Origin of the sequence: Filobacillus milosensis (genome assembly GCF_004402015.1) — a bacterium.
Classification (GTDB): domain Bacteria; phylum Bacillota; class Bacilli; order Bacillales; family Alkalibacillaceae; genus Filobacillus; species Filobacillus milosensis.
On sequence record NZ_SOPW01000003.1, the window covers coordinates 173,015 to 230,685 of the forward strand.

The following is a 57,671-nucleotide window of genomic DNA, read 5'->3' on the forward strand; positions in this document are numbered from 1 at the left end:
ATTTTCTAGAACTTATATTAATAAAGCATTATGCACTATGGAAGAATCCATGATTTATTTATCTTTACCTATTTTTAGTGAATATCCAAAGCTTTTTAAGAGGGTGAAAGAGATAAATTTCACTCAACACTTGAACCATGCTGGTATGATTTTTGCTTTATTTCACTTATTACAGAAAAATGTATCAGTCAATGAATGGATTCAAACTTATAAACTGTCAAATGTTATTAAGCGACAAGTTACTCATTTAGTCAATTGCTACGAGTGTTATCGTGTGGAAGGTTTTAGCAAAACTATGTTATATGAATTAGGTCAACTTGAATTAGAGAATTTTGTATATCTTATTAATTTAATAGAAAATAAATCCCATAAACATGAACCTCTCAATCATTTATATGAAGACTTGCCAATCCATTCAAGAAATGAGTTAGCAGTATCAGGTCAAGACTTGATTAAATGGTTTCCAAATGAACGTAAAGGAAAATGGGTAGGCGATTACTTAAAAGAAATTGAGCATCTTGTAATAAAAGAACGTTTACCTAATAATTATCATGCGATCGAAAGTACGGTGAAGCAATGGAAGGTACCAAAAGAAAACTAATTGAACTACTTGCTAATAATAAAAGTCAATCCATCTCCGGACAGGAACTATCCAAACAGCTTAATATTTCAAGGTCAGCTGTTTGGAAACACATGAATAACCTTAAAAAAGAAGGTTATGTGATTGAGGCTGTTACAAATAAAGGTTATCGTATTATTAAAGCGCCAGACGATTTGTCTGCATCAACGGTTCAATGGGACTTACATACAAATTGGTTAGGTCAGCATTTAGTCTTTAAAGAAACTGTAAAGTCTACACAGTTAGTGGGGCATGAACTTGCAAGAGAAAATGCAGACCATGGAACAGTTATTGTAGCTCGTGAACAAACCGAGGGTAGAGGTCGGATGAGTCGATATTGGGATTCAAAAGACGGGCTTGGTTTATGGTTTAGTTCAATTTTTCGTCCGGAATACTTAGAACCTAAAAGAGCATCTCAATTGACTTTGGTAGCTGCTGTTGCCATAGCTGATTATCTTTCAAAAAGAGATTTAGATGTGAAAATAAAGTGGCCCAATGATATTTTTATCAACGGAAAGAAGCTAGCAGGTATTTTGACAGAAATGCAAGCTGAACAAGATGCAGTGCAATATATAGTTCTAGGGATCGGTATGAATGTTAACCATCAACATGATGATTTGCATGAAACAGTGCAGCATAAAGCGACATCAATATATTTAGAAACAAATGAAATTCAAAACTTAAATCAAGTATTAACTGAAATATTAAAAGAACTAGAAAATAAGTATGAAATATTCATGGGAGTAGGCTTTCCTGTAATAAAAGAGATGTGGGAAGCATATGCATACAAGATTGGCGAATGGATACAAGTAAAAACCAAGGATATATGGGATGCTAAAGTTGTAGGGATTCATGATGATGGCGCATTAAAAGTGATTGATCATTTAGGTAAACAGCACCATTTGTATTCGGCAGAGATTCTCTGGAAAGGTGAGGAGATTGAATAATGAAAACTCATCGCTCGTTTGTAAAAATGAAAAATGAATCGGACAAAATTGTGATGATGACAGCGTATGATTATCCATCTGCCAAGATTAGTGCGGAAGCAGGTGTCGATATGATACTAGTCGGTGACAGTCTTGGTATGGTTGTGTTGGGGTATGATTCTACTATTCCTGTAACGGTCGAAGATATGATCCATCATGGTAAAGCGGTTCGTAGAGGGGCACCTGAAACATTTACGATTATTGACATGCCTTTTATGTCCTTTAACATTTCAAAAGAAGATACAATGTTAAACGGAAAAAAGTTATTCCAAGAAACAGGAGCTCAAGCTTTAAAAATTGAAGGTGGTCACGAAGTAGTTGACCAGATCACTCAGTTAACTCAGGCCGGGATCCCAATTGTTGGTCATATTGGCTTAACACCACAACAAGTTAATGTAATGGGTGGTTATAGAGTACAGGGGAAAACAAACGAAGAAGCTAAGCGTTTAATTAATGAAGCTAAGGCTGTTGAAGAAGCAGGAGCAATTGCGTTGGTGCTTGAATGTGTACCAGAAAAACTAGCAGCTATAATCTCTAAGGAAATTAGTATTCCTACGATTGGAATTGGGGCTGGAAAAGATTGTGATGGTCAGGTATTAGTTTATCATGATTTATTACAGTACGGTGTGGATCGTTTAGCTAAGTTTGTAAAACCTTATACAAACCTAAATGAACATGTTACAACTGCATTATCTCAATACATTAAAGAAGTGAAGCATCAGGAGTTTCCGTTAAAAGAGCATACTTATTCAATTAATGAAGATGAGTTAGAGGGATTATATGGGGGATCTTCATGAAAATAATTAAGACTATTGAAGAAATGCACAAATTAAAAAACGAACTTCAAATGAAAAATCAAAGTCTTGGTTTTGTACCAACAATGGGGTACTTACATGATGGACATCGAAAGTTAATCAAGGAAGCAAAATCCTTAAATGAAAAAGTGATAGTTAGTATATTTGTAAATCCATTACAGTTTAATCAATCATCTGATTTTGATAATTATCCTAGTGATGTTGAAAGAGATGAAAACATCTTAAAAGATGATGGTGTGGACTTTCTTTTTTATCCTTCTGCTGATGAAATGTATCCTGGCCCTTTGGCTATACAGATGAATGTGGTTAGAAGGACAGATTCGTTATGTGGAGTCTCGAGACCAGGACATTTTGAGGGAGTTGTAACAGTACTTACGAAGCTTTTTAATATTATTCAACCGAATGATGTGTATTTTGGGGTGAAGGATGCACAACAGGTTGCTGTAGTTGATGCATTAATTGAAGATTTTAATTTTGATATCAATCTGTATCCAGTTCCAACAGTCAGAGAAACTGATGGGTTAGCTATGAGCAGTCGAAATGTTAATTTAGAACCTAAAGAACGTGAAGAAGCTAAATACATTTATCAAGCCCTTTTATATGGACAACAATACATACAAAGTCACAAGTGGACGCGCACAGATGTTATTCATGAGGTTAAAGAATTCTTAAATGCAAATATTACGGGTGATATAGATTATATTGATTGTTTATCTTTTCCTGAATTAAATGATGAAATTTCCGAAAATCATGATATAATAATTGCGGTTGCGGTCTATTATAAGAAGGCACGACTTATTGATAATATTATATTAAATCATCAAGGGCGAATTAAGTTCGGGAGTGAATAAAATGTATCGCACATTAATGAATGCAAAAATCCATAGAGCAACAGTTACTGAAGCTAATTTGAACTATGTAGGAAGCATCACCATTGATCGTTCGTTATTAGATGAAGTTGGCATACTTCCTCATGAAAAGGTTCAAATAGTTAATAATAATAATGGTGAACGCTTTGAAACATATGTTATTGCTGGTGAAAGAGATAGTGGGGTTATTTGTTTAAATGGTGCTGCAGCTAGACGAGTTCAAAAAGGTGATATTGTGATTATTATGTCATACGCTATGTTAACTTATGAACAAGCGCTACAACATCAACCGAAGATTGCTGTTTTAGATGAACAGAATCAAATTGAACAGTTAATTACTGAAGAAGCTCCGATGACTATACTATAACTCCCAGTTTAGGGAGTTTTATTTTTTGTTAATGTTAATATATAAATGGTTATATTAGGAGAGATTGTTAACATAAATGTATTATGTTAATTAAAAAGAACCTTCAAGTAAGATATTTTCAAACTAAAGCGAAAGGCGGCGACTCCTGGTCGATTAAAGACGGCCACGTCCTGTGGCCAACATCGACACTTGACCGTCCAGGTCTTCGCGGGAACAGCGCGAGCCGAAAATCACGCAAAACGAACGCGAGTGAGTTTTGGGAAGTTGAGGCCGTGCCCGCGGAAAGCGTCCGCCTGTAGCGATTCGTAGAATCAATAATAATCTTTAACATTGCCAATAAAAAAACAATATCAGTTTTTGTGAAGAAAGAGGTGGAAGAACATGAATCGCTTTGTTGTAGTAGATTTAGAAACGACTGGACATTCGCCTAAAAAAGGTGATGAAATAATTGAGATCGGTCTAGTTGTAGTTGAAAATAATCAAATCGTTGATGAGTTTTCCACCAAAGTTAAACCAAATCGAGAAATTCCACCATTTATTAGTCATTTAACTGGTATTACAAATGAAGATGTCGCTGACTCACCATCAATTAATGACATTATTCCAATTTTATTACCTTATTTGGAAGATGGTTATTTTGTGGCTCATCAAGTTCAATTTGACTATGATTTTCTAAATGAATCTCTTCTTGGCAACGGATATGGACCAATTGAGTGTCCAGTTCTTGATACAGTTGAGTTATCACGAGTACTCTTTCCAACAGCTGATAGCTTTAAACTTGAGGATATTACTGAACACTTAAATATTGAACATTTTTCACCACATAGAGCTTTGTCAGACGCTTATGTGACCGCCTTGCTATTGTTGAAAATTTTAAATAAAATCGATCAGTTACCTTATAAAACCCTATTACAGATGAAACCTTTAACCTTAACATTTAAAGGTGATGTAGAGCAGATAATAGAAGATATCCTTCGCGAAAAACAATATCAACATGAACATCAATACGATCTGGTTGAGCAAAACGGTTTTGCAGTAAAAAGTATACACACTAATAAACAAAGTAAAGTCACTCAACAAAATTACAACGATTTCGATGAATTTTTAAATAACTATATAAATAGTAACATCTTAACTTTACGCGAATCTCAAATTGAAATGGCTAAACAAATCCATCTGACCATTAAAAATCAATCTAGAGTTGTAATAGAGGCTGGAACAGGTATCGGTAAAACCATTTCTTATTTACTACCTGCTTTATATTATGCTAATCATTCTAATCAACGTGTTGTAATAAGTACTAGTACGATCCAATTACAACAACAAATGATTAACAGAGATTGGCCACTTTTGCTTTCATTCACTAAACTTGGTCAGTCAATGACAATTTTAAAGAGCCCAACTCACTACATAAATCTTAAAAAGTTTAAACATTTCTTAAACTCTCACGATAGTACAAATTATGATGTGGCATTAAGCTTGTCAATTATACTTGTTTGGTTAACAGAGACCGAAACAGGAGATCGTGATGAAATCCAATTACCTTCTAAAGGTGATGAGATTTGGCCGTTTATTTCAGGAGAGAGCTCTAAAAGTGATGATCAAAGAGAATCTTATTTTCAATTGGCAAAAATGCAGGCAGAGAATTCCTCAATAATTATAGTAAATCATGCATTCTTAATCTCAGAACATTTATATGATAAAAGTCGTATACCGAACTACGAATGTTTAATTATTGATGAAGCACATAGGTTTGAAGAGTATGTGAGAAATCAAGTCGGAACAGAACTGGATTATGTTTCGATAGCCCATTTATTAAATAATTTATCGTCTATTATAAATTCACACCTTATTGAAACAACAAAATTCAGTGCAGATCAATTTTTTAGAGCCATATATCAAGCAGTATTATTTTTGCATTCAGAGAAGGACTCTCTTTCAGATACAGGTAAGATTCAATTATCAATTGACACTTATCATTTGAATGCCATTAAATCAGGAAATATTAATCAACAGTTGAATGACCTAATTTTATCTATGGAACAGCTAAAAAGAGAGTTGGAATATCAATCATTTAATGATGAATGGAAACAGATTTTAAAACAAAAGAATCTTTCTGAACTCACATCGATCATAACAATATTAAAACAATTTTTTAATGAAAAACATAATGAAGCTCGTTGGATAGATATTGACCAAGATGGAGCAAAAAATGCAGTTCAATTGAACTTAGAACCGATACAGGTGAATGAAATTATCAATAGAAAAATATACAAATCTGATATACCTATTATTTTCACAAGTGCAACGATTAGAACAAATCATTCATTTAAGTCATTCCTTGAAGAATTAGGATTGAATGAAGACACTGGGTCTATATATTTGCCTTCGCCTTATCAATATGATCAACAAGTAAAAGTTTACGTACCGAATGACTTTCCTGACATTAAGCAAAGTAAGCAAGAAGATTATGCAGGCCAAGTTGCTGAATATATCGTTGCTCTTACTGAAGAACTTGAAGAGAAGACAATTGTGTTATTTACCTCATTTGAAATGTTAAGAACAGTATATAACACGATTAGACAAATTAATTATAATCAAGAAATTAATATTTTAGCTCAAGGTATACAAACCGGAAGCAGAGAAAAACTTAAAAAAATGTTTGAGAAGTCTAACCAGTCCATATTATTAGGTACAAGTTCTTTCTGGGAAGGGATTGATATTCAAGGTCAATCCGTTAAAATGATTGTTATGGTCAGGTTACCATTTGATACACCTAATCACCCGATGTTTCATGCAAAATCTAAACAACTTGAATCTAAAAAACAAAATGCTTTTTATCACTGGATGCTTCCACAAGCAATTCTTAGGTTCAGACAAGCTTTTGGAAGGTTAATTAGATCGGAAAATGACCGAGGTTTGTTTGTGATTTTGGATCAAAGAATCATGACAAAGAATTACGGCAAACAATTTTTGAAGTCCATACCAGACGTTCCAATTATTCATGATCGTCGACATAAGATTATAGAAGATGCAAAAAACTGGTTGTCATATTAACAATTTAATTTACGAATGATAATAGTTAGTGAAGATAAAGCAAGTGGGTGAAGGGTCTTGAATAAAATTGTTGTTATTATGTTAAGCAGTGTTATTGCATTATCTAGTTTCACTACTGTTATGGCGAAAGAAGAAATTATTTTTGAGCCTATATCTGCAGGCAATTTTTCAATTTTACAATTGAATGAGGATAACATTTTTCTCATAAATACAGGAAATTACACAAGCGCAGACCAGGTTTTAAGTTACTTGAGCAATTTTAATCACAAAAATATCAAGGGTATATTGATCACTAATAACATACCCGAGAATTGTGGGAACCTAACAAAAATCTTAGATGCATATGAAGTAGATAATTTATACATGCCTCTTGTTAATCAAGAGCAATGTGAAGTGCCCCAGGCATATGAAAATAAAGTTTTCAAACTAGAAGGGCATGATCAAATAGCAATCAGTTCTAATTATTATATTGAGTATGTTTATAATGAACATGAAGAAGCAGGCAATGTTTCTATTTCTAACGGTGAATTTATATGCTTCTGGTATGAGGGAGCTATTTCATATGACAAGTGGAGTAAAAAAGTACAAGTCATGTTTTTACCGGATAATCAACCAGGCAAAAGATTAACAGAAGAAGATTTGATGAAATTAGACCCGGAAGTAGCGATTATTAACCAACGTGATCAAACAGACTCCCTTGTTGAATTATTTCAAAAACAATGGGTGGATATATATGCATTACGAAAAGGGGTCTCTGCACATGTATCTATTTTCAAAGATGATTATGAGCTCTTCTTAAAGCGCGAATAATTTATTGCAATGAGAGAAAGTATAACAATTTTTTAATGTTAATTGTTATAATATTAAAGTGGAACTTTAAAGTATGTATTAATGTAAAATAAAAAGGATGAACATGAGTTGTCAATTCAATTTTCAGGTCAAAAATTTCTGATAAGTATAGCTGTTATTTTCTGTGCCATTTTATTCACTTTAATTATTACTTTCATTTACTTATTCACGAGTATCCAAAGCGAGCAAGGTGCTGAGAAAGATAAAGCCTTAGAAGAGGCTAAGGCTGCTTCTTCCTTGGAAGATGTAAATCAAAGTTATATTTACAATGGTGATCAATCTTATTACGTATTTACTGGTAACACGCCTGATCAAGATGAAATACATGTGTTTGTTCCCCAAGGTGAATCAGGTGAAGTAGAATGGACTGAGGCATCAGAAGGGTTAACCCAAGAGGAAATGAAGCAAAAATGGTCGAGTGCATGTGAGCAATGTGACCTATTGGATATGAATTTAGGTATAATGAATAATCGTTATATCTGGGAAATTATATATGAAAAAAATAATCGTTTATATTTTCAGACCTTCCGTTTTATAAATGGAGAATTATATGATTCAATTTCTTTTTTAAACAACAAATAAATTAAAGGAGTGGACTACATATGGAATTAGCGAATAGAGTTCAAGCCCTAACACCTTCTAGCACATTAGCTATTACATCTAAGGCGAAAGCTTTAAAAGCAGAAGGCCACGACGTAATCGGACTTGGTGCTGGTGAACCTGATTTCAATACACCTGAATATATATTAGATGCAGCTAAACAAGCAATGGATGAAGGTAAGACAAAGTATACCCCTGCTGGCGGGTTAGTCGAACTAAAAGATCAAATTATCAATAAATTTAAACGAGATCAAGGTTTAGAATATAACCGTAATGAAATCATTGTTACAACTGGTGCCAAGCACGCTTTATATACATTATTTCAGGTCCTATTAAATAAAGATGATGAAGTGATTGTCCCTATCCCATATTGGGTAAGTTACCCTGAACAAATTAAGCTATCTGAAGGAAAGCCTGTATTTGTAAAAGCTGAGGAGACTAATCAATTTAAATTAACACCTGAACAGTTAGAAGCATCAATCACAGAACGAACAAAAGCGTTAGTACTTAACTCGCCTAGTAACCCTACTGGCGTTCTTTATACTAAAGAAGAATTAGAAAAACTAAGCCAGGTAGCATTAAAATACAACCTTTGGATTGTTTCTGATGAAATTTATGAGAAGCTCATTTATGGAGATAAAAACCATCATTCAATTGCAGCAGTTTCTAAAGAAATGAAAGAGCGTACAATTATAATAAATGGTGTAAGTAAATCTCATTCAATGACAGGATGGAGAATTGGTTACGCTGCAGGTAATGAACAGGTTATAAAAGCTATGTCTAATTTAGTGTCTCATGCTACATCTAATCCAACATCGATTGCACAATATGCAGCAATCGCTGCTTATAATCATTCAGAAGAAGAGATAAACAAAATGAAGAAAGCTTTTGAAGAACGATTAAATAAGTTATACAATTGGATTGTAGAAATTCCAAATGTAAGCTGTGTTAAACCTGATGGCGCTTTCTATCTATTTCCGAACGTTAAGAAAGTAGTTAAAGCGTCACCCTTTTCTACAACAGATGAATGGGTAGAAAAGCTTCTTGATGAAGAAAAGGTTGCAATTGTACCTGGATCAGGTTTTGGAGCAGAAGATAATGTTCGTTTATCATATGCAACTTCATTAAATCAACTAGAAGAAGCAGCAAAACGTATTAAAAGATTCGTAGAAAAATACTCTTAAGGAGGAAAAGAAGTGAACACAACTACTATTGCACAAGTAAAGAACCATTTAGAAGAAACCGTAACCATTGGTGCCTGGTTACATAATAAACGTTCAAGTGGTAAAATCGCATTTTTACAATTAAGAGACGGAACAGGATTTATCCAAGGAGTCGTAGCAAAAGCAGCGGTTCCTGAAGAGATTTTTAATTTAACTAAGAACCTTACTCAAGAGACTTCATTATATGTAACAGGGAAAGTTGTTGAAGATACGAGAAGTCCTTTAGGGTTTGAATTACAAGTTTCGAATGTAGAAGTTATTCAGGAAGCTGAAGACTATCCAATTACACCTAAAGAACATGGAACAGAATTTTTAATGGATCATCGTCATTTGTGGTTACGTTCGAAAAAACAACATGCCATTATGAAAGTTCGCAATGAAATTATTCGTTCTACATATGAATTTTTCAATGAACAAGGTTTTGTGAAAGTAGATCCACCTATTTTAACAGGTGCATCAGCTGAGGGAACTACAGAACTGTTCCACACAAAATATTTTGATGAAGATGCTTATTTATCACAAAGTGGTCAGCTGTACATGGAAGCGGCTGCAATGGCTCTAGGACGTGTATTTTCGTTCGGTCCAACTTTCAGAGCGGAAAAATCAAAAACTAGAAGACATTTAATTGAGTTCTGGATGATTGAACCGGAAATGGCTTTCATGAATCATGAACAAAGCTTGGAATTACAAGAACAGTATGTATCTCATGTCGTTCAATCTGTACTTAAAAATTGTAAAATCGAACTTGATACACTTGAACGAGATACATCAAAACTTGAAAAAATTGAAGCGCCTTTCCCAAGAATCACTTATGATGACGCTATTCAATTCTTAAAAGACCAAGGGTTTGACGATATTGACTGGGGAGATGACTTTGGTGCACCCCATGAAACAGCAATAGCTGAAGCTTATGATAAACCAGTATTCATTACCCATTTCCCAGTAGAGATCAAAGCTTTTTACATGAAACCAGATCCTGATAACCCTAAAGTTGCCCTTTGTGCTGACTTGATTGCACCAGAAGGTTACGGTGAAATTATTGGTGGATCCGAACGTATCGATGATTTCGAATTAATGAAACAAAGATATAATGAACATGAATTAGATGGCCAAGCATATGAATGGTATTTACAGTTGAGAAAGTACGGAAGTGTTCCTCATTCTGGGTTTGGTTTAGGATTAGAGCGTACTGTGGCATGGATTAGTGGTATAGAACATATTCGTGAGACTATTCCTTTCCCAAGATTGCTTAACCGCTTATATCCATAAGGAGAGATAGGGATGACTCTTTTATTGAGTCATCTCTTTCTATTACATAAAAGATGTTATAAAGGTGGGTAAACAATGAATTTACCATTTTCTTATCAAAAAATCTTAACCGATCAAATTAATATCCCAGCATTATTAATTAAAGATTATCAGTCCATGTCTTTAAATGAAATTGAATTAATCGTTATTCTGCAAATCCTACGTCTTCAAAAAGACAATGAATTATTACCTTCTTTTGATCAAATAGCGGCTTCGATGTCCATTAATTCTAATGAAGTTTCAAATGTGTTAAAGAAGTTAAGAAATAATGGCTTACTTACAATTGATCACTTTGAAGATGATCAACAAATTGTACATGAGTGGTATTCAATTAAACCATTAATTGAAAAGTTATATGATGTAGAAGAACAAACTGGTCAATCTAAAGAAGATGAGGGTAAATTATTTCACCTTTTTGAACAAGAATTTGGACGAGCTTTATCCCCAATTGAAATTGAAACAATTAGTTATTGGTTGGATGATGACCGTTTTAAGCCTGCTTTAATTAAAGCTGCATTAAGGGAAGCGGTTCTAATGGGTAAACTTAATTTTAGATATATTGACCGAATCCTTAATGAGTGGAAAAAGAGAGGTATTCACAGTGTGAAAGATGCTAAACAACAGTCTCAAAATTCACACTCAGCAAATGCTCAGCAAAAAGAAACTGTAAAGAAAAGAGACACTTCAGTTTATTATAATTGGCTAGAAGATTAAGGGGGGAAGAGAGAATGCTGAATAAAAGTGGTATTAGACTTGTATTGGACACTTTGGAGCATATGTTCCCAGATGCAGAATGTGAGTTAACACATTCAAATGAACTTGAATTAGTAGTAGCTGTTGTATTGTCTGCACAGGCTACAGATGCATTAGTGAACAAAGTAACACCAGATTTATTTAAGAAATATAAATCTCCAGAAGATTATTTAGCCGTTAGTCTTGAAGAACTTCAAAATGATATTAAAAGAATTGGCTTATATAGAAATAAAGCAAAGAATATAAGAAAACTTTGCGCAGATATAATTGAAAAGCATGATGGACAAGTTCCTTCTACATATAAAGAATTAATAAATTTGGCTGGAGTAGGCAGAAAGACAGCAAATGTTGTTATGTCAGTCGCATTTAATGAACCAGCTATTGCAGTAGATACTCATGTGGAACGTGTATCAAAGAGACTTGGTATTTGTCGGTGGAAAGATTCTGTGTTAGAAGTAGAAAAAACACTGATGAGAAAAGTGCCAAAAGAAGAGTGGGGCGATACTCACCATAGAATGATCTTCTTTGGGAGATATCATTGTAAAGCTAAAAATCCCAATTGTCCTGAGTGTCCATTATTAGATATTTGTCGTGAAGGTAAAAAACGCATGAAAAAGCTAGGCTGATTACATCTCAGCCTAGCTTCTTTTTTATTATTGAACTTTGTTTTAAGGGTTATTACTGGAACTATCACCATCAGTAGAACCAGTACTATCATCAGTTGAGTTAGTACCATCTTCAGTGGATCCAGAATCATCCTGTGTGGACCCATCTCCATCCTGAGTCGATCCATCGTTTTGAGTGTCATCAGTTTGACTTCCATCATCTTGACTATCACTGTTTTGTTCTTCATCAGATTGTCCGTCTTCTTGTGAGCTATCATCATTATCTTCTTTTTTGTCTTTATCTTTGTCTTTTTTATCTTCTTCATCACCTAAAAAATCATCCCAGAAATCTGCTTCTTCATCTGGCGTCTCAACTGATGTTTCAGCTGGTTCTGAAGAGTTAGACTCATTTTCATTATCTATAGCTGTAATTTCAAAAGTGTATGATGTTCCAGGTGCGATTTCATCAAAGACTATTTCTGTCTCGTTTACCGTTCCCACATCTTGCATCTCACTACCATCTACAGATACTCGAACTCTAAATGACATATTTTGATTTTCTTCATCTAGCATTGGGTGGTTCCAATTAACTGTAATTGTATTACTGTCTTTATCAAACTCTGCTGTAAGATCTGTTACAGGATCTAATTGATCATATTTTTCAGATGTTTCGGTTGGTTCAGCGCCTTTTACAAATAGTTCAGTTACAATTTCACTTTCTGGTGTATATTCACTTGGTAATTTAGCAGGCCTAGATCCTTTTTCTACACCAACTTCGACTACAGATTCCGGCTTTTTAAAGTCAGATGTTTCTACGTCTTGTGACATAAAGGTCATTAAATTACTGAATATATCCTTAGGTACATTTTTGGCAGAGTTAGGTAATGATTCGTTTTGTGGATAACCTACCCAAGTAGCAATTGTAAAGTTTGTTGAATAACCAACTAACCATGAGTCGACTGCATCGTTTGTCGTACCAGTTTTTGCTGCAACTGGTAAGTTACCAACGTTTACTCGTGTACCAGAGCCATGGGTTACCACGTCTTTTAACATATCGGTAATCATATATGCCGTGTAATCACTCATTGCTATGTCTGATTCTGGTTTTACTTCGACTACATTTTGTTCTTCTGGATAAACAATTTTAGTAACCGCGTGTGGTTCATTATAGATTCCGCTATTACCGAATGCAGCATATGCTCCTGCTAATTGCAATGGATTCACTTGATTGTTACCACCGATGGAGTCGGAATCATATAAGTTATCAAACGATAAACCTAAACCTTCAGCAAAATTTAGAATCTTTTCTTCTGAATGAGCACTTCTTATTTCATCAAACGTTTTAAAAGCAGGAACGTTGATCGAGTTATAAAGAGCTTCACGCATTGTCATCCATCCACGATAACGGTTATCGAAGTTATTAAGTGTTTTTTGATTACCATCACTACCGTATTGAATTTCTTCATCTAATAATTGATGATAAGTAGACCATTTTTCAAATTCAATGGCAGGCCCATAATCTAGAATTGGCTTAATAGTAGACCCGGGTTGTCGACCTTCAGGGTTAATCGCATAGTTCATGCCGCCCCAAATACCTTCTTTATTTCTACCGCCACCAATGGCTAAAATTTCACCTGTTTGTGTATTAATTGCTGATACACCTGCTTGAATTTCTTTATTTTCAAAGTAAATTGGGCTTTCCTTGTCACTTAGTAAAAATTCCAAATGCTTTTGTGCTTCTGGATCTAACGTGGTGTGAATAGTTAGTCCAGCAGAATATACATCAACTTCATCATCTAAATGTTCGCCAGTTTCAATTAATACTTGTTCAATGAAAGCTTCATATGGAATATTAGATTCATAACTATCTTGAACCATGTCTTCAATTTTTACTTGTTTAGCTTCATTAGCTTGTTGTTCAGTAATCTTACCGTGTTGAACCATTAAATTCAGAACGGTATTACGTCGTTGTTTAGCTAATTCAGGGTCTATAAACGGATTATAAGCATTTGGACGCTGAGGAATACCCGCTAATAAAGCAGCCTCAGGTAATGTTAATTCACTTAAATCGCTTTTACCGTAGAAGGCTTCAGATGCCTTTTGTACACCGTAGATATCTTTACCGTATGCGATTAAATTCAAGTACATCGTGAAGATTTCTTTTTTACTATATTGTTGTTCCAATTTAAATGCTAAATATTGTTCTTGAATTTTACGTTCAATAGATTTTTCACGTGTAAGGAACGCATTTTTAACCACCTGTTGAGTAATCGTACTAGCTCCTTCAGCGCCAAAACCTTCTTTAAGGTTGGCGATGACAGCTCCACCAATACGTCTCAAATCAATACCACTGTGTTCAAAGAAACGAACATCTTCTGTTGCGAGAACAGCATCTTCCAGAACTTGTGGAATATCATCATACTGGATACTCTCTCGCTTTTGTGCTCCTAATTCTGCGATGACATCACCATTACGATCTAAAATAGTCGTTGATAATGGTACTTGTAACTCTTCTGCATTTAATGGTGGTGCATCTTTGATATAAGAAAATACAATACCAGCAACAATAAACATGCCTAAAGCTCCGATAATAAGTAATGTTATAAGTACTTTTTTCCAGTTTATTTTTTTGTTGCCCTTAGCAGTTTGCTTTTTTGCTTTACGACTTTTGACGTCTTGACTCATTATTATCTCCTCCATTGAAGTACACACTATCTAATACTTTTAAATAATCCACTTTAGCTTGTAATGTAAAAGGGATTAAATATCCGTGTTCTTTGATGTATTGGTATTGTAACGATTTTCTATTACCCTCAAATTGTTTTTCCCAAACTTGTATAAATGGACGAATTGGAAGTAAAAAAGTTTCATTATGTTGTTTGAAGCGAATAATAAAGAAGCTAATTCCACCATGCTCTTCAACTTTTTTCATATGTTGAACCTGATGATCGTGGATGTTTGAAAAAGGAAGAGATGTCTTATTGTTTGTTTGTTTAGCTTCAAAATCTATATATTTTCCTTTATATAGGCCATTAAAGTCTGTTGTTGAAGGTTGCTGATAATACGCTTCCTTGATGACAGCTGCACTTCTTTTTGGATAGTCCACTTGAACGACTTGTATGGGGGTCGGTTTTTTATGAATTACTGCTAAATCAGTTACTAAATAATACTTATTCGTTTCTATTATTTCTTTTTCGAGGGTCATTCCCCTTTTACCAAATTGAGTGCTTTGTTTATAGGATTGATCATTAATAGGGTTTTTATGTTTGCGACTACCTTTTGGGTACTTCAAGTGTATTCCTCCTTACTTTGATAATTATATCAAATTTTAAACAAAATAGATTTGGATATACTATTACAAAATGATTAAGAAAGGCTGACACCATGATCCCTTTGATTGTTGATTATATAAAAGAACAAACAAAAATACATAATCAAAATAATGTTACTAGATCTAAAGCCTATTTGAACTTTTATGAAAAGCATCCAGAAATCAAATGGTCATTTCTGGCCAGTATGGTTTCTAGAAACGCTGGTTGGAATATGACCGATTTACAAACAGAGCCATATGTACAGTTTTTAAGTGAAGATCGCAGAAAGTCTTTATATTTAACGTATGAAAGTATTAATTGGTATATATTCCAAGATGCATACCCTCAATTGTTAATTTATCAGTTATCTATGGAAAAAAACACACCGCTATTCTTTTTGTTAAAGCATTTTTATGTTTCTTCATTTATAGAGCAAGAATGGTACCGTTTCTATAGAGAAAAAAATAAAGAACGATTATTATATGCACAAATCATAAATGAACAAAACATTATAGAGTTACCTATTATGGAGCACCAACCGTATAAGAACAAAATATTTAGGTCTTTAACTTTCCAAACACAAAATATCGTTGATTATAATGCAGTTTTATTACCAACTGAAAATGGTCAATTATACGGCGAATTTGTTTCGCATTTTTTAAATGTTAGTCGCAGAATTGCTATCGGTAAAAAAATAGCCAATATCTTATTTTATCCATATCTATATCCTCGATTTTTATCTTTTGCCAGACGCGTTGCAATAAGTGGAAGTCGTAAGGAGTATGAACAATTTACTGAAGAGAAGCTTATACATTCTAATCCTTTGAAGGATTTTTACAGAAACACACAGCACCATATGACAGATTATAAAGGAGACTGGTCAAGCTACACAAAAATCAAGAAAAAGTGGTGGAAAGAAGAGAACATAGAGCAGATCGTACCGATTAATAGTGAGTTTTACCAGAAGCGTAAATGGCTTAAACAGTTAAGTACGATTAAATCTTCAATTAAGCATGAATCTGTCGAAAAAAGTTAAACGTTAAGAACATTTGTAATATCTCTTCTTTGTTTGTCGTTCGTGAAGGATATTGAATTTGCTATGGCAAATTAATTTAGGCAAGGAGGAGATGGGCAATGAAGTATCCAAGTAATAAGGAGTATTTATTAGAATCATTACAAAGGTTGGAAATTGAGTTAGAACATTTGAAAAGACGGATGCAACTTGTAAACCCAGATTTAAAAAAGAAATAATAGCATACCGCAAAAATTCATGATAAAGTAGATTTGAAGGCAAGGTGAAACAAAATGAATGAATTTTTGCGTTTAACCGAAGACATACTTAAAAATGATTTGGAAACTTTGTATGATAAATATATGAATGGAAGAAAATTTGATCGTAAAAATTATGATGATTTTAATTTAATGAAGGAAGAAACTTCACCTATTTTTGATAAAATAGAGCAATGGGAACAGGATGCTAATGCAATTGTTCATAAACTTCCATTATTTCCAAATCAAATCAAAAACACAAAAGACAACTTAGAAATAATGATTTTACACAGTTACTTTCATGATGTTAGAAAAAAACGTTTTATGGAGTTATATCAATCGGTTAAATATAATTTAAATATTATTATGGATGAAACTGGTTTAGAATAGGGGAGAACATACATGAATCGCGAAGAATTAGTTAAACAAGCAACCGATATGTTAAATGAGGCATACGTGCCATATTCCAAATTCCCTGTGGGAGCTGCTTTGTTAACAAAAGAAGGTAAAGTATATAGAGGGTGTAATATTGAAAACGCTGCATATCCAGTGACATGTTGTGCAGAACGTGTGGCAATTTTTAAAGCGATTTCTGAAGGAGAGCGAGAGTTTAAGGCTTTGGCTGTCATCGCGAAAACGAATCGTCCAGTGCCGCCATGCGGATCGTGCAGACAGGTTATGAGTGAGTTTTTCGATGAAAAAATGCCTGTATATATTTCTAATAAAGATCAGGAAATAAAGGAAGTTCAGGTTAAAGATTTATTGCCTTTTTCTTTTAATCAGCAAGATTTAGCAGAAGGACAAAACAACTGATAAACAATTTTTAAGTCTAGAGTAAGGGCTAGTACAAACTAGCCCTTTTTTTGATATACTAATAATATGAGTATTAAATCATTAGCAATTACTGGTTATAAACCACATGAACTGAATATATTTAGTGATAAGGACGATAAGGTAACCATTATTAAAGAAAGTCTCAAACGTAGGTTGACTAATTTATTGGAAGAAGGGTTAGAGTGGGTGGTCGTATCAGGTCAACAAGGTGTTGAAACTTGGGCATTTGATGTGGTACAAGAACTAAAAGGGAGCTTTCATGTTAAAATAGCTTTAATACCACCTTTTATTGATCAGGAGAAAATCTGGAATGAGGATAAACAAACTGTATATCAAAGGTTAATTGAGCAAGCAGATTTTTACCAGCCTTTATCTAATAAAACTTATGAAAATCCTAAACAGTATTTTATAAAGAATAAATGGATGATTGAAAAGACTGACGCTTGTTTACTTTTATATGAAGAAGAGTTTGGTGGTTCGCCTAAATATTTTTATGAATTGGTATTAAAATATCAAGAGAAATTTCATTATGATATGATCATAATCAATTCATTTGATTTAGATGACTTAGCACGTGATATGCAAGAGTGGAATGAATAACTCTATAGCAAGGAGGATTTTATATGAAAATCAATTTTACAAGTCAAGAGATATTGGACAAGGAGTTTAAAACAACAATTAGAGGTTATAATCAAGATGAGGTAGATGAATTCTTAGATTTGATCATTCAGGATTATGAAGCGTTGCATAAAGAAATCGCTCAGCTAAGAGATGAGAATAAACGTTTGAAATCCACAACTAGACCTCATGCGACATCAAATTCAAACCAAACGCAACAGAGAGGTCAAATTAATTACGATGTATTACAAAGGTTATCAAACCTGGAAAAAGCCGTTTTTGGTAAAAGATATTCCGATCAATAATTGTTAATCATTTCTAGTGTTTTAAGGGAAAGATTATGTTACAATCTATAATTCAGGCATAAATAAAGTGATTGTAAGTGTTTTGAGTAACCGCTCAATTTTTATTGAGAGGAAAGTCCATGCTCACACAAGCTGAGATGCTTGTAGTGTTCGTGCTTGACGAAACCATAAGTCAAGGTAGCTATTATGATAGCTAACGGCAGGGAAGCAATCTAAGTCGTAAGATATGATTGTGAAACCTTTAAAGTGCCACAGAGACGAGTTTGATTGGAAACAATCAAAGTGGAACGCGGTAAACCCCACGAGTGAGCAACCCAAAAATATGGTAGGGGCACTTTCTGCAGGGAAATGAACCAAGCAGAAAGACAAGTTTAACTTGTAGATAGATGGTTACTGCCGGAGTACGAGGTTGACCACCGTTTGCAGTACTAAGGTACAGAACATGGCTTATAAAAACACTTGCAGGTCACATTTTATTTATGCCTTACATAATATAAGCAGCTTAGTTTTTCGAAAGGAATGGAAACGTTGTCACAACCAATAAAATTAATCGCAACAGCAGCAATGGGTCTTGAATCACTCGTAAAGAATGAAGTTATAAAACTTGGTTATGAGAATGTACAAACTGAAAATGGGCGAATTATTTACGATGCAGATTTATCAGGCATAGCTAGAAGTAATTTATGGCTACGTACTGCTGATCGTGTCAAACTACTCATGGGCGAGTTTGAAGCATACTCTTTTGAAGAACTATTTGAACAAACAAAAGCTTTACCGTGGGAAGAATGGATCTCTAAAGATGGGTTTATTCATGTTGTCGGTAAATCACATAAATCAAAACTATATTCCGTACCCGACTGCCAATCAATTGTAAAGAAAGCTATTGTTTCACGTTTGCAACAGGCGCATAATTTACAATCTCGATTAAAAGAGACTGGGGCAAGGTATAAAGTAGAAGTTGCTATTCTAAAAGACAAGGTAACATTATCCTTGGATACCTCTGGTTCTGGATTACATAAAAGAGGCTATCGTGTTGGACAAGGGGATGCCCCACTGAAAGAAACGTTAGCAGCTGCGTTAGTTCAATTAACTAATTGGACACCAGATTATCCTTTAGTTGACCCTTTTACCGGATCAGGAACCATTCCAATTGAAGCTGCACTTATAGGACAAAATATTGCACCAGGCTTTAACCGTGAATTTTCAGCTGAAGAATGGGATGTTATTCCATCAAATGTTTGGGAAAAAGCATTAGAAGAAGCAGAGGACTTAGCAAATTATGAGCAGCCTTTAGATATCACAGGCTCAGATATTAGTCATGAAGCAGTGGAAATGTCAAAACAAAATGCAATGGAAGCAGGTCTTGCTGATTTAATTTCATGGAAACAAATGCAGGTTAAAGATTTTGTACCAAAGTCTGAAAAAGGTTACTTAATCGGAAACCCACCATATGGAGAACGTTTAAGCGATCAACAAACAGTAGAAGAAATATATAAAAATCTTGGTGAAATTATGGCTTCTTACCCTAAGTGGAGTGTCTATATTATGACATCATATAATGATTTTGAAAGTAAATTTGGTAAGAAAGCCACTAAGAAACGCAAGTTATTTAATGGTTTTATCAAAACTGACTACTATCAGTACTTTGGTAAGAAATAATTTAAGGGGAGAATTTAAATGGGGAATACTTACACTAATTTGGAGCAAGAATTTTTGGAATATTATAAACAAATAGAATCTTATTCAGAAGCCATTAAATTAATGGCGTGGGATCTTCGTACAAAAGCCCCTAAAAAAGGTGCCCAAAGACGATCTGAGACATTATCATTATTGTCTCAAAAAACACATGAATTAAAAACTTCTGATCATATGAAGAAATTTATTGATGAGTTGAAAAACGCGGATAACCCAGTCATACGACGTTCAATTGAATTAGTTGAAAAAGAATATAATCTTTCTAAAAAAATACCGTTGAATGAATATAAAGAATTTGTTGAATTAACATCTCAAGCTGAAACAGTCTGGGCAGAAGCTCGTGAAAAGTCAGATTTTGAAATGTTCCGCCCTTATCTGGAGAAAATAGTTGCATTTAATATTAAATTTGCAGAGTACTGGGGTTATAAAGAAAATCGTTACGATGCGCTTCTTGATAATTTTGAACCAGGAGTTACTGTAAAAACATTGGATCAAGTCTTTCCTAAATTAAGAGATGATTTATCGAAATTAATTCAAAAGGTAAGTAATTCATCTGACAAACCGAATACAGAACAAATCCTAGCTCATTTTCCTAAAGAAAAGCAAGAGGAATTTTCTTTAAAAGTGCTTGAGAAAATGGGTTATGATTTTGAAGCTGGTCGTTTAGACGAAACTGTACACCCTTTTGCGATTAATGTTAATCATGATGATGTACGTGTCACGACTAGATATGACGAGAATGACTTCCGTACAGCTGTGTTCGGTACAGTACATGAAGGCGGTCACGCTTTATACGAACAAGGGCTGGATAAAGATCTATATGACACGCCAGTTTGTGAAGCTATATCCATGGGAATTCATGAATCACAATCTCTATTCTGGGAGAACTTTGTAGGGCGCAACAAAGCATTTTGGGAATCATATTATGATCTATTTTTTGAGTATGCTCCAGAATCATTTAAAAATATTCCAATAGATCAATTTTATCGTTCTATTAATGAAGTTAAACCTTCATTCATTAGAATTGAAGCAGATGAAATGACCTACCCACTTCACATAATGATTCGTTATGAACTTGAAAAAGGACTAATAAATGAAGAGATAGAAGTTAAAGATCTTCCTCAACTATGGAACGACAAAATGGAAGAATATCTTGGAATACGACCTGATAATGATGCAGACGGAGTATTACAGGATGTCCATTGGTCTGGTGGAGACTTTGGGTATTTCCCTTCATACGCGCTTGGATATATGTATGGAGCTCAATTAAAAACTGCAATGGACCAAGAGGTCAACATTGATCAAGCAATAAAAAATGATGACTTATCACCAATAAAAAGTTGGTTAAATGAACATATTCATCAAAAAGGTAGCATGAAACAGCCACTGGAATTACTAAATGAGGTAACAGGTGAAGGATTAAACCCTAATCATTTAATTAATTATTTAGAAGAGAAGTATGGAAAAATTTATAATTGGTAGTAAACAGAAGGCTATTCGACTTAATGAATAGTCTTCTTTAGCATTCTTTATTTAGGAGGTAATATTATGGAATCTTATTTACCATCATTTTCTTTAAAAGGTAAAACAGCAGTAATAACTGGCGCAACTAAAGGTATAGGAAGGGCAATCGCTTTTTCATATGCAGAATCAGGTGCCAACGTTATTCTGATTGCCAGATCAGAAAAAGATTTAGTAAATACTGTAGAAACAATTAAAAACAATTTTGATGTTAGTGCAGATTATATTGTGGCATCAGTATCAGAGTTGGATAAAATCACTAACCAATTAGAAGAAAAAACATCGGATAGTGGTATTGATATTTTAGTTAATAACGCTGGAATGAACATTCGAAGTGAAGCTTTGAATGTTACAGAAGAAGAGTGGCAACAAATTATTGATACTAATATGAAAAGTGCCTTGTTTCTATCAAAATATGTTGCTAAAAACATGATAAAGAATAAAACTAAGGGTAAAATTATTTCGATCTCATCAGTTGCTGGTCAAACCGCTTTAAGAACGGGTGTTGTTTATGCTATGACCAAAGCAGCGATTATACAAATGACAAAGACACTATCATTAGAATGGGGTAAGTACGGGATTAATGTTAATGCGATTGGCCCATGGTATTTTCCTACTGCGTTAACTGAAAAACTATTAGAGAATGAACAATATGTTCAAGATATTGTTGAACGAACACCTATGCAAAGAATTGGAATGCTTGAAGAAATAGCTGGACCAGCAGTTTTCTTGGCATCTGATGCAAGTAATTATATGACTGGACAAACATTGATGGTAGATGGCGGAATGACTATTTACGGTTTTTAATAAGAATAGAGTAATAAAACAGAGGACAAACTAAATAAAAAAGGATGTCTTTCTATGACCGCAATTTATAGTATCGGTACAGCGGTACCTGAACATCAATTAAAACAACAAAAAGCTAAAGAGTTAATAGAAGGCTTAATCGATGATAGAAAGTTATCAAGATATTTAGCCGTCTTTGATAACGCCAATATTGATCAACGATACTTTGTCGCAGAACCAGCCTGGTTTTTATCAGAGCATGGATTAGCAGAAAGAAATAATTTATTTTTTAGTAAAGGTATCCAATTAGCTATTAATGCTATAAACGACTGTCTTAAAAATTGTGATATACATTTAGATGAGATTGATGCAGTTATTTCAGTAAGTAGCACAGCGATTTTAACTCCACCAATTGAAGTTCATTTATTGAACCGATTGCCTTTTAGAAAAGATATTAAGAGGTATCCTTTTTTCGGATTAGGTTGTGCAGGAGGAGGAATTGCTCTTTCTCGTGCACATGATTATTTACAATCAAATCCCGACCAGGCAGTTATGATTATAAATCTTGAACTGGCTAGCGTTGCTTTTCATCATGACCAGTTAGATTCTCAAAACATTGTGGGTGCTGCATTATTTGGTGATGGTGCTAGTTGCACCGTTTTGCTGGGCAAAGACCACCAAAAGTTAAATTCGTCTAATAAACATTTACATATCGTATCGACTAGCTCAAGAATATTAGATGACAGTATTGATGTAATGGGTTGGAATGTTAAAGATGATGGTTTTCATGTGATTTTCGCAACAGTTATTCCTAAAATCGTTAAAACGTTTTGGCGTGCCCATTTAAATGACTTTATAAACAATATAGGTATTAACTTCTCTGAGATAGAGAATGTGTTAGCTCATCCTGGAGGGAGAAAAGTATTAGAAGAGATTGAAGCGTTGATGGAAGAACATCAATCTCTAAAATTTTCGAAATATATACTTAAAACCTATGGAAATATGTCTTCACCTACAATTCTATTTGTTATAAAAGAAGCATTGAAAGATGAGGGTGTGTTTAACCAGAAGTATCATTTAGCTTCTGCCTTGGGTCCAGGTTTCGCATCAGAAATCTTACTGATGGAGTGGAAATAATATGATATATTTGTTTATACTCATTTATTTAATCGGATTAAGAATTAGTGAATTAATTGTTGCTAAATCAAATGAAAAATACCAGAAGCAAAATGGGGCTATAGAAATTAAGGATCCCTATTACACTTATATTGTGATTACACACACCTTATTCTTTGTATTTTTGGTTGCTGAGAGTTTTTTAGTACATGGGTGGGAGCGTGAAATATCTCTTACACTAGTGATAATGTTTGTATTAATTCAAGCTTTGAGGTTTTGGAGTTTAATTTCATTAGGTAGATATTGGAATACTAAAGTGATTGTATTACCCAACGCACAAATAGTACAAAAAGGACCTTACAAATGGATCAAACATCCTAATTATATTGTTGTTGGTTTAGAGTTTTTAATTATTCCATTAATGTTTCATGCATTTGTAACGGCAACTTTATTTTTAGGAATGCATTTATGGTTGATGAGTAAAAGAATCCCTATGGAAAATCAAGCGCTTCAACAATTTTTAACAAAGCAATAAAAATAAGGGGAGAAACGATGATAATTTCAGTAAAAGAAGCTTATGATGTTTTTACTAACGAAAAGCATACAGTATTTGCGGATTGTCGCTTTAACTTACAAGATAAGAATAGGGGAAAAAAAGATTATCAAAATAATCATTTACCTCAAGCAGCTTATTTTGATTTAGAAAAAGAACTAAGTGGTGAAGTTAAAGAAGTAGGAGGGCGACACCCTTTACCTGATTTGAAGAAATTCACTGAAGCCTTAGCTGAAAGAGGTATAGATCACCATACACCAGTCATTATTTATGATAATAATAGAGCATTTGCATCAAGAATGTATTGGATGATGAAGCTAATTAACCATTCGAAAGTTTATCTAATGAATGGCAATATAGAAGATTGGAAGTCGAATGGGTATCCTACAGAAAGTCATTCGGCATTGCACTCTAAGTCTCATTATGGAGAGTATAATGTTGATGAAGAATTAATTGCCAATCAAAATTATGTAAAAAAACATAAGAACAAAGAAGATGTGGTCTTAGTAGATTCAAGAAGTTATGAACGCTACATTGGAAAGGTGGAACCCATTGATCATAAAGCAGGTCATATACCTGGTGCAATTAATTTAGAGTGGACAAAAATATTAGATGAACAAGGGCGTTTTAAGTCTAAAGAAGAGTTAGTTAAATATTTTTCTGATTTAAATGATAAAGAAGAAATTATTGTGTATTGTGGGTCTGGTGTTACTGCTGCACCAAATGTTATTGCATTATGGCAAGCCGGGTTTACCAATGTGCGATTATATGTAGGAAGCTTCAGTGATTGGATCTCTAACGATAAAAATAATATTGCTACAAATATAAAATAACCCCGTTTTAATTCATGGGGTTATCTTTTTATCTATGAAATTTTTCGCAATATACATAAATGGCGTGTCTAAAGCAACTACAATAAATTTAATTAAATAAGTTGATACGAAAATTTGTAACCACACATTAAAATCATTAAGCATTATACTCCAAAATGCAATCACACAAAATATTGAAGTATCTAAAAAACTGACTTAACATTGTACTCACATTATTTCGGACCCATAAAAAACGTTCAGAATCGAAGCGCTCTTTTAATTTAGAGAATATATAAACATCAACGTTTTGACTAATGATATACGCTAATAAACTCCCTATAGCTACTTGAGGAACTAAATCGAATAATGTTTTTAAGGATTCGTTAACCATATCAGACTCTGCTGGTGTAAACCTTAAGGCCATTTGCATCAAAATGGTCATTGATACTAATGTGAAGAACCCTAACCAAACTGCTTTACGTGCTTCTTGCTTACCGTATTTTTCATTTAATATGTCTGTTGCAAGAAATATTGACCCATAAACAATGTTACCTAATGTAGCTGTCACACCAAATAGTTCCACCATTTTTAGAACTTGAAGGTTTGCTACAACTGTAGCCATACCAATCCAGACTAATAATCCGTTCTTGCCAAACATTCTATAAATCGCTGTAATTAATACAAAGTTCACAAGTGCAAATAGTATCCATAAAATTTCGTTTGTCATTTAAAATAATCTCCTTAATTTTGATATCGCAGGAAGTTGCGAACTGCGTTTTTTGCACGAATAGAACTATATTATTATTATTATTATTTGCACATTCATGCTATATTTATTTTAAAATGCAAATAATTCAAATTTAAAAAAGAACAAATTGAGAGCCTTTATAACAGAACCAAAGGCATAAAAAAACGGCAGCTAATTAAGCTGCCGTTATGTCTATATGCGTCAATTATTTTTTATTTACGTTTGAAGCTTGTGGTCCACGATCGCCTTCAACGATTTCAAATTCTACTTCTTGACCTTCTTCTAAAGTTTTGAAACCTTCTTGTTGAATTGCTGAATAGTGTACGAATACGTCGTCGCCACCTTCAACCTGAATGAAACCATAACCTTTTTCCGCGTTAAACCATTTTACTACACCGTTTTGCATGATTCTAAATCCTCCTAAAACTTTCACCTAAAGGTGCTTAATTTCACAATAAATTTGCAAGGTAATAAAAAAGGTAACTCCTATAGAAATGAAGGATCATAAATCAATCTTTCACTTCTATAGAAGTTACCCAATTCATGAAACCTTACATCTTTATTGCACTTTCAGTATAACTGAATAAGATAGACAGCGTCAAGGATTGTACTATATACTACTATTAAAAATAAGAACATTTTTATAAGGAGTTTATCCATGATACATATAGGTTTAACTGGCTGGGGTGATCATCCTGCAATTCATGACAGTGAACATTTATATAAAGATAAATTAGCAGCGTATGCCTCTCATTTTCCGGTAGTTGAACTGGATGCAGCGTTTTACAGTATTATTAATCAGGATCAGTACAAGAAATGGGCCAATCAAACACCAAGCAATTTTAGTTTTGTTGTAAAAGCTTATCAAACATTTACTGGTCATGATCGTAAACAGTTTACTCGAAAAGAAATTAAAGATATGTTTAAGATTTATCAGGAAAATTTAAAGCCTCTAACGCAATCAGATAAACTTAATTGTATACTATTTCAATTTCCTCCATGGTTTAATTTATCAAAAGACCATATACGTCGTTTGAAATTCATAAGACAACAATTTGGAAATTTTGATTTAGCCTTGGAATTTAGAAATAGATCTTGGTTCGAAAATAGCGTTAAGCAGGATACTTTAAAGTTTATGGAAGAAGAACAGTGGATTCATTCGATTTGTGATGAACCACAAGCGGGTGAAGGGTCTGTACCAACCATTCCAGTGGTAACAAACTCTCAAAATACATTAATTCGTTTCCATGGCAGAAATGTAATGGGATGGAATAAAAATGGCAATGAAAATTGGAGAAAAGTTAGATTTCTTTATCGCTATAATCAATCCGAGCTTGAAGATTGGGGTAATACTATTCATCAATTAAAAAAGAACAGTGATCGAATCACTGTTCTCTTTAATAATAATTCTGGTGGGGATGCATTCGATAATGCTAAACACTTACAAAAGTTATTAGGTATTACTTATAAAGATTTAAACCCTCGGCAGATGGATTTGTTCTAATTATTTTACAATTCTTCTAGCACCTATGTAACGTGTCTTCCAGTATGGTGTATTCATATTACTAATACTTACCCCGTTGCTTAAACCTGCATGAATAAATGTGCCATTCCCTAAATAAATCCCTGCATGTGAAGGGCCTGGTTTGTAGGTTTCATAAAAAACCAGGTCACCCACACTAGGCTGACTCACTGGAGCTGCTGAATAATAAATACCATCAACAGTTCTTGCTATTGATATTCCGTGTTGGGAAAATACGTATTGTAAAAAACCACTGCAATCGAAGCCTGAAGGCGATTCTCCACCCCATACATAAGGTGTACCAATGTATGCCCGCGCAGTTTGAATCACTGAATTTGTTGAAGCTGATTTCTCAACACTAACTTGTTTATTGCTTGGCTTTGATTTGACAGTTTGTTGAATGTTGCTTTTTGATTCATTGTGTTGCTGAGTATGAGTCACTTGAACGAATTGATTATATTCACTGAGATCAAGCTGTAATTTATAAACTTTATTCATTTGTTCTAAAGCTTTTTTGGTCGCAGGGCCAGCGCTACTGTCTATAGAATCATTGTAAAAACCAAAATACTCCAAAGCTTTTTGGACTTGTTTTGTTCTGTTGCTGGTTTCTCCATACCTTAAGTTTTCTGCGTGTTTCTTAACAACTTCAATATAATGTGATTCTAATTTTTCTTCTAATTTTAGAACCGTTTGTTCATCAACTTTTCCTGTTTCTTCTAAATTTTGTTCCTTTTGAAAGGTTTTAAGCGCATGCTCTGTTAGTACATCATATTTTGGAGTGTATTCTCCCTGATAATATCGAAGAGTTTTTAACTTCTTTTGCAAATGAACAACAGCTTCATGGTGCTCACCATAAGATAACCGTTGCAGCTCTTCAAATTGGTCTTTAGATACTGCTTCTACAGGTAAAGTGAAGGCGAGAGGTGAGCTAAAAGCTATACTGCCTGCCATGGTGCTTAGGAAAAATGATCTCGTTTTTTTCTTAATAACCATCTAACCATCACCTTTTCTAATTATTGATGTTGGTATTATATGTCGAGCTTTTCAATCTATGACATGAACTATTTATTTGTTACAATATAGTTATATAAAGTAGGGAGGATGACCATGGGAAATTCGTATGAAAATCAATACTTAGAATTATGTCGACACGTATTGGAAAATGGTAATGATCGCGGTGATCGAACTGGAACAGGCACTCGATCAGTTTTTGGATATCAAATGCGATTTAATTTACAAGAGGGGTTTCCTTTATTAACAACTAAACGTGTCCCATTCAAATTAATAGTTAGTGAACTGCTTTGGTTCTTAAAAGGCGACACAAATATTAGGTATTTACTATTACATAATAATAATATATGGAATGAATGGGCTTTCCAAAAATGGGTTGAAAGTGATGAGTATGATGGCCCGGATATGACTAATTTTGGCATCCGTTCACAAGAAGATGAAAAGTTTAATAAACGATATCAAGAGCAAATGGAAAGATTTAAGAAATTGATTATTGAAGATGATGAGTTTGCCAATAAATATGGACATTTAGGTGATGTATACGGAAAACAATGGCGCCATTGGAAGAGCTCTAATGATGAAACCATCGATCAAATTAATCAAGTCATTAATGATATTAAAAATAAACCACAATCAAGAAGACTAATCGTATCAGCGTGGAACCCTGAAGATATTCCTAACATGGCTTTACCTCCATGTCATACCTTGTTTCAGTTTTATGTAGCTGATGGAAAATTATCTTGTCAGTTATATCAACGAAGTGGAGATATTTTCTTAGGTATTCCATTCAATATTGCCAGTTATTCGCTGCTCACACACTTAATTGCTAAAGAATGCAACTTGGAAGTTGGAGATTTCGTTCATACAATAGGGGATGCTCATATTTATCACAACCACTTCGAACAAGTAGAATTACAACTTTCGAGGGATCTAAAGGATGCACCCAATCTTCTCATTAAAGAAGATAAGCAATCAATCTTTGAATATGAAGTACAGGATGTGAAGCTAGAAAATTATAATCCGCATCCATCTATAAAAGCACCGATTGCTGTTTAGGAGTTGAGTGAAATGTTATCATTTATTGTGGCAATGGATGAGAATAATGTAATTGGAAAAGACAATGATTTACCATGGTATTTGCCTAATGATTTAAAATACTTTAAAAAAGTAACAACGGGTTATACTATTGTGATGGGAAGGAAAACGTATGAATCCATTGGTAGGCCTTTGCCTAACAGAAAGAACATTGTTATGACTCGAGATCAAGACTATAAAGCAGAAGGCTGTATAGTTGTTCATTCTATGGAAGAATTAGAACCTTACTTAAATGATGAGGAAGTTTTTTTAATCGGTGGAGCAGAATTATTTAAGCTAGCCTGGGATCGAGTGGATCGATTATATATCACTAAGATTCATGATTATTTTGAAGGGGATACATACTTTCCTGAAATCGATTCTAAAGAATGGAAAATTGCAGATGAAACCCCAGGCGAAACAGATGAGAAAAACAAACATGAACATACTTATTTAATCTATGAAAGAAAATAATTGAACGTTTTATTACAGTCTCTTAAAATGTTTGCAAATGTATCAGAAATCAGCGACAATAGAGATGTTAAATTGTGACGATGGAAGGTGTCTACATGCAAGTTGGAATTCCAGGATTGATTTTGATTGTATTAATCCTTTTAATTATATTCGGTCCAAAGAAATTGCCTGAACTTGGTCAAGCATTAGGAAAAACGTTAAAGGAATTTAAAAATTCAACTAAAGAGTTAACTGAAGACGATCAAAAGTCCAGTAAAAAGACAATTGATCATCAGTAATACTCTTATTATGGAGTGATTATTATGGGAATTAGCGGTATTGGTATCCCTGGGCTAATCTTAATCTTGATTGTTTTATTAATTGTTTTTGGTCCTTCTAAATTGCCTGAGATAGGAAAGGCATTCGGTTCATCATTAAAAGAGTTCAAAAAAGCGACAAATGACTTAATGTCAGATGATACAAACAATCAAAATAATAAAATTTCAGATTCTAAAGATGAATCTAAGTAGAGAAGAAGATGTAGGGATTCCTTACATCTTCTTTTATCAGAGTATTTATTATCAAAACAACAAGTATTTTACAATTGAAATCTCTTAAAGGATGAAAACAATGGAAGAACAAACTAAATCCAACTCTTCTAATCAAGAACAAGAATCCATGGAGTTGACAGAACACTTAGGTGAACTACGAAAACGTTTAATGTGGAGTCTAATCGTTTTTGTTGTTTTCTTTGGTGTTGGCTTTTTTTATGTAGAAGAAATCTATCTTTTTATGGAACGTGATGTATCTTTTACTTTAAATGTATTAGGTCCATTTGAAATAATATGGATTTATATCATTATTGCTTCTGTAACTGCTATTATTGTGACATTGCCGTTTTTGGCTCTACAACTTTGGCTATTTATTAGACCTGGATTAACTTCTCATGAGCGTAAAGTTAGTTTGTTATACATACCAGCACTATTTATATTGTTTTTGCTTGGTTTATTATTTGGCTATTTCGTTATTAAAGATCTAATACTAGGATTTTTATTAGAATTAGGTGATGGATTAGTTAATCAAATGTTTACAGCTGAGAAGTATTTTAGGTTTATTTTACAAATCACATTACCATTTGCAGTATTTTTTGAAGTACCATTAATTGCAATGTTTTTGACTAGTTTAGGTATTATAAATCCAATGTTTATGAAACAAACAAGAAAGTATGCTTATCTAATATTAGTTATTCTAGGGACAATGCTTTCACCACCAGATTTTATATTACAATTGTTAGTGGCAGCGCCATTAATAATCTTGTATGAGATTGCTATATTAATGTCGACTATTGTTTATCGCAGGAAGGTTAAGAAATTGGAAGCTCTAGGGGAATAAGATAAAGAAGGTGATTTAATGAAATCATTTTATCATTATATGATGGCCTATCGAGGTATTCAGACAAAAGGTGATCCAAAGAAAAAGTTAGCTGAGTGGATGTTTAATGAACATGATTTCCCAAAACAATCAAAGGAATATATGGAAATAAGTCAATATCTTGAATTTCATACTCCTTTTCCAGAAGCTTTAACAACATTTGATATCGTTTGGGAAGAATATGCGCAAGACAATTAACCAGGTGAACACAATCACCTGGTTATTTTATTATTAACAGTATAACCCACCAATAATAACTAGAAGAACAAATAGTAAAACAATTATTATAAAAGTACTTTTATAATTAAGTCCCATAAAATTCCTCCTTTTTGTATCATAGATAACATATGCTTAACTTTTTGAATTGTTTAGGCAAAATATCCAATCATACTGTCACGTTACAGCATGTCTGAATGATATAATATAGTAAAAACCACTATATTATAGTGAGGTGACTAGTATGCCAACACCGTTAATTATGGAATGGGTATTAATCACAAATGGTAATGAAAAACGACTCAGCGAAGAACATGACATTTTCATCATAAAATTTAATGGTTATAAATTATTCCCTATAGATGAAACCATAGAAATCAAGCGTAATAATCGTACAAAACAAGTAGGAATTGCGAAAATTGTCAAATTAGTGTTTGAAAATAACCAAACTATTTGCCATTATCAATTATTATCACTACAATCAGTCAATTAATGACATATAATTGTCGAACACTCGATTATCTTGCGCTTACCCGGGAAATTATGAGGGAGTGGGTAATTTGGAAATTAAAACAGATTGGAAAGAATACTTAGAAAGTGAATTGAATAAAACTTATTTCGTGAAACTTGTTAATGGTTTAGATGAATTATATAAGAAAACAAAAGTGTATCCACAAAGAGAAGAAGTTTTTAAAGCACTGAATCAAACTCCGTTTCGGGATACTAAGGTTGTAATTGTGGGGCAAGATCCGTACCACGGACCAGGTCAAGCTCATGGCTTAAGTTTTTCAGTTAAATCTAACCAAAAATTACCACCGTCATTGAGAAATATTTTTAAAGAGTTAGTCAATGATTTAAATTGTAAATATCCTGATCATGGTGATTTAACTAAATGGGCTAAGCAAGGAGTTCTTATGTTGAATACCGTTTTAACAGTTGAAGAATCTAATGCCAATTCCCACCGGAACATGGGGTGGGAACATTTCACAGATCGTATTCTACGATTGATTAATGATTATAAGTCAAATGTTGTATTTATTTTATGGGGGAAGCAGGCACTAAATAAAGGGCATTTCATAAATCAAGACAAACACTTGATATTACATGCACCACACCCTAGCCCTTTATCTTCGTACAGAGGATTCTTTAATAGCAAGCCATTTTCTAGTGCCAATACATATTTAAAACAGCATGGAATTGAACCAATTGAATGGTGTTTGAAAAAATAATGGCAATTGCCTAATCGTGAAACTCGTCTATTACGTACTATATATTATGAATAAAAAGGAGGAATAGGCGATGGATCCGTTCGGCTTTAGACCACCCAACCATTCTTGGAATCACAATTATTATCAACAACCATTTTTCCAACAGCCTCAAAAAAGAGGAATTGGCATTTTAAATAAAATTCTCGGTAAAGGACAGGGGCCTGGTCATTTGGGAGGCTACCCACAGCAAATGTTTGGTTATGGTCCTGGTATGGCATCTAAGTATCATTCTCTACACGAAACGTTAAACCATATCCAAAAAGGGTTAGGGATTGTACAACAAGTATCACCATACATTAAACAATATGGACCTTTTGTTAAGAATTTACCAATGATTATTGATATGATGAAGATCATGATGGAAAATGAAGATGAGGCAAATTATGATGATGAAGGTATAAAAGATGATAATATAAAAGATATGGCACAGGAACTTATGAAAGATGATCATTATAATTCTCAAGATAATCATGAACATCATAAACCTAAGCATGTTAAGAAGCATTATAAAAAGCATCATGAAAATAGCAAACAAGATCATCTTCCAAAAGAAATGCCAAAGCCGAAAATGTATATTTAATAATTAGAGGTGATGATTTGACACATTTAGAAAAAGCAACATTTGCTGGAGGTTGTTTTTGGTGTATGGTTGAGCCATTTGATCGTCGTCCGGGAATTGAAGAGGTAACTTCAGGATATACAGGCGGTCATACGGAATATCCGACATATGAAGAAGTTTGCTCAGAAACGACTGGTCATGTGGAAGCTGTACAAATTACGTTTGACCCTGTAATTTTTCCTTATGAAGAATTATTAGAAGTTTACTGGCAACAGATTGACCCCACGGATTCCAAGGGTCAATTTAACGATCGTGGCGAATCATACAAACCAGTGATTTTCTATCATAATGAACATCAAAGGAAATTAGCTGAAATATCTAAAAATACTCTAGAAGAAAGCGGGAAGTTTGATCAGCCTATTGTTGTTGAAATTAGAGAAGCTGAAACATTTTATCCCGCTGAAGAGCAGCACCAAGATTATTATAAGAAAAATGCTTTTCATTATAAAATGTATAAAAAAGGTTCAGGTCGCAAAGGGTTTATCGAAGAGAATTGGACCAAAAATGATCAAGATAAATTACGTCAACAACTTTCAGACATTCAATATAAAGTCACTCAAGAAGATGCGACTGAAACACCTTTTCAAAATGAGTATTGGGATCATGAAGAAGAGGGTATATATGTTGATATAGTAAGTGGGGAGCCACTTTTTTCTTCTAAAGATAAGTACGATGCGGGCTGTGGGTGGCCAAGCTTTACTCGTCCAATAGCTCCATTAGATGAATCGATGGATACTTCACATGGCATGAGACGAATTGAAGTTAGAAGTAATTACGCCGATTCACATCTTGGACATGTTTTTGACGATGGTCCTAAGGATGAAGGCGGTATGAGGTATTGCATTAATTCAGCAGCATTAAAGTTTATTCCAAAAAATAAGTTAGATGAAGAAGGTTATGGAAAGTATAAAGTGTTATTTAAAGATTAGGTTATGTTAAAATTCAATGTTGATTTTATTGACATTAACTGAGTTGTTGAATTGTGATTAGCGAAGGCAGCAAATCCTGCGGGAACACCTTGAGCTGAAGATCCACTACATTTACACCTGCGTCTTCCAGCCTTTCTCTGAAGCCAGCTTGCTCGGTGCAAGACAGCGAAGAAGTGAATTCAAAGGTGTTGTCTTACTGAAGCCGTGCCCGCGGAAAGCGTCCATCGAAAGTGAATTACAATATCAGCAACGGACTTTAACAGAGGCAAAGATTAAAAAAGAGGTGTAAAAATGATTCATAAAACATGGAATGAAAATCAAACAATCAAACAAATTAAATGTACTAACATAGATGCTAAAAAGTTTACTGTAGAGAATGTTTTAACTCCAGGCAAAGTTTATGATGTAAAAAATGAATCTGAAGAGTTTTATTTTGTTATTGATGATACGGGTAAAATGGGTGGTTTTTTAAAAAACTATTTTGAAGAATTATAATGCTGAAGAGCAGTTTTCAATTTATGTTGAGAACTGCTTTTTTTGACTAAGAAAACTTTATTCAGTATAATTTATTTTAAATTCAAGATATTTAGGGGTGTTAGTCATGAAGCATATATTTCAAGAGGGAAGTAATGAACGCACACTACTTTTACTACATGGAACAGGCGGTACTGAAGAAGATTTATTGCCTTTAGTTGATATGATTGATCCAGAAGCAAATGTGTTAAGCGTAAGAGGAAATGTTAATGAGAACGGCATGAACCGATACTTTAGAAGAATAGCTGAAGGAGTTTTTGATGAAGAAGATTTAATTAAACGGACTAAAGAACTTTATGATTTTCTAAATGAAAAAAGTGAAGAATATAATTTTGATCGGAATCAAGTATTTGCCGTTGGTTATTCTAATGGAGCAAATATTGCGGGTAGCTTATTATATCACTACCGTAATGGTTTAAAAGGTGCTATGCTATTTCACCCAATGGTCCCAAGAAGAGGTATTCAATTACCTGACCATGAAGATGTTTCTGTCTTTATTGGTGCTGGTAAGAATGATCCAATTTGTTCATCTGATGAAGCAGAAGACCTTAAAAGGATGTTAGAGCGAGCTGACGTTTCAGTCGATTTATATTGGACCAATCAAGGTCACCAACTTACTAGTGAAGAAGTAGAAGCTGCTAAGCAATGGTATGACTCACTTATTTAAATCTATATAAGAGGCTGAGTCAAAAGGTAGTGATTGGTCAAATTACATTATAAGAGGCTGAGTCAAAAGGTAGTGATTGGTCAAATTACATTAACAAATAATTAAATATTGAGCGTTGTTAAAATACGGAGACTCCTGGTCGGCTAAGTTCGGCCACTCCAGTGGCCAACGCCGACACTTGTCCGTTCAGGTCTTCGGAAAGTAAAGTATTTTGACGAAGCGTAATTTAAAATCCGAACTATAATTAGAATTGAATCATAGTGCGGATTTTAATTATTATTAATACTTTAGACTCTCTGTATTAAACCATTCAATTAGTCAAAAATATTCCGAGAGTTTCTTCATAAATCTTATTAAAATGACTAAAAGGTAATGGATTGGTACCTCTTCCTAACTCAACTGTATAACCTGGTTTACGATAATCCTGGATAAACCAGTCTTTAAATCCAGCATGGCTATCTACATAACGAATAGGTGTATAACCACTTACACGACTGTATTCGTTAACAATTTTTTGTGCATTTTCTGGTTCTAGTCCCTCATATCCCCAATAAATCACTTTGCCTTGAGTATGCAGGGCAAGAACTCGATCAAAGTCTTCTCTGCCAACGAGCTCAGCCATTGCTATAGCTTCAGGCTCTGTTAAAGGTGCTCGGCCGGGATAATCTCGTGGAGAAGGTTGTTGTCTCTTTCTATTTTTTTCTATTTCCCAATTGGCAGGATATTGATTATTTAAATCTACCCCGCGTATGTTTGCTTTCCAATTATTAAAGTTAGTTCTTCCCTTATTAATATCTACAACTAACTCCCGATAATATTCGTTTTCAGGTAATCCTTTATTTAGTAAATCTACGCCATCAGGATTAACCATAGGTACAAGTGATAATGTTATTTCATTGAAAAATTGTTTCATATCCACTCCACGAATAGGTTGATTAGCGGAGAGGGATAATAAGTAATCATGAAGGAAACGCATTATGACAGAAGTTGTAATGGACTCATTAGCGTGAAAAGAACCGTTAACATGCACATGTTTATCTCCATTTCCAATTACTACTTCATATATGGGTTTATTCATGACAGATTGACCGATTTCTTTTAATGTGATGTATGGATATGTTGTAACTAACTTAAAGAGGTCTTCTTCAAAACGATCGAACGTATATAACTCATTAAATGTTAAAATATCTTCTTCAATTCTTTTGGGTATAAAAATTGTGTCCCCAATACGTAGTTGATAAAGATCAACATCGTTTATAGCATAAATTTGTTCAAGTGATGTTTGATGTTCTTGGCTAATTCGCCATAATGTATCACCTGGTTGAATGGTGTATTTTTCTAAAAAATGACCAGGAATATTCACAACCTCACCAACTCTTAATGTGTTTGGGTTTTTGTAAGGATTTGAAAGGATGATTAGCTGTAAGGGGATATTAAATATATTAGAAATTTGATAAAAGGTCATTCCAGGTTGAATGACTAAATCCATCTTACGTCCTCCTTTTATTAATTACGCAGATATTATATGTATATTTGCACATTTGCTAAAAAGTGCTTATAATTTTACTAGAGGACATTGCACAGACATGGTATCTTATATACAATGTGATAAGATAGTTTTAGAGAAAAATTAAGGAGTGATTATTGTGGCATTTATTATTACATCACCATGTAAAGATGAAAAAGCTGGGGAATGTGTTGAAGTTTGTCCGGTTGATTGTATTGAAGAAGGTAAAGACATGTTCTATATAGATCCTGATATTTGTATTGATTGCGGAGCATGTGAAGCGGTCTGTCCAGTAGAAGCAATTTACCATGAGGATGAGCTTCCTGAAGAAGAACGTGAATATATCGAGCTAAACCGTAAATTTTTCCAAGAATAAACATAATGGTAAAAAGGCTGGATATAAGAATTCAGCCTTTTTTTTATGAAATAATATCAGTATAATGAGGAGCCAATAAAAATGAAAAGATTGTACCTATCAGATATACAAACGGAACAGCTTTTCTCAATGATTAGATGGTTTTTCCTAATAATATGTGGTGTTTTGTTTTATTATGAACCGACCCGCAACCAACTTAATCTAACATTAGAAACATTTGATTATTTATTTTTTATAGCATTGGGATACATGTTTATTACTCAAATTGCTTTGTTAACAGCATCCAAGTTTGAGAAAATACAAAAGATATTAATGCAAGCGGGTATTATTTTTGATTTTGTCGTTATCTTTTGGCTGATTGAGTTGTCTGGAGGAGTAAATAGTCTATTTGTTCCTATAGTTTATTTATTTTTAATGCACGCAACTATTTATTGGCGCACACGTGGATTAATTTTAGCTATTTTAGCTTCAATTGTTGGTTATTCTGCCGTTGGATTTTTTCCAGAGGTTACAATAAACAATCAATTAATATGGGTATATTCGTTTAACATCTTATTTTTTATTGTAATTGGTCTATTCGCTGGTATATTGGCTTTGCGTGAACGGAAACACCATAAAGAAAAGACAACTTTTCAGGATTTATCTATAAAAGATTATGTTACTGGATTATATAACCATCGTTCTTTTCAAAATACGCTTGGAAAACTCGTAGCTTCTCAAAAAGAGTTCACATTAATATTAGCTGATATCGATGATTTTAAACAAATAAATGATACACATGGTCACACAATAGGTGATCAAGTATTATCTGCCTACGGGAATACTTTACAACATCAATTGGATAAATCTGATAGCTATTCTTTTAGGTATGGTGGGGAAGAGTTTGCGATCATTATTTTTGATCAGAGAAAACGGGCTATTAAAAGTAAAATAGAAAACTGGAATAAACTATTTCAACATGGGATGAGCTTAATACCAGAGTTGAATAAAGAGAATATCACGATAAGTTATGGTGTTGCATTTTCAGATCAACATGATACCAAAGAGGAACTTTTTAAACGTGCGGATGAATATTTATATTTAGCTAAGGAACATGGGAAAGATCAAATCATGTTCCAAGAATCTTTTGAACGTATAGGGGAATCTAGATGATAACAACAGAGTCAAAAGCAACTACTTTTAATTTTGATTTTTTAATTAAAGAGTTTAATAATAGCGAAGAACAACTGGATCACAAATTGATGCAACTGTATGATAAGTGGAAAGAGGAAAGGTTTACCATTGGCTTTACGGGGCATTTTTCAGCCGGTAAATCGACTCTTATCAATGCGCTTATTAAAGAAGAATTGCTACCATCAAGCCCTATTCCAACGAGTGCAAATATCGTTGAAGTTAGATATGGAGAAGAAGAGACTATTTTTGATTTAAATGATGGTCGACAGGCAATAGAACATGAGATCAATTTGGAACATGTAAATGAATTAGCCAAAAACGGTGAAGAAGTTAGGTCAATTACTGTAACTAAACCTATTGAGCTACTTAAAAATTCCGTTGCATTGATGGACACTCCAGGAATAGATTCTTCAGATGATGAAGAATTCAAACGTACATTAGCTAATATTCATTTAATTGATTATTTTGTGTACGTGATGGACTATAATCATGTTCAATCAGAAGTAAACTTTAAATTTCTAAGAGAATTACAAAATAACAATATTCCTTTTATTATCGTCGTCAACCAAGTTGATAAGCATAACGAAAATGAATTATTATTCGATTCTTTTAAGAAATCGTTAAAAGATAGTTGTCATTCATGGACTATTGAACCCAAAGCCGTTTATTATACTTCATTAATTAATCAAAATCATCCGTTAAACCAACTAAATGATTTAGAACATTTTATTCAGGGTCAGATTTCAAACTCTAAAACCTTAATTGAAAATAAGATGAAATTAGAGCTGGATCATTTAATTGAACAATGGACCCAGGAAAAGTTCACTCTAAACAATTATGATTATAGTGAATTGAATGATTTGCGCGAATCAAACAAACGTTTGATTGATGAAATAAACACAATCAAATCAGATCAAGAGCTATTTCTTCAAAACACGACTAAAGAATTAAATAAAGTTTTAAATAATGCATATATTATGACCTTTGAAGCTAGGGAATTAGCTAAAAGTTACTTAGAGTCGTTACAGCCGAAGTTTAGAGTTGGAAAGCTTTTTACTCAGAAAAAGACTGAAGAAGAAAGAGAACGTCGATTAGAAGCTTTCTTATCTATTATTCAAGAACGTGTAAAAACTGAAATGGTTTGGCATGTACGCCACCTTTTAACCAATCAAGTGAAAGAGTTTAAGTTAGAAGAGAACGAATTAATTAATGATTTGCAACAGTTTACTGTGAAAGTCACTCCACAGGATTTATATCAATCAGTCAATCTGTCTGCGGAAGTTAATGGAAATTCGGTCCTAAACTATACAAACCAATTACAAAAGCAGTTAGCGCAGAAGGTCAAACAAAGTGTTGCTCCAATCATTAATCAGATGGATGATTCTGTTAAAAGTTATTATTTATCCATTATTAATGACTTAGAAAATCAATTGATGGAAATCCAAAACGAAATTGATCAATTTAATGAAGTAGTAAATGTCGAAGAAAAGACGGAACAATATTACCAGTGGCTAGCTGAACAGACATTTGAAAATCCATCTTCTAATGAGTTGATCAAAAAAGAATATCAAGAGTTTAATAAAAACGAAGCTGTTCATGTTCAAGATTTGTTAGTTAAGAGTGAGGACATTCAAACCCGTCAGGACATCCAAGATGCTTCAAAAAAATCCGTGATAGATATTGATGAGTTAGTGAAGCATTCAGAAGAAATATTATCTTATATCAAGTCTATAAAACCTTTACAACCCTTTTATCAATCGCTGAATCGTCAATTATCTAAAGTTAACCAATCAGAAATGACAATTGCTTTATTTGGAGCATTTAGTGCAGGAAAATCGTCGTTTGCTAATGCTTGGGTAGGTGGGAATGTACTGCCTTCATCTCCTAACCCTACGACAGCTGCTATTAATAAAATATGTCCAGTTACACAGGAAAACGCTCATGAAGATGTTTTAGTGTTTTATAAGACTGAAGATCAAATGGTTGACCAACTTTCAAGAATCTTAAGTCCGTTCACAAGCCAATCATTTACGCAATTAGATGATCTAATTAGATTTGTTCGAAAGAATCTTGAACGGTTAACAAACCAACTTTCAAAAACTGAATCTTCATTTGTTGAGGCATTTATTTATGGTGTTGAAAAGTCACGTAATTCTTTAGGTAAACAAGTTAAAATTACCACTAATGATTTTTCAAAATATGTGACAGTTGAATCCATTTCATGTTTTATTGAAGAAATAGAAGTTTACTATGACTGTGAATTAACACGTCAAGGTGTGACGTTGGTTGATACACCTGGAGCGGATTCAATTCATGCTCGTCATACTAATACGTCATTTCATTATGTAAAACATTCAGATGCAATTATTTATGTAAACTATTACAACCATGCTTTTTCACGAGCAGACCGAGAATTTTTAATTCAATTAGGTCGAGTTAAGGAAGCATTTGCTCTCGACAAAATGTTCTTTATTCTAAATGCATCTGATTTAGCCAAGGATGAAAAAGAGTTACTATTAGTAAAAAATTACCTGAACGATCAATTAATGCAATACGGCATAAAAAAACCTTCTATTTATCCATTATCCAGTAAACAAATAATGGATGGAGAAGAATCAAAAGAAGCAAATAGATTCTTTGAACGATTTGAACAATTTATTCATTCCGATTCTAAAGAACTAATTGCTTCAAAGTTAAAAGATGAACAGCTGCGTTTAAAGAAATTTGTTGGAACTACTATAGAAGAAGCTGAACAGTCAACCTATCTTCAAAACGCAAGCATTAATAATATGAATTCCGAATTAGATCAATTTAAACATTGGGTAAAGGAATATGATCAAAATATATTCATCAAAAATATTAATCAGGAGATTGATGAATTAACCCACTATATGAAAGATCGTATCTATATTCAACTTAACGATTTAATGAAGGAAACCATTAACCCAGCAACAATTAATTTAAATGGCAAAAAAGGCCGTGAACAATTACAGGTTGCCATTAAAAAGCTGTTAGCATTATTAAATCAACGATTATCAAATGAGTTTAATGCAACTCATATTTTGTTGGACCAAAGATTGACGTACTCAGTTAAGGATTGGCTAAGTCAAGTTAATAATTATATAACGAAACAAACTCATCTCTCTATGTTATATAATGATGTTGATTCGTATCATGAATTAGAAGAAGATAATGATCAGGTATTACTAAATAGTAAAGAAGTTGACGTATTATCCCAGCTATATAAAAATAAGAAAGAATTCTTTGAAGAACAAAAAGTTAAAGATTTGTATGAAGAATTACACAGCAAAACCCAAGACTCAATTAGCGCAAGAATAAATAGCATGGCTCAGCAATTACAAATTCATTATGAGAGCGAGTTTAATAGAGTTAGTACACAATTAATTGATGACTATTTGGTTGAATCTAACGAAATAATCAATCAAAAGCAAGCGATTTATAAAGAACCAAGCATTCTTAATGAATTTAAAGAATTAAATCAAATGATTAATAGTTAGAATATTCGACAAACACCATGACTTCACATATAATTAACAGATAAGTTTATGAATTTAGGGGGATATTATGGTGAATAAAAGACTAATAAAAGCAGATGATATATTTCAGATAGATTCGGTATCTGATCCACGTGTTTCTCCAAATAATAATGAAGCAGTGTTTGTCAAAACGCATCTTGATCAAAAAGACAACAAATATGTATCTAATCTTTATCATTATGATTTTTCAACTAAAAAGGTTACACAATGGACACATGGGAAGGACCGAGTGTCCCAGCCTAGGTGGTCCAGTGATGGCCAATCAATATTATTTTTATCTAATAGAAATGATAAAAATCAAGCATACATTCTTCCTAGACAGGGTGGAGAAGCTAAACAGATTACTGACGAAGAAGAGGGCATAACTAGTGCTTATTTTTCACCTGATAATAATCTAGTAACCTATCAAGTAAGTGTTCCATTAGAGGAAGAAGATAAAGAAGGAAATGGATCAAAAGACGAGAAAGAAGACCTTCCGAAACCTACTATTATTAATCGAATGAAATATAAGGCCGATGGTGCTGGTCTATTAAAAGAGAAGTATCAACAAATAAAATTATTAGACTTAGATTCGGAAGATGTAAAAATAATTAAAAGCGGAAAACAAAATTTCTATTTCCAAAGTTGGATTAATGAAGATACATTTGTTTATTCGACTGATGAAGATTTAGATCAGGACTTTAATTTTAACCATAATGTTTACATCCACCAGTTGAATAGTGATGAAGACCGCGAAATTCATACTAAAGAAGGCTATGCATCGAGCTTTACTCTATCTCCAAATGGAGAACAGTTACTATTCATTCATATGGGAAGTGAGTATAAAAACGCTACTCATACCGAGCTTTATCATTATGATTTAAATACAAATGTAGCTACTTGTTTAACTGAAGGAATCGATGCACCAGTTGGAGATTACATTGTAGCTGATTCCCAACAACAGGCCGTTTTACAAGGGGCAGTCTGGGCATCTGATAATGATTTTTACTTCCCGGTATCTGATCAAGGTAACGTAAATCTATATTATGGCAACGTTGATGGCGCTTTATATCCAGCATTAAATGAAGACTTACATGTTTATGGCTTTGATTTAATACCAAATAAACAACATGCATTATTGACTATTAGTACACCAACCAATCCTAGTGAACTATATAATTTAGATTTAACTTCAGGTAATTTAAATCAATTAACCGAATTTCATAAAGAATTTTTGAGTGAAGCTGAAGTTGTAAAACCAGAATCAATCTCTTATAAGAGTAAAGATGATTGGATGGTTAATGGATGGTTTATGAAACCTGCCCAATATGAAGAAGGTAAAAAATATCCATTAATAGTAAATATTCATGGTGGACCTCATGCCTTTTATGGAAACTCATTCTTCCATGAAATGCAGTTTTTCGCTGCTAATGGATATGCTGTTCTATATGTTAATCCACGTGGAAGCCATAGCTATGGACAAGAATTTGTTGACGCCGTAAGAGGTGACTATGGTAATGGAGATTATCAGGATATTATGAATGGCGTTGATTATATTTTAAGTGAGAATAGCTGGATTGATAAGGAACGATTATGTGTTACTGGTGGAAGTTATGGTGGATTCATGACTAACTGGATTGTTGGTCATACGAATCGTTTCAAAGCAGCGGTTACACAACGTAGCATTTCAAATTGGGTGAGCTTTAGAGGGGTTAGTGATATTGGTTATTACTTTAATGAATGGCAAATCAAAGCTGACTTAAATGATTTGGAAAAACTTTGGAAGCATTCACCTATAGCATATGTAGACAATATTAAAACACCGCTGAAAATCATTCATAACGAACGTGATTTTCGTTGTCCAGTTGAACAAGCTGAACAATTATATATCGCATTAAAATATCAAAAGAAAGAAACTGAATTTGTACGCTTCCCTGAATCAGATCATAACCTATCAAGGACAGGTAAGCCTAACTTAAGAATCGAACGATTAAATCATATTGTTGATTGGTTCAACCATTATATAAAATAAACAAAAGCCAAGATCATCACGATCTTGGCTTTATTTAGTCTTATTTCCAATATTTACTTATAAATTCATCCCGGCCTGATTGTTCACGATCCTGTTGATATTCAATAGGATTCTTTTTATAAAAGTCTTGATGATATTCTTCTGCCGGGTAGAATTCCATTGCTTTTAAAATTTTTGTAACAATAGGTTTTGAAAATTTATTACTTTGCTCTAGTGCTTTTTTAGATTGCTCTGCTAGTTGTTTTTGTTCTTCATTATGATAGAAGATAGCTGTACGATATTGCGGACCACGATCATGGAATTGACCATCAGGGTCTGTCGGGTCAATCTGTAGCCAATATAAATCTAATATGGTTTGATAAGATACGATTTCAGGGTCGTATGTAATTTGTACAGCTTCATAATGTCCAGTTTCTCCTGCTTTTATTTCCTCGTAATTAGGTTTTGGTACGTTACCGCCAGTGTACCCAGATATTATAGATTTAACACCATCCCATTGATCGAACGGTTTAACCATACACCAGAAGCATCCTCCAGCAAAAGTCGCAAGTTCAAATTGCTCTGTCAATCACTTCACCTCCATTTAATTATGATAAGTATTATAACAATCCACATATACATAAGAAAATTAAAAAGCCTTGGGTGTCCAGGCTTTTAGTAGAAGTAATTAGAGCTTTCGTTTACCGGTTATTAATTGATAGATAAATATAATACCAGCAACAATTAATAGTAAGTGAATTAATCCACCAGCAATATCTAGTAACAATCCTATTAACCACATGACTAAAATGATTGAAAGAATAGTCCAGAGCATTCTTTTACACTCCCTAGTTTAAGGTGTAATTATTATTCCCAAGCGGTTTATAATTTAAACGAATTTTGCAAATTTTTGATATAATAAAGAATAGAATTTAAGGGAGGAGTAATAAGAATGAGTTTAGAAGGAAAGTTAAAAGCTTTAGGACAAAAGATGAATGAAGACTCATCTCATTATAAAGGTTTTCATGCCGATTTTTCTTTTGAAATTAAAGATAAGGAAGAAAATTGGAGTGTAAATTTTAAAGGAGACCAGGTAGAATTAAAAAATGATTTACTGAATGAACCTACTTGTTTATTAAAAATGAATGAAGAAAATTTTCTGAAATTATTGGATGGTAGTCTTAATGCAACAACTGCTTTTATGATGGGGAAAATCAAAGCTGATGGGGAACTGACTAAAGCATTAAAACTTCAAAAAATATTAAACGAGTATCAAGATAATTAAAGATTTATGCTACATAAGGAAAGATTCGAGGTGATTCGTTGAAGAAAATTTTTATTTGTATGTTAGCTACCTTATTGATTGTCGCTTGTACAGAAAAAGAAGATGAAAAACCGGAATATACTAACCCAAATGATTATGTTAAAGAGTATGTTCAATTGTGGAATGAACAAAATTTTGAGCGTATGTATAGTGATTATTTAAGTGATTATGTAAAACAGAATTTCAGTCATGAAGATTATGTTGAAAGGTATAATCATTTATATGATGTATTAGAAGTGGAGAACTTATCAATCAATATCATAGAATCAAAAGACTTTACAGAAGAAGAATTGAAAACACTACAAAAACATGAAATCCCAATCTCTATTTCATACGATACATTAGCAGGAAGCGTAGCTTATAAAAAGACAATTCAATTAAATAAATTAATAAATGAAGAACAAATGGAAGAGGGAGAAATACAATTAGATCCCAGGAGCCCATGGTTGATAGAGTGGGATCCTTCTTTCATATTACCTAATTTAGAACCCGGAGACGAAGTTAGGTTAACAACATTACCTACTAAAAGAGGGGAAATTGTTGATCGAAATGGTGAGTTATTAGCAACTCAAGGAGAAGTTTATGAAATTGGGGTCGTACTAGAGCGTTTTAATGAACAGGCCTCGCTTTCAAAATTAGCGAAGAGCTTAAATATATCTGAGGAATATATAAAGAATCAATATGAACAAAGCTGGGTTCAACCACAACATTTTGTGCCTCTTAAAAAGTTTAGTTTAAAAGATCAAGATATAGTATCTCAAGCTGTTGCGATCGAAGGGGTAACGTCAAGGGTTACAGTTGATCGTATTTATCCATATGGAGAAGTTGCTGCGCATTTGATTGGGTACATTGGTAAGATTACTTCTGAAGAATTAGAGGAACTTAAAAGTAGAGGCTATTCTGCTCAGGACCGCTTAGGTAAGCGGGGGTTAGAAGAATTATATGAAAATAAACTAAGAGGTCAAAAAGGTCGTGAAATTTTTATCGAAAAGAAAGACCAATCAACATACACGGTAGCTAAAGTTAGCCCTATACCAGGAGAGAATATTGAGCTTTCTGTCGATATAAAAGTACAAGAAAAATTATATAACTTACTTAAAGAAGATAAAGGTACAGCTAGCATTATTAATCCATCAACCGGTGAATTAATAAGCCAAGTCAGCTTCCCGGCATTCGACCCTAATAAATTTATATTAGGGCAATCCCAAGAAGAATATTCAGCATTAGTTAAGGATGAATCACAACCTATGATTAATCGATTTGCAACGACCTATTCACCTGGGTCCACTATGAAAGTTTTATCTACGATTATAGGTTTAAATAATAATCAGTTAGAACCAAATAAGACTCATACTATCAAAGGTAAGAAGTGGCAGAATGATGGTTCATGGGGTGATTATTATGTCACTAGGCTTTATGATCAAGATACAGAAGTGGATTTAGAAAGTGCTTATAAATACTCTGACAATATTTACTTTGCCAAACTAGGTACAAGCATTGGACAACAAGCTTTTGAAAAAGGCTTACAAAAATTAGGGTTTGGAGAATCTATACCTTTTGAATACCCTGTATTAACCTCACAAATATCGAACAGCGGAAAGTTAGACCGTGAAGTTTTACTTGCTGATACTGCTTATGGCCAAGGCCAATTATTAGTAAACATCGTTCATCTAACGTCAATCTACGGAGGTATTGTGAATAATGGTGATGTTATGACACCAACACTTTTGAGTAACGACAATCAATCAGTTTGGTTGTCAGACATAGTTAATGATGACCAAGCTCAACTTATTCAAAACTTATTAAGGAAAGTTGTGTCAGAAGGCACTGCACAAGACATAAATATCAATAACAAACAAATTGCAGGTAAAACTGGAACTGCTGAATTGAAATCAAGCCATGAAGTAGAAGATGGAGTTGAGAATGGAATATTTGTTTCATATGATCAAAACAACCCTGACCAAATCATTGGTGTAATTATTGAAGGAGTAGAAGATTCAGGTGGAAGCAGCTATGTTGTAAATAAAGTAGAACAGTTTTACGAGAGTAATTAACTATAATTATATTATGTAAACTTAAGTGAAGGCGCTACGATTGTAGCGTCTTTTCTTGTGGAATATCCAGTGGAAGATGGAGGAAGATTATACTTAAACGAATGAGAAGGGGGTTGAAAATGAAATATAATAAACCAGTAATTTTACTTAATATTGATAGCCTCATGACTGAACCTTTACTTTTGGCTATTAAAAAGAATAAAGCTCCAGCTATAAAATTTTTAATGAATCATGGAACATTCATTCCCAACATGGTTAGCTCATTTCCTACAATGTCAGTAACTATTGATAGTAGCTTATTAACAGGAACATATCCAGATCAACATAAGATACCTGGGTTGAATTGGTTTAATGGTAATAAAAAACAAAAAATAAATTATGGAACTGGTTTTCGTGAAACAATTGGAATTGGATTTAGTGACTCTGTCATCAACATGTTCGATCGATTAAATAATGAAGATCTGAGTAAGGGTGTTACAACCATCTTTGAAGACTTAGCAAAATATCAAATAACATCCAGCTCAATAAATTCTTTTGTTTATAGAGGAAATAATATAAAAAATTTAATCGTACCTAAATTTATTCAAACCATCACTAATGTAGATGAAACCATAACGACTCAATCACCTGAACTATTTTCATTAGGTGCTTTTGCAAGTGTGAGGAATAATAGTTTCGCTCCATTTTTAATCGGCGGAAATCGAAAGTATGCAGGTAGAGAATTAAGGTATTTAATAAAAAACCAATTGATACCCGGATTTACGTTTTGCATTTTTCAGGACATGGATATTCGAGTGCATGTAAAAGGGCCTTATGATATAAGCGGTATTTCAAAAATTGATAAAGAAATTCAAAAAACATTGAACTTATATGATAGTTGGGAGCAAGCTATTGAGCAAAATATTTGGATGGTTATTGGAGATAATGGTCAATCACCTACTGGTTGGAACCCCAAAAAAGTTCTCATTGATTTACGAAAGACGTATTCAAATTACAATATCCATAATATAAAACATAAAGTCGAAGCGCATAATGAACTATTAATTTCTGTTAACCAACGTATGGCATACATTTATGCATTAAAGAAAGATTTAAGCTTATCAAGTGTGGCTGAAAAAGCTCAAAGTGATGATCGAATTGACGTAATTGCCTGGAAAGAAGGTAGTATTATTAATGTTATTTCGGGTAAGAAAGAGGGAAGGTTAAAGTTTAAGAAGAAGGGGCCTTATTATGATGAGTACAAACAGACATGGACATTAGAAGGGAATTATGAAATTCTAGACTTAAATATTAAAGGTCACAATATCAATTATAACGATTTCCCGGATGCTCTCGCTAGGATATATGGATCTCTCCATTCTCATGAAGGAAGGTTCATAATTGTTAATGCGAAACCAGGTCATGAGTTTTTAGCTCAAAAAACACCATTTCATATTGGTGGTGCATGTCATGGATCACTTCATAAGCAAGAATCATTAATTCCATTTATATGTACTGGAACAGATACTGAAGTTAATCCGTCACGAATCATCGACTTAAAAGAATTAATAATTAATCAACTGATTAACAATAATTAAAAGCTTTATAAATAACACCATAGTTATAAGTGGTGAGGTACAACTTCATATCAAATAAAGAATTATTTCTTCTTGAAAGGACAAAATATAAACACTATTTTCGATGGACTTTAACTTTAAACATAAATTGTTATGGAGGTAATTATGACTAAAGAAAATAAACATAAGCTAAATAAAAAAGAACAGAAACCAAACAGATATGATGAAATTCCTGATAATAAGGTAGAGGAAGCTAATCAGGAATTAAATGAAAAGTTTTATTCCAATGGTGAAAGGAATGATTCTACTCCAACATCCTACTTATATAATAATACGGCTGCTGTAAATGTAACAGAGGATAAAGATGCTGAACGTTAAAAGGTCTTAGAAATTGTCTAAGACCTTTATGTATGTAATCTTTATATACTATCCGAAGTTTTGTATCACCAATTATTACATGTTATAACCTAACTCATTTAAGACTTCAATCATCAAATCAGGGCGGTCGGTTACAATACCGTCTGCTCCTTTTTGGATGAGTGCTTTCATCGTTTCTTTATCATTGATCGTCCAATAATGAATTTGTAATCCCATTCGTTCTGCACCTTCTAAAATATCTGTTGTAGTTAAGTCATAACCGCTAGCTTCTAAAGGTAGTTGCATTGAATCCACTGAAGGTTTATATAAATTTTTCATTAGAAATTTATGCGTAATAACGAACTTACGGACTTCTTGTTCACCTGCTGAAACAGCAACATCTTTACTTGCATAATTTTTAAACCTTTCAATGATATTATGATCAAAAGAAGCTACTGTTACTTGGTGTTTTTTATCATTTTTCTCAATTAAATTTGCAAGTCTTTGAGATATTTCATCTATTCGTTGTGGCGGATTTGTATCTTTGATCTCTATTAAAAATCTACTGTCTGGAAATTCTTTAAATAATTCCTCTACAGTAACTAGTTGTATACCTTTTCCTCGATGGAGATAGTTACCTTTTTCATCTTCAAAATAATAACCCGCATCCAGTTCTTTTAATTCTTTTAATGTTAAATCACTAACCGCTCCTGAACCATCTGTTGTGCGGTCTACCGTAGAATCATGAATAGCAACTAGGTAACCATCTTTTGAAATATGTATATCTGTTTCCAATACATCAACACCCATGTTATAAGCGTTTTTAAATGCTTCTAAAGTACTTGAAGGGGCGAGATGTTCACCGCCTTGATGGGCTATAACTAAAGGTCGATCTTGCTGATAAAACGGCTTTACGTCAATTGAATGAAAAGGTATTAAGTTAAGTAATATATAAATACCGCCTAACAACCCTAATGTTATATATGCTCTTTTAATCAGCTTCTCTTTACTTATATTTTTTCTCTTTTTCAATTTGAATCCCCCTAATTGTAGCTTTAATCATTATATCAAAATAGATGCTATAATAGGGGCTATCTAATTAAATAGGAGGGTTCGGTCATTAATACTTTAATCATCTTAGCACACCCAGACATTGAACAATCTTCAATCAATGCTAGCCTAAAGGCCGCCGTAATCGGTGAAAAAATCACTTTACATGAACTATATAAAGAATATCCAGATTGGAATATAAATGTAAAACGTGAACAACTGTTGTTATTAGAACACGATCGAATCATTTTTCAGTTCCCGAATTATTGGTATAGTTATCCACCTTTACTCAAAAAATGGTTCGATGACGTGTTAGAAAGGGGATGGGCTTTTCGGGGACAGCACGCATTAGAAGGTAAAGAGTTTGGAGTTGCCATTAGTTCCGGTTTCACAAATGAAGATTATCGGTTTGATGGTTTACACCGCCACAACCTTGAGCAAATCTTAGCTCCATTTTATGCGACTTGTAATTTTATTCGTGGAAAAACAATCCCGGCTTTCAAATCCTTTGAAGGGGAACTAGTGACTGAAGAAGATTATGAAAATATAAAAATCCTTTATAAACAATACTTAAATCAGGAATTTCCTTATCACAGAAAAGTATATTAACGATATTTTTATTATGTAAACTAAAGTGTTAGCGTGCGTTGCTAACACTTTTTATTTTCTAAAATTCTTTCCATTTAACTTTTTTAGCTTCTTTATATCGTTTCTCAACCTCATCCCAATTAACAATATTCCACCATTGATCAACATACTTACCACGATTATTTTCATATTGAAGGTAATAGGCGTGTTCCCAAACATCTAATACTAGTAACGGAATAACATCCCATTGGGTTAGGTTTTGATGTTTCTCTGCCTGTAAGATTTCTAATCGGTGGGAGCGAGGAGAATAAACTAGAATTGCCCAACCCACACTTTCTACATTTTTAGCCGCTTCAGAAAAATGCTTTTTAAATTTGTCAAAACTTCCAAAAGATTGATTAATTGCTTTAAGTAAGTCGCCTTTAGGTTTTCCGCCTCCATCAGGATCCATGATATACCAAAAAATGGTGTGCAAATAATGACCAGCACCATGAAATGCCGCTTCACGTTCCCAATGTTTAATAAGATCATAATCATTCTTTTTACGTGCTTTTTCCATTTCTCTTTCAGCTTTATTCAAACCATTTACGTAACCCCTATGATGTTTGTCGTGGTGTAAGCGCATAATTTTTTCATCGATATATGGCTCTAATGCATCATACGCATAGGGAAGAGGAGGGAGTGTATGTTCACCGATACCAACTACTCTTTGAGTATTTTCATTTTTTTCATCTTGTTTATTAAAAAGTCGTTGCCATTTTATTACTAGTTCTTCGGCGTCCCTTTTTAATTCGCGTGCTTGATCATGAGTTAACTGATCTCTGGAATCTCGAAAATGATGTATACGTTGTTCTAGTTCATTTATTTGTTGATTAATATCATTATGTTCATCATTAGATAAATCAAGAGAAGAAAACTTTTCTTTTGATTTAAACCTTTCTGTCCACTCATACATGTCGTTTAAAAATTGAGTGAATGAAGTTTTTGACATAAAAAAACCTCCTGTAACATTCGTCATTTGTATTGTATGAATGTCACAGGAAAGTGGGAATGTTAGTGTGTATTATTTGTGTAATGGTGGTATGAATCCATAGTTAGAGTTACCCCTTGTGCCATGGCAGCACCACCACCAAGAGCAGCACTTACAGCTACAGTTTCCATAATTTCATCTTCTGTTGCCTGATGTTCAGCAGCTCCTTTAGTGTGATAGATGATACAATATTCATCTTGTGCATAAATGCTGATAGCCAGTGCCAGAAGTTGTTTAGTTTTTTGATCCAACGCACCCGCTTCAAAACAAGATTCTGTAAAATCAAAATAACCTTGTGTCATTTTAGGTAGTTTGTCTTTTAGGTGATTAATCCCTTCTTTGTAATCTAATATTGATTGATCAAAAAAGTTTTCATGATGATCTGTATCTTTTTCCATAATCTCACTCCGTTTCAAAAATAATAAATACGTTTATAGGATTTATAAATGAGTGAAAACTATGCAAGGTAAAAATTTGTAACAAGGTTAAACGATACGATCGCGTTGAATCTTTTCATATGTATCTTCATCACATATAATAAGTAATTCAGCATTTTCCGGAATGTTATGATCTGCATATTTCGCTAACCCTAAATGTTCTCCTTCAGATAATAACGTAGCTCCATAATCCAGCAGTCTATTGTAGGCATCTCGGTAAGTATTCCAAGATGGATGTTTCTTTATTGAATAAATATCGTGACCGTAATTTGAAGAAGTTAATTGTCTAAATAATTCACTAGCACCATTATACGTAGCGCTCTTGGCAATTAAATGTGCACTTGTTTGTAAAGGTGTTACAAATTCATCAACTTTTGAATGCTTGAATGCGGAAATATGCTTCTCATACATAATTTCAGCAATTGTATACACATCAAAATTTTCTTCTCTGCCTAATCCTTCAATACTGGTGGCGATGAGTAATGTCTGGCCATCCGCTAACGAATAATTGCTAACATCATCAGAAGCAAATATTAACACAGAATGACATTGAACAATATTAGCTTGATGAAGTGTATCCGAGAGGGCAGGGTTCCCTTTTACAAAGTGTACACGGTCATGCTTGAATGGTATTTTATCTAATGAATCATCTATAAGCACAATTTCATTTTCATTCAATTTTAATAGCTCTTCCAAAGTCTCTTTTGAGCGTTTTGTGTAATTAATAATAACGTAGTGATTTGATCCTTTAAAAGTCAATTTACCTTCCTCCTTTTTACGTCGATACTCATGAATTCCATCAACAATATAACCAATAACAACACCCATCAATCCAATTCCAACAATATAAACAACGAGCATTGCAAATATTTGTCCTGCTAGAGTAACAGGCGAAATATCTCCATAACCCACTGTTGTAACTGTTGTCATGACCCACCACAGTGAAGTGAAATATGATTCGAAAGTTTCAGGCTCAATTAGCCGGATAAAATATGAAGATAATAAAATAAATAACAGTAACAAAACAGTATAAATGAATTTGTTATCAACTTTATGTATTTTACTTCTTAATAGTTTAAAAATCATCAGTTACCTCCTTAAATTTAGTCATTTGACTTAATTATACCTTTTCGAATATTCGAAATAAAGAACGATAAAAGCATTTGTGTTTAAGATTTTGATGACATTAGAAATAGATTTTACTTAAGGCTGTCGAAAAAGTCTTGACAGCAAATTATTTTGCTTATTTTTAAAAGATTAACTAAATAAAAATATATTCTTAATAGATTCATATAAAATTTATGACCTACATAAATTATTAATAGATTTTACTATTTTAATAGGGGGGAACGAACATGATGAAAAAATTCTTAGAATTATTACGTGAAGAAGATGGACAAAACACTGTTGAATATGGTTTAATCATCGGGCTTGTGTCAGTAGTAGCTATTACCATAATAATTTCAGTAGGTAGAGGAATTTAAGCAACTTTTTAGTCTGTTGAATGATTCCACTAATTCTAAAAGCACCAGTTAAAATGTTATCTTACCGATAGAATTATGTATTCTTCCATTATTATTTATCGTATTAATTGGACCGAACATTATACAAATTTCGACCACATTATTTAATTAATCACAAAATTCAGCAATGTTAATGAATGATATAGAATATATAGTGATTAAATGTTAATATAAAAATTAAAGAGGGGGAGTTTTAGTATGAGTGATAAACCTATAATTCAAGTGAGAGATGATGGTTCTATTCTAGTAAAAGGTGATGTGGAATTACTAGATGCTGAAGGTAATAAATTTGAAACGAAACCGGCTTTTTCACTTTGTCGTTGTGGTGCTTCAACTAATAAACCATTTTGTGATGGATCACACAAAAAAATAGAATTTAACTCTAGAATTAGAGTTAATGAATAGTAATGGTAAGTAAGGAGCCCATTTTAGGCTCTTTTCTTTTATTGTATTTTACCTAACATATAGGAGAATTGACATGTATCGTAACCTAGTAACGTTTTCAATATTAATTTTAACTGTTTTCTTTTTAGCAAGTTTACCATTATCAATAGTTGTTTCTGGTGGTTCTTTACATATCAATTGGGCAGTTGCATTTGAACATATTTCGATGTTTTTCAAGGGTGTTCTTTCAGGTAAAACTTTTACATACGTTGAAGGTGAAGACCGCATACAAAGCTTCTTTGCAGATATTCCGAGTCATTTTGTTACATCATTTTTATATTTGTTAATCGCTTCATTAATCGCTATTTCATTCTCTTTAGTGCTATCCATATGGGTTAGTTTAACACAAAAAGAGTGGATTAAAGATATTATTGGTTTATTAAGTGTTATTCCGGATTTTATCATGATAATCTTTCTTCAAATTTTTGTAGTTTATATTTATGAAGAATATGGCATCGCACTTTCCAGAGTAGCAACCAGGTCATCTACTGAACCAGCTATTTTACTTCCGCTTATGGTGATGGTGTTGATCCCATTAATCTATTTAATAAGAAGCTTATCAGAGAGGTCATTTGATATTATGACCGAAGATTATATTTTAAGCGCCAAATCTAAAGGTATAAAAAAATTACACATTATCATTCATCATGTAATCCGTAATATCTTGCCGTTTTTAAAAGCAGATCTTCATAAGGTTCTCGCTATAATGATGTCTAATTTATTTATTGTCGAATACTTGTTTAATATAAACGGCTTATCAGCTTTTATATTTAATAGTTATTCTTATCAATTTAACCTAACCGTTAACACTTTATTTTCTTTAACTATTGTTTATATGCTGCTATATTTTTGCCTAATCATATTTATTAAATTTCTTGAAAGGGTTTTTGCAAATGACTAATTGGAGACTTTGGGTTGGGTTAAGTTTAACTGCAATTCTAATAATAATAGCAATAATAGGACCGGCTATAGCACCATACGATGAGGATTATGTTATGGAAGTCGAGTATTTCTATAATGGGGAGGATGATTACGGTATCATTTCTAATCCTGCACCTCCATCTGCAAAGCATCCTTTTGGTACAGACAAATGGGGCTATGATATTTTAACACTTTTACTGCATGGTGCTAAATATACTATATTTATTAGTCTTTTAGTTGCTTTTATGAGAGTAGTAGTAGGCGGAGGACTAGGCATTCTCATGGGTAACTTAAAAAATTCTAAAAATAACAATTTGGGATTTGGTTTTGGTTTATTAGGAAGTATCCCACAGTTCCTAATACTCTACTTTGTTTTATTTGGAATAACTATAAACTCATCTCTTTCCGTGTTTGAATTAACATTTTTACAGACAGTTTTAATGGTATTAATAGGAGTACCTGGTGTATTTTCAGCAACCAAAAGTAAAACAATCGAACTTAAAAAGAATCTGTTCATTACTGCTTCGAGAGCGTTAGGGGCTGGACCATGGTGGGTAACGACCAAACAAATTATTCCACACTTACGAGGTTCGTTATTATCATTATTTATTAAAGAGATTATTCTAACCTTAACTTTAATGGGTCAATTAGGGATTTTTAAGCTGTTTTTAGGTGGAACTATTTTGAGATTACATGGACCAGCAGTATACCTTTCAAAAACTAATGAGTGGACAGGGTTAATTGGGCAATGGCGTTCGTTTATTTATAGTTATGAATGGATATTGATGTATCCCTTAGCAGCATTTGTTATTACTATATTTTCTTTTTACCTCTTGTCTAGAGGTATAGAAATTTACCAGAGAGATCAATTAAAGAGGTATCCTCATATATAATATTAATCATTGTTTAAACAAATATAACCTTCCTTTTATGTATGAACGGTGTAGATTGTGAAAAATTAAACATATCATACCATTGAAAGGAATCAATTATGATAGAGATAAATTGGATGACCTATTTAATGATTATTTTGGCAAGTTATAGATTTACACATCTAATTGTTTTTGACAAGATCACGGAGTTTATAAGGAAGCCCTTCTTGAGAAAAAAGTCCATAAAAGATTCTTATGGACACACAGAAACAAAAGATGTGCCAACATCTAAATTTGGTTATTTATTAAATTGTTATTGGTGTGCAGGAGTGTGGAGTGCCTTATTTATGGCTTTAGGATACTTATATATTCCTGAAATAGCTTTGCCAATCATTTTTATCTTTTCAATAGCAGGTGCACAAGCTATATTAGAAACCTTTGTAGGGGTCGGTGTAAAATTAGTTGATTACTTAAAGAGAAATTAATGAGTATATGTAAAGTTGCAATAGAAGTACTTTTATCAAGTACTTCTATTGTTCATCTGGATCAAAGTCTAACTCATTGAGTAGTTGATTAATGTCCTCATCAAATAAAAATACTCTAGGCAGATTTTCTTCATCAAATGTTAGTAAATAAGGTGATTTGTCTTCCGGTATTATAATAATAACTGTATCAACTTCAGATTGAAGCCATTCATTATCAATTTTTATTTTGGGGTTTAATGGAATCTTAACCATATAACCGCTTTGGGGTACTGGATTAAGCCCTTTATATATACCAGTTATGTGATCTACATATTTCTCTATTTCTGTTTGCATTTCAGTTGTTTTGTGAATAATTTTTATAACTTTTTCTGCTTCAATATCAAAAATCTCAACGCTAAAATTGTCATCAATTTCTGCAGATATATACGATGGTAAAAGCAGTATAGTTAATAAAACAATACTAAGACATTTCAATCAAATCACCTCATGAAATTGACTTCACTAAAAATCTTCATTATCCCCAGGTGTTGCATCTAACGCTATTTCATATGCTTCAAGGATTGAATCCCGTATTTCAGCATCTTCGATAGGAACTAATATTTGTTCGTCACCTTCATAATCGATTCTCATAAGAAATGTGTCATTTACATCTTTTAAAAGAGCATACGATTCTTCTTCCATATCAAACAATGCTTCAACAATTAAATCCCGTTCATCTCCAATTTCGTCTCTAATTGTAATAATATCTTTATTGTCATCCACGATTAAGCCCTCCAATTATAGATTACAATTAGTCTTTGTCGATCGTGTTCAAATCATTCAAAAACCAATCAAACGTTTGTTTGATTTTTTGAGAGTTGATTGTATAAAGTTTAAAAAGTTCACAATTGAAAAAGATTAATTAAATGCCATAGCCTTAATTAAACAATATAAAGATTTCAATCAAACGTTTGATTGAAAATCATATACGGAGTGAGTATAAAATAAAAAGACCACCGAAAACCTTCTCGGCAGTCTTAACGTAGCAGAATAACTACTGGCTTATTAATATTTTATTCATCATCATTTTCTTCGGCCATATCTT

Annotated in this window: 65 protein-coding genes, 1 other RNA gene and 1 pseudogene (2 of these 67 running past the window's edge); 51 read left to right on the forward strand and 16 right to left on the reverse strand. The window is 33.2% G+C overall.

Annotated features, from left to right (window positions below; translation table 11 throughout):
* The 12 genes from E3U55_RS03995 to nth form a co-directional block, all read left to right on the forward strand.
* Window positions 1–601 carry the 3' portion of a CCA tRNA nucleotidyltransferase gene (locus E3U55_RS03995; RefSeq protein WP_134339041.1) on the forward strand. 608 nt of this gene lie to the left of the window's left edge, so the window shows 601 of its 1,209 coding nt (coding positions 609–1,209); its start codon lies beyond the left edge, outside the window; its stop codon occupies window positions 599–601.
* Window positions 577–1,566, forward strand: a complete 990-nt coding sequence (locus E3U55_RS04000; protein ID WP_134339042.1) for a biotin--[acetyl-CoA-carboxylase] ligase — start codon at window positions 577–579, stop codon at window positions 1,564–1,566. Before E3U55_RS03995 ends, E3U55_RS04000 begins: the two co-directional genes overlap by 25 nt.
* Entirely contained in the window at window positions 1,566–2,402 is an 837-nt protein-coding gene (gene panB / locus E3U55_RS04005) for a 3-methyl-2-oxobutanoate hydroxymethyltransferase (protein ID WP_134339043.1), read from the forward strand. Before E3U55_RS04000 ends, panB begins: the two co-directional genes overlap by 1 nt.
* The gene (gene panC / locus E3U55_RS04010; protein ID WP_134339044.1) at window positions 2,399–3,271 is read left to right on the forward strand and encodes a pantoate--beta-alanine ligase; all 873 of its coding nucleotides are present in this window, start codon (window positions 2,399–2,401) and stop codon (window positions 3,269–3,271) included. Before panB ends, panC begins: the two co-directional genes overlap by 4 nt.
* Before the next feature lies 1 nt (window position 3,272).
* Window positions 3,273–3,656: an aspartate 1-decarboxylase gene (gene panD / locus E3U55_RS04015; protein ID WP_134339045.1), complete on the forward strand. Its 384-nt coding sequence runs from the start codon at window positions 3,273–3,275 to the stop codon at window positions 3,654–3,656.
* Window positions 3,657–4,037: 381 nt separating this feature from the next.
* Window positions 4,038–6,713, forward strand: a complete 2,676-nt coding sequence (gene dinG / locus E3U55_RS04020) for an ATP-dependent DNA helicase DinG (RefSeq protein ID WP_134339046.1) — start codon at window positions 4,038–4,040, stop codon at window positions 6,711–6,713.
* A 57-nt stretch (window positions 6,714–6,770) separates the two neighbouring features.
* A complete protein-coding gene (locus E3U55_RS04025) occupies window positions 6,771–7,523 on the forward strand; it encodes an MBL fold metallo-hydrolase (RefSeq protein WP_134339047.1) in 753 nt (250 codons plus the stop codon).
* A gap of 108 nt (window positions 7,524–7,631) precedes the next feature.
* Window positions 7,632–8,144, forward strand: coding sequence for a cell wall elongation regulator TseB-like domain-containing protein (locus E3U55_RS04030; RefSeq protein ID WP_134339048.1), 513 nt, complete (start codon window positions 7,632–7,634; stop codon window positions 8,142–8,144).
* Window positions 8,145–8,164: 20 nt separating this feature from the next.
* Window positions 8,165–9,346 (forward strand): pyridoxal phosphate-dependent aminotransferase, encoded by a 1,182-nt coding sequence (locus tag E3U55_RS04035; RefSeq protein ID WP_134339049.1) that lies wholly within the window; start codon window positions 8,165–8,167, stop codon window positions 9,344–9,346.
* 12 nt (window positions 9,347–9,358) lie between these two features.
* Window positions 9,359–10,654: an asparagine--tRNA ligase gene (asnS, locus tag E3U55_RS04040; RefSeq protein WP_134339050.1), complete on the forward strand. Its 1,296-nt coding sequence runs from the start codon at window positions 9,359–9,361 to the stop codon at window positions 10,652–10,654.
* Window positions 10,655–10,729: 75 nt separating this feature from the next.
* Window positions 10,730–11,407, forward strand: a complete 678-nt coding sequence (locus E3U55_RS04045) for a DnaD domain-containing protein (RefSeq protein ID WP_134339051.1) — start codon at window positions 10,730–10,732, stop codon at window positions 11,405–11,407.
* 14 nt (window positions 11,408–11,421) lie between these two features.
* Entirely contained in the window at window positions 11,422–12,072 is a 651-nt protein-coding gene (gene nth / locus E3U55_RS04050; RefSeq protein WP_134339052.1) for an endonuclease III, read from the forward strand.
* Between the two features lie 42 nt (window positions 12,073–12,114).
* Here the strand turns inward: nth and E3U55_RS04055 are convergent, their stop codons facing one another.
* Window positions 12,115–14,736 carry a penicillin-binding protein 1A gene (locus tag E3U55_RS04055; RefSeq protein WP_134339053.1) on the reverse strand — a complete coding sequence of 874 codons (2,622 nt, stop codon included), beginning with the start codon at window positions 14,734–14,736 and terminating at the stop codon, window positions 12,115–12,117.
* A complete protein-coding gene (recU, locus tag E3U55_RS04060) occupies window positions 14,711–15,349 on the reverse strand; it encodes a Holliday junction resolvase RecU (RefSeq protein ID WP_407644095.1) in 639 nt (212 codons plus the stop codon). The genes E3U55_RS04055 and recU overlap by 26 nt, the downstream gene beginning before the upstream one ends.
* Window positions 15,350–15,435: 86 nt before the next feature.
* Here recU and E3U55_RS04065 point away from each other — a divergent pair, with 86 nt between their 5' ends.
* The 12 genes from E3U55_RS04065 to E3U55_RS04120 all read left to right on the forward strand — a co-directional run bounded on the left by E3U55_RS04065 (window position 15,436) and on the right by E3U55_RS04120 (window position 24,892).
* Window positions 15,436–16,398 (forward strand): DUF2515 family protein, encoded by a 963-nt coding sequence (locus E3U55_RS04065; RefSeq protein WP_134339055.1) that lies wholly within the window; start codon window positions 15,436–15,438, stop codon window positions 16,396–16,398.
* Window positions 16,399–16,667: 269 nt separating this feature from the next.
* The gene (locus tag E3U55_RS04070) at window positions 16,668–17,021 is read left to right on the forward strand and encodes a DUF1798 family protein (protein ID WP_134339056.1); all 354 of its coding nucleotides are present in this window, start codon (window positions 16,668–16,670) and stop codon (window positions 17,019–17,021) included.
* Window positions 17,022–17,033: 12 nt separating this feature from the next.
* Complete coding sequence (gene cdd, locus E3U55_RS04075; protein ID WP_134339057.1) at window positions 17,034–17,444, forward strand: cytidine deaminase; 411 nt, start codon at window positions 17,034–17,036, stop codon at window positions 17,442–17,444.
* A 66-nt stretch (window positions 17,445–17,510) separates the two neighbouring features.
* Window positions 17,511–18,065: an SLOG family protein gene (locus tag E3U55_RS04080; RefSeq protein WP_134339058.1), complete on the forward strand. Its 555-nt coding sequence runs from the start codon at window positions 17,511–17,513 to the stop codon at window positions 18,063–18,065.
* Window positions 18,066–18,088: 23 nt separating this feature from the next.
* Window positions 18,089–18,388, forward strand: coding sequence for a cell division regulator GpsB (gene gpsB / locus E3U55_RS04085; protein ID WP_134339059.1), 300 nt, complete (start codon window positions 18,089–18,091; stop codon window positions 18,386–18,388).
* Window positions 18,389–18,466: 78 nt separating this feature from the next.
* Window positions 18,467–18,843, forward strand: an RNA gene (gene rnpB, locus E3U55_RS04090) — RNase P RNA component class B.
* A gap of 73 nt (window positions 18,844–18,916) precedes the next feature.
* Window positions 18,917–20,047 (forward strand): THUMP domain-containing class I SAM-dependent RNA methyltransferase, encoded by a 1,131-nt coding sequence (locus E3U55_RS04095; RefSeq protein WP_407644094.1) that lies wholly within the window; start codon window positions 18,917–18,919, stop codon window positions 20,045–20,047.
* An 18-nt stretch (window positions 20,048–20,065) separates the two neighbouring features.
* Complete coding sequence (locus tag E3U55_RS04100; protein ID WP_134339061.1) at window positions 20,066–21,565, forward strand: carboxypeptidase M32; 1,500 nt, start codon at window positions 20,066–20,068, stop codon at window positions 21,563–21,565.
* 66 nt (window positions 21,566–21,631) lie between these two features.
* Complete coding sequence (locus E3U55_RS04105) at window positions 21,632–22,411, forward strand: SDR family NAD(P)-dependent oxidoreductase (RefSeq protein WP_134339062.1); 780 nt, start codon at window positions 21,632–21,634, stop codon at window positions 22,409–22,411.
* Between the two features lie 54 nt (window positions 22,412–22,465).
* Window positions 22,466–23,527 carry a type III polyketide synthase gene (locus E3U55_RS04110; protein ID WP_134339063.1) on the forward strand — a complete coding sequence of 354 codons (1,062 nt, stop codon included), beginning with the start codon at window positions 22,466–22,468 and terminating at the stop codon, window positions 23,525–23,527.
* A gap of 1 nt (window position 23,528) precedes the next feature.
* On the forward strand, window positions 23,529–24,041 hold the full coding sequence (locus E3U55_RS04115) for an isoprenylcysteine carboxyl methyltransferase family protein (RefSeq protein WP_134339064.1): 513 nt from the start codon (window positions 23,529–23,531) through the stop codon (window positions 24,039–24,041).
* Window positions 24,042–24,058: 17 nt separating this feature from the next.
* Window positions 24,059–24,892, forward strand: coding sequence for a sulfurtransferase (locus E3U55_RS04120; RefSeq protein WP_134339065.1), 834 nt, complete (start codon window positions 24,059–24,061; stop codon window positions 24,890–24,892).
* 12 nt (window positions 24,893–24,904) lie between these two features.
* Here E3U55_RS04120 and E3U55_RS04125 read toward each other — a convergent pair.
* Window positions 24,905–25,598 (reverse strand): annotated as a pseudogene (locus E3U55_RS04125) (queuosine precursor transporter).
* 226 nt (window positions 25,599–25,824) lie between these two features.
* Window positions 25,825–26,025, reverse strand: coding sequence for a cold-shock protein (locus tag E3U55_RS04130; protein ID WP_134339066.1), 201 nt, complete (start codon window positions 26,023–26,025; stop codon window positions 25,825–25,827).
* Window positions 26,026–26,277: 252 nt separating this feature from the next.
* Here E3U55_RS04130 and E3U55_RS04135 point away from each other — a divergent pair, with 252 nt between their 5' ends.
* Window positions 26,278–27,123 (forward strand): DUF72 domain-containing protein, encoded by an 846-nt coding sequence (locus E3U55_RS04135; protein ID WP_134339067.1) that lies wholly within the window; start codon window positions 26,278–26,280, stop codon window positions 27,121–27,123.
* Here the strand turns inward: E3U55_RS04135 and E3U55_RS04140 are convergent, their stop codons facing one another.
* Window positions 27,124–28,134, reverse strand: a complete 1,011-nt coding sequence (locus tag E3U55_RS04140) for a C40 family peptidase (RefSeq protein ID WP_134339068.1) — start codon at window positions 28,132–28,134, stop codon at window positions 27,124–27,126.
* 114 nt (window positions 28,135–28,248) lie between these two features.
* Between E3U55_RS04140 and E3U55_RS04145 the strand changes: the two genes are divergently transcribed.
* The 6 genes from E3U55_RS04145 to E3U55_RS04170 all read left to right on the forward strand — a co-directional run bounded on the left by E3U55_RS04145 (window position 28,249) and on the right by E3U55_RS04170 (window position 31,308).
* Window positions 28,249–29,208: a thymidylate synthase gene (locus tag E3U55_RS04145; protein WP_228547467.1), complete on the forward strand. Its 960-nt coding sequence runs from the start codon at window positions 28,249–28,251 to the stop codon at window positions 29,206–29,208.
* 12 nt (window positions 29,209–29,220) lie between these two features.
* Complete coding sequence (locus E3U55_RS04150) at window positions 29,221–29,700, forward strand: dihydrofolate reductase (RefSeq protein ID WP_134339070.1); 480 nt, start codon at window positions 29,221–29,223, stop codon at window positions 29,698–29,700.
* A gap of 80 nt (window positions 29,701–29,780) precedes the next feature.
* On the forward strand, window positions 29,781–29,978 hold the full coding sequence (tatA, locus tag E3U55_RS04155) for a twin-arginine translocase TatA/TatE family subunit (RefSeq protein ID WP_323740401.1): 198 nt from the start codon (window positions 29,781–29,783) through the stop codon (window positions 29,976–29,978).
* A gap of 24 nt (window positions 29,979–30,002) precedes the next feature.
* On the forward strand, window positions 30,003–30,209 hold the full coding sequence (gene tatA / locus E3U55_RS04160) for a twin-arginine translocase TatA/TatE family subunit (protein ID WP_134339072.1): 207 nt from the start codon (window positions 30,003–30,005) through the stop codon (window positions 30,207–30,209).
* Between the two features lie 100 nt (window positions 30,210–30,309).
* A complete protein-coding gene (gene tatC / locus E3U55_RS04165; protein ID WP_134339073.1) occupies window positions 30,310–31,071 on the forward strand; it encodes a twin-arginine translocase subunit TatC in 762 nt (253 codons plus the stop codon).
* Between the two features lie 18 nt (window positions 31,072–31,089).
* On the forward strand, window positions 31,090–31,308 hold the full coding sequence (locus E3U55_RS04170) for a YozE family protein (protein ID WP_134339074.1): 219 nt from the start codon (window positions 31,090–31,092) through the stop codon (window positions 31,306–31,308).
* 33 nt (window positions 31,309–31,341) lie between these two features.
* Here the strand turns inward: E3U55_RS04170 and E3U55_RS17935 are convergent, their stop codons facing one another.
* Window positions 31,342–31,425, reverse strand: a complete 84-nt coding sequence (locus tag E3U55_RS17935) for a YjcZ family sporulation protein (RefSeq protein ID WP_134339163.1) — start codon at window positions 31,423–31,425, stop codon at window positions 31,342–31,344.
* 145 nt (window positions 31,426–31,570) lie between these two features.
* On the opposite strand from E3U55_RS17935, the gene E3U55_RS04180 reads away from it, so the two are divergent.
* The 6 genes from E3U55_RS04180 to E3U55_RS04205 all read left to right on the forward strand — a co-directional run bounded on the left by E3U55_RS04180 (window position 31,571) and on the right by E3U55_RS04205 (window position 35,343).
* On the forward strand, window positions 31,571–31,819 hold the full coding sequence (locus E3U55_RS04180; RefSeq protein ID WP_134339075.1) for a DUF2584 family protein: 249 nt from the start codon (window positions 31,571–31,573) through the stop codon (window positions 31,817–31,819).
* Window positions 31,820–31,886: 67 nt separating this feature from the next.
* A complete protein-coding gene (locus E3U55_RS04185) occupies window positions 31,887–32,555 on the forward strand; it encodes a uracil-DNA glycosylase (RefSeq protein ID WP_134339076.1) in 669 nt (222 codons plus the stop codon).
* Window positions 32,556–32,625: 70 nt separating this feature from the next.
* The gene (gene vrrA / locus E3U55_RS04190) at window positions 32,626–33,174 is read left to right on the forward strand and encodes a VrrA/YqfQ family protein (RefSeq protein ID WP_134339077.1); all 549 of its coding nucleotides are present in this window, start codon (window positions 32,626–32,628) and stop codon (window positions 33,172–33,174) included.
* Window positions 33,175–33,191: 17 nt separating this feature from the next.
* Window positions 33,192–34,142: a peptide-methionine (S)-S-oxide reductase MsrA gene (msrA, locus tag E3U55_RS04195; protein WP_134339078.1), complete on the forward strand. Its 951-nt coding sequence runs from the start codon at window positions 33,192–33,194 to the stop codon at window positions 34,140–34,142.
* A gap of 291 nt (window positions 34,143–34,433) precedes the next feature.
* Window positions 34,434–34,637, forward strand: coding sequence for a DUF6501 family protein (locus tag E3U55_RS04200; RefSeq protein ID WP_134339079.1), 204 nt, complete (start codon window positions 34,434–34,436; stop codon window positions 34,635–34,637).
* Between the two features lie 106 nt (window positions 34,638–34,743).
* On the forward strand, window positions 34,744–35,343 hold the full coding sequence (locus E3U55_RS04205) for an alpha/beta hydrolase (RefSeq protein ID WP_134339080.1): 600 nt from the start codon (window positions 34,744–34,746) through the stop codon (window positions 35,341–35,343).
* A gap of 310 nt (window positions 35,344–35,653) precedes the next feature.
* Here the strand turns inward: E3U55_RS04205 and E3U55_RS04210 are convergent, their stop codons facing one another.
* Window positions 35,654–36,832, reverse strand: coding sequence for a M14 family zinc carboxypeptidase (locus tag E3U55_RS04210; protein ID WP_134339081.1), 1,179 nt, complete (start codon window positions 36,830–36,832; stop codon window positions 35,654–35,656).
* Window positions 36,833–36,989: 157 nt separating this feature from the next.
* Here E3U55_RS04210 and E3U55_RS04215 point away from each other — a divergent pair, with 157 nt between their 5' ends.
* The 4 genes from E3U55_RS04215 to E3U55_RS04230 all read left to right on the forward strand — a co-directional run bounded on the left by E3U55_RS04215 (window position 36,990) and on the right by E3U55_RS04230 (window position 43,967).
* Window positions 36,990–37,226, forward strand: coding sequence for an indolepyruvate ferredoxin oxidoreductase subunit alpha (locus tag E3U55_RS04215; RefSeq protein WP_134339082.1), 237 nt, complete (start codon window positions 36,990–36,992; stop codon window positions 37,224–37,226).
* Between the two features lie 81 nt (window positions 37,227–37,307).
* A complete protein-coding gene (locus E3U55_RS04220; protein ID WP_134339083.1) occupies window positions 37,308–38,378 on the forward strand; it encodes a GGDEF domain-containing protein in 1,071 nt (356 codons plus the stop codon).
* Window positions 38,375–41,917 carry a dynamin family protein gene (locus tag E3U55_RS04225; protein ID WP_134339084.1) on the forward strand — a complete coding sequence of 1,181 codons (3,543 nt, stop codon included), beginning with the start codon at window positions 38,375–38,377 and terminating at the stop codon, window positions 41,915–41,917. The genes E3U55_RS04220 and E3U55_RS04225 overlap by 4 nt, the downstream gene beginning before the upstream one ends.
* Window positions 41,918–41,984: 67 nt before the next feature.
* Complete coding sequence (locus E3U55_RS04230) at window positions 41,985–43,967, forward strand: S9 family peptidase (protein ID WP_228547468.1); 1,983 nt, start codon at window positions 41,985–41,987, stop codon at window positions 43,965–43,967.
* A gap of 40 nt (window positions 43,968–44,007) precedes the next feature.
* On the opposite strand, the gene msrA (E3U55_RS04235) is transcribed toward E3U55_RS04230, so the two are convergent.
* Both msrA (E3U55_RS04235) and E3U55_RS04240 read right to left on the reverse strand, forming a co-directional pair.
* A complete protein-coding gene (gene msrA, locus E3U55_RS04235) occupies window positions 44,008–44,535 on the reverse strand; it encodes a peptide-methionine (S)-S-oxide reductase MsrA (RefSeq protein WP_134339086.1) in 528 nt (175 codons plus the stop codon).
* A 99-nt stretch (window positions 44,536–44,634) separates the two neighbouring features.
* Complete coding sequence (locus tag E3U55_RS04240; protein ID WP_134339087.1) at window positions 44,635–44,781, reverse strand: lmo0937 family membrane protein; 147 nt, start codon at window positions 44,779–44,781, stop codon at window positions 44,635–44,637.
* A 117-nt stretch (window positions 44,782–44,898) separates the two neighbouring features.
* Here E3U55_RS04240 and E3U55_RS04245 point away from each other — a divergent pair, with 117 nt between their 5' ends.
* From E3U55_RS04245 to E3U55_RS04260, 4 genes are all read left to right on the forward strand, one after another.
* Entirely contained in the window at window positions 44,899–45,231 is a 333-nt protein-coding gene (locus E3U55_RS04245) for an SCP2 sterol-binding domain-containing protein (protein ID WP_134339088.1), read from the forward strand.
* A 38-nt stretch (window positions 45,232–45,269) separates the two neighbouring features.
* On the forward strand, window positions 45,270–47,324 hold the full coding sequence (locus tag E3U55_RS04250) for a penicillin-binding transpeptidase domain-containing protein (RefSeq protein WP_134339089.1): 2,055 nt from the start codon (window positions 45,270–45,272) through the stop codon (window positions 47,322–47,324).
* 119 nt (window positions 47,325–47,443) lie between these two features.
* Window positions 47,444–48,901: an alkaline phosphatase family protein gene (locus E3U55_RS04255; RefSeq protein WP_134339090.1), complete on the forward strand. Its 1,458-nt coding sequence runs from the start codon at window positions 47,444–47,446 to the stop codon at window positions 48,899–48,901.
* A gap of 144 nt (window positions 48,902–49,045) precedes the next feature.
* Window positions 49,046–49,258 carry a hypothetical protein gene (locus E3U55_RS04260; protein ID WP_134339091.1) on the forward strand — a complete coding sequence of 71 codons (213 nt, stop codon included), beginning with the start codon at window positions 49,046–49,048 and terminating at the stop codon, window positions 49,256–49,258.
* A gap of 75 nt (window positions 49,259–49,333) precedes the next feature.
* Here the strand turns inward: E3U55_RS04260 and E3U55_RS04265 are convergent, their stop codons facing one another.
* Entirely contained in the window at window positions 49,334–50,269 is a 936-nt protein-coding gene (locus E3U55_RS04265) for a glycerophosphodiester phosphodiesterase (protein ID WP_228547469.1), read from the reverse strand.
* 102 nt (window positions 50,270–50,371) lie between these two features.
* Between E3U55_RS04265 and E3U55_RS04270 the strand changes: the two genes are divergently transcribed.
* Window positions 50,372–50,896 (forward strand): NAD(P)H-dependent oxidoreductase, encoded by a 525-nt coding sequence (locus E3U55_RS04270; protein ID WP_228547471.1) that lies wholly within the window; start codon window positions 50,372–50,374, stop codon window positions 50,894–50,896.
* 58 nt (window positions 50,897–50,954) lie between these two features.
* Here E3U55_RS04270 and E3U55_RS04275 read toward each other — a convergent pair whose 3' ends face one another.
* The 3 genes from E3U55_RS04275 to E3U55_RS04285 form a co-directional block, all read right to left on the reverse strand.
* Complete coding sequence (locus tag E3U55_RS04275) at window positions 50,955–51,866, reverse strand: superoxide dismutase (RefSeq protein WP_134339093.1); 912 nt, start codon at window positions 51,864–51,866, stop codon at window positions 50,955–50,957.
* Between the two features lie 62 nt (window positions 51,867–51,928).
* Entirely contained in the window at window positions 51,929–52,303 is a 375-nt protein-coding gene (locus E3U55_RS04280; RefSeq protein WP_134339094.1) for a carboxymuconolactone decarboxylase family protein, read from the reverse strand.
* Between the two features lie 87 nt (window positions 52,304–52,390).
* Window positions 52,391–53,428, reverse strand: a complete 1,038-nt coding sequence (locus tag E3U55_RS04285) for a potassium channel family protein (protein WP_134339095.1) — start codon at window positions 53,426–53,428, stop codon at window positions 52,391–52,393.
* 269 nt (window positions 53,429–53,697) lie between these two features.
* On the opposite strand from E3U55_RS04285, the gene E3U55_RS04290 reads away from it, so the two are divergent.
* The 5 genes from E3U55_RS04290 to E3U55_RS04310 all read left to right on the forward strand — a co-directional run bounded on the left by E3U55_RS04290 (window position 53,698) and on the right by E3U55_RS04310 (window position 56,587).
* Complete coding sequence (locus E3U55_RS04290) at window positions 53,698–53,826, forward strand: Flp family type IVb pilin (RefSeq protein WP_134339096.1); 129 nt, start codon at window positions 53,698–53,700, stop codon at window positions 53,824–53,826.
* 237 nt (window positions 53,827–54,063) lie between these two features.
* On the forward strand, window positions 54,064–54,270 hold the full coding sequence (locus E3U55_RS04295) for a CDGSH iron-sulfur domain-containing protein (protein WP_134339097.1): 207 nt from the start codon (window positions 54,064–54,066) through the stop codon (window positions 54,268–54,270).
* Between the two features lie 73 nt (window positions 54,271–54,343).
* On the forward strand, window positions 54,344–55,210 hold the full coding sequence (locus E3U55_RS04300; protein ID WP_134339098.1) for an ABC transporter permease subunit: 867 nt from the start codon (window positions 54,344–54,346) through the stop codon (window positions 55,208–55,210).
* A complete protein-coding gene (locus tag E3U55_RS04305; protein WP_134339099.1) occupies window positions 55,203–56,123 on the forward strand; it encodes an ABC transporter permease in 921 nt (306 codons plus the stop codon). The genes E3U55_RS04300 and E3U55_RS04305 overlap by 8 nt, the downstream gene beginning before the upstream one ends.
* Window positions 56,124–56,221: 98 nt before the next feature.
* Complete coding sequence (locus E3U55_RS04310; protein ID WP_194840815.1) at window positions 56,222–56,587, forward strand: DUF1360 domain-containing protein; 366 nt, start codon at window positions 56,222–56,224, stop codon at window positions 56,585–56,587.
* Window positions 56,588–56,632: 45 nt separating this feature from the next.
* Here E3U55_RS04310 and E3U55_RS04315 read toward each other — a convergent pair whose 3' ends face one another.
* From E3U55_RS04315 to E3U55_RS17245, 3 genes are all read right to left on the reverse strand, one after another.
* Window positions 56,633–57,061: a hypothetical protein gene (locus E3U55_RS04315; protein WP_134339101.1), complete on the reverse strand. Its 429-nt coding sequence runs from the start codon at window positions 57,059–57,061 to the stop codon at window positions 56,633–56,635.
* Between the two features lie 27 nt (window positions 57,062–57,088).
* Window positions 57,089–57,349, reverse strand: coding sequence for a DUF1292 domain-containing protein (locus tag E3U55_RS04320; protein WP_323740399.1), 261 nt, complete (start codon window positions 57,347–57,349; stop codon window positions 57,089–57,091).
* A 290-nt stretch (window positions 57,350–57,639) separates the two neighbouring features.
* Window positions 57,640–57,671, reverse strand: the final stretch of a protein-coding gene (locus tag E3U55_RS17245) for a hypothetical protein (RefSeq protein WP_153801893.1). It continues 106 nt past the right edge of the window; the window shows 32 of its 138 coding nt (coding positions 107–138); its start codon lies beyond the right edge, outside the window — the gene reads right to left on this strand; it ends in the stop codon at window positions 57,640–57,642.

Excerpts from the sequence above, each read along its gene's own strand:
- E3U55_RS04000 (WP_134339042.1), top strand. The coding sequence starts at position 577 with ATGGAAGGTACCAAAAGAAAACTAATTGAACTACTTGCTAATAATAAA.
- panB (WP_134339043.1), top strand. The coding sequence starts at position 1,566 with ATGAAAACTCATCGCTCGTTTGTAAAAATGAAAAATGAATCGGACAAA.
- panC (WP_134339044.1), top strand. The coding sequence starts at position 2,399 with ATGAAAATAATTAAGACTATTGAAGAAATGCACAAATTAAAAAACGAA.
- panD (WP_134339045.1), top strand. The coding sequence starts at position 3,273 with ATGTATCGCACATTAATGAATGCAAAAATCCATAGAGCAACAGTTACT.
- dinG (WP_134339046.1), top strand. The coding sequence starts at position 4,038 with ATGAATCGCTTTGTTGTAGTAGATTTAGAAACGACTGGACATTCGCCT.
- E3U55_RS04035 (WP_134339049.1), top strand. The coding sequence starts at position 8,165 with ATGGAATTAGCGAATAGAGTTCAAGCCCTAACACCTTCTAGCACATTA.
- E3U55_RS04045 (WP_134339051.1), top strand. The coding sequence starts at position 10,730 with ATGAATTTACCATTTTCTTATCAAAAAATCTTAACCGATCAAATTAAT.
- nth (WP_134339052.1), top strand. The coding sequence starts at position 11,422 with ATGCTGAATAAAAGTGGTATTAGACTTGTATTGGACACTTTGGAGCAT.
- E3U55_RS04055 (WP_134339053.1), bottom strand. The coding sequence starts at position 14,736 with ATGAGTCAAGACGTCAAAAGTCGTAAAGCAAAAAAGCAAACTGCTAAG.
- E3U55_RS04065 (WP_134339055.1), top strand. The coding sequence starts at position 15,436 with ATGATCCCTTTGATTGTTGATTATATAAAAGAACAAACAAAAATACAT.
- E3U55_RS04070 (WP_134339056.1), top strand. The coding sequence starts at position 16,668 with ATGAATGAATTTTTGCGTTTAACCGAAGACATACTTAAAAATGATTTG.
- cdd (WP_134339057.1), top strand. The coding sequence starts at position 17,034 with ATGAATCGCGAAGAATTAGTTAAACAAGCAACCGATATGTTAAATGAG.
- E3U55_RS04080 (WP_134339058.1), top strand. The coding sequence starts at position 17,511 with ATGAGTATTAAATCATTAGCAATTACTGGTTATAAACCACATGAACTG.
- gpsB (WP_134339059.1), top strand. The coding sequence starts at position 18,089 with ATGAAAATCAATTTTACAAGTCAAGAGATATTGGACAAGGAGTTTAAA.
- E3U55_RS04100 (WP_134339061.1), top strand. The coding sequence starts at position 20,066 with ATGGGGAATACTTACACTAATTTGGAGCAAGAATTTTTGGAATATTAT.
- E3U55_RS04105 (WP_134339062.1), top strand. The coding sequence starts at position 21,632 with ATGGAATCTTATTTACCATCATTTTCTTTAAAAGGTAAAACAGCAGTA.
- E3U55_RS04110 (WP_134339063.1), top strand. The coding sequence starts at position 22,466 with ATGACCGCAATTTATAGTATCGGTACAGCGGTACCTGAACATCAATTA.
- E3U55_RS04115 (WP_134339064.1), top strand. The coding sequence starts at position 23,529 with ATGATATATTTGTTTATACTCATTTATTTAATCGGATTAAGAATTAGT.
- E3U55_RS04120 (WP_134339065.1), top strand. The coding sequence starts at position 24,059 with ATGATAATTTCAGTAAAAGAAGCTTATGATGTTTTTACTAACGAAAAG.
- E3U55_RS04130 (WP_134339066.1), bottom strand. The coding sequence starts at position 26,025 with ATGCAAAACGGTGTAGTAAAATGGTTTAACGCGGAAAAAGGTTATGGT.
- E3U55_RS04135 (WP_134339067.1), top strand. The coding sequence starts at position 26,278 with ATGATACATATAGGTTTAACTGGCTGGGGTGATCATCCTGCAATTCAT.
- E3U55_RS04140 (WP_134339068.1), bottom strand. The coding sequence starts at position 28,134 with ATGGTTATTAAGAAAAAAACGAGATCATTTTTCCTAAGCACCATGGCA.
- E3U55_RS04145 (WP_228547467.1), top strand. The coding sequence starts at position 28,249 with ATGGGAAATTCGTATGAAAATCAATACTTAGAATTATGTCGACACGTA.
- E3U55_RS04150 (WP_134339070.1), top strand. The coding sequence starts at position 29,221 with ATGTTATCATTTATTGTGGCAATGGATGAGAATAATGTAATTGGAAAA.
- tatA (WP_323740401.1), top strand. The coding sequence starts at position 29,781 with ATGGAAGGTGTCTACATGCAAGTTGGAATTCCAGGATTGATTTTGATT.
- tatA (WP_134339072.1), top strand. The coding sequence starts at position 30,003 with ATGGGAATTAGCGGTATTGGTATCCCTGGGCTAATCTTAATCTTGATT.
- tatC (WP_134339073.1), top strand. The coding sequence starts at position 30,310 with ATGGAAGAACAAACTAAATCCAACTCTTCTAATCAAGAACAAGAATCC.
- E3U55_RS04170 (WP_134339074.1), top strand. The coding sequence starts at position 31,090 with ATGAAATCATTTTATCATTATATGATGGCCTATCGAGGTATTCAGACA.
- E3U55_RS17935 (WP_134339163.1), bottom strand. The coding sequence starts at position 31,425 with ATGGGACTTAATTATAAAAGTACTTTTATAATAATTGTTTTACTATTT.
- E3U55_RS04180 (WP_134339075.1), top strand. The coding sequence starts at position 31,571 with ATGCCAACACCGTTAATTATGGAATGGGTATTAATCACAAATGGTAAT.
- vrrA (WP_134339077.1), top strand. The coding sequence starts at position 32,626 with ATGGATCCGTTCGGCTTTAGACCACCCAACCATTCTTGGAATCACAAT.
- E3U55_RS04200 (WP_134339079.1), top strand. The coding sequence starts at position 34,434 with ATGATTCATAAAACATGGAATGAAAATCAAACAATCAAACAAATTAAA.
- E3U55_RS04205 (WP_134339080.1), top strand. The coding sequence starts at position 34,744 with ATGAAGCATATATTTCAAGAGGGAAGTAATGAACGCACACTACTTTTA.
- E3U55_RS04210 (WP_134339081.1), bottom strand. The coding sequence starts at position 36,832 with ATGGATTTAGTCATTCAACCTGGAATGACCTTTTATCAAATTTCTAAT.
- E3U55_RS04220 (WP_134339083.1), top strand. The coding sequence starts at position 37,308 with ATGAAAAGATTGTACCTATCAGATATACAAACGGAACAGCTTTTCTCA.
- E3U55_RS04225 (WP_134339084.1), top strand. The coding sequence starts at position 38,375 with ATGATAACAACAGAGTCAAAAGCAACTACTTTTAATTTTGATTTTTTA.
- E3U55_RS04230 (WP_228547468.1), top strand. The coding sequence starts at position 41,985 with ATGGTGAATAAAAGACTAATAAAAGCAGATGATATATTTCAGATAGAT.
- E3U55_RS04240 (WP_134339087.1), bottom strand. The coding sequence starts at position 44,781 with ATGCTCTGGACTATTCTTTCAATCATTTTAGTCATGTGGTTAATAGGA.
- E3U55_RS04245 (WP_134339088.1), top strand. The coding sequence starts at position 44,899 with ATGAGTTTAGAAGGAAAGTTAAAAGCTTTAGGACAAAAGATGAATGAA.
- E3U55_RS04255 (WP_134339090.1), top strand. The coding sequence starts at position 47,444 with ATGAAATATAATAAACCAGTAATTTTACTTAATATTGATAGCCTCATG.
- E3U55_RS04260 (WP_134339091.1), top strand. The coding sequence starts at position 49,046 with ATGACTAAAGAAAATAAACATAAGCTAAATAAAAAAGAACAGAAACCA.
- E3U55_RS04275 (WP_134339093.1), bottom strand. The coding sequence starts at position 51,866 with ATGTCAAAAACTTCATTCACTCAATTTTTAAACGACATGTATGAGTGG.
- E3U55_RS04280 (WP_134339094.1), bottom strand. The coding sequence starts at position 52,303 with ATGGAAAAAGATACAGATCATCATGAAAACTTTTTTGATCAATCAATA.
- E3U55_RS04285 (WP_134339095.1), bottom strand. The coding sequence starts at position 53,428 with ATGATTTTTAAACTATTAAGAAGTAAAATACATAAAGTTGATAACAAA.
- E3U55_RS04290 (WP_134339096.1), top strand. The coding sequence starts at position 53,698 with ATGATGAAAAAATTCTTAGAATTATTACGTGAAGAAGATGGACAAAAC.
- E3U55_RS04295 (WP_134339097.1), top strand. The coding sequence starts at position 54,064 with ATGAGTGATAAACCTATAATTCAAGTGAGAGATGATGGTTCTATTCTA.
- E3U55_RS04300 (WP_134339098.1), top strand. The coding sequence starts at position 54,344 with ATGTATCGTAACCTAGTAACGTTTTCAATATTAATTTTAACTGTTTTC.
- E3U55_RS04305 (WP_134339099.1), top strand. The coding sequence starts at position 55,203 with ATGACTAATTGGAGACTTTGGGTTGGGTTAAGTTTAACTGCAATTCTA.
- E3U55_RS04310 (WP_194840815.1), top strand. The coding sequence starts at position 56,222 with ATGATAGAGATAAATTGGATGACCTATTTAATGATTATTTTGGCAAGT.